The sequence below is a fragment of the Streptococcus sp. SPS1 genome (genome assembly GCF_030439915.1).
Classification (GTDB): domain Bacteria; phylum Bacillota; class Bacilli; order Lactobacillales; family Streptococcaceae; genus Streptococcus.
In genome coordinates this window covers 173,015-218,760 of the sequence record NZ_JAQFJG010000003.1, presented here as the reverse complement: position 1 = coordinate 218,760, position 45,746 = coordinate 173,015, and the positions used below count along the sequence as shown (strand labels likewise).

Genomic DNA, 45,746 nt, shown 5'->3' with positions numbered 1-45,746 from the left:
TTTATGTTTTGTCATAGTAGACCTCATTTCTAACTCAAACGTCTCACACTTAATTCCACCATAAAAATCCGTTTTAGACTAATTTCCACTTTGATTAGGCAAGTGGAAATTACTTTGAGAAGTTACGGAATTTTTAACGGTCTAATTTTTTTCAAAGAATTGCTCATGATACTATAAAAATCTTAGAAATTGTGATAAAATAGGTAGGATAAAAGAAGGAGAGTGAAAATGGCGAATCCCAAGTATAAGCGTATTTTAATCAAGTTATCAGGTGAAGCCCTTGCCGGTGAACGTGGCGTAGGGATTGATATCCAAACAGTTCAAACAATCGCAAAAGAGATTCAAGAAGTTCATAGCTTAGGTATCGAAATTGCCCTTGTTATTGGTGGAGGAAATCTCTGGCGTGGTGAACCTGCAGCAGAAGCAGGTATGGACCGCGTTCAGGCAGATTACACAGGAATGCTTGGGACTGTTATGAATGCTCTTGTGATGGCAGATTCATTGCAACAAGTTGGGGTTGATACACGTGTGCAAACAGCTATTGCTATGCAACAAGTGGCAGAGCCTTATGTCCGTGGACGTGCCCTTCGTCACCTTGAAAAAGGCCGTATCGTTATCTTTGGTGCTGGAATTGGTTCACCTTACTTCTCAACAGATACAACAGCGGCCCTTCGTGCAGCTGAAATCGAAGCGGATGCCATACTTATGGCTAAAAATGGTGTCGATGGTGTTTACAATGCCGATCCTAAGAAGGACAAGACAGCTGTTAAATTTGAAGAATTGACTCACCGTGATGTTATCAATAAAGGTCTTCGTATCATGGACTCAACAGCTTCAACCCTCTCAATGGATAACGATATTGACTTGGTTGTCTTCAACATGAACCAACCAGGCAACATCAAACGTGTCGTATTTGGTGAAAATATCGGAACAACTGTTTCAAATAATATTGAAGAAAAGGAATAAGAAAGATTATGGCTAACGCAATTATTGAAAAAGCTAAAGAGAGAATGACCCAATCTCACCACTCACTTGCTCGTGAATTTGGTGCTATCCGTGCCGGTCGTGCTAATGCAAGCTTGCTCGACCGTGTACATGTAGAATACTATGGAGTAGAGACTCCTCTTAACCAAATCGCTTCAATTACGATTCCAGAAGCGCGTGTTTTGTTGGTGACACCATTTGACAAGTCTTCATTGAAAGACATCGAACGTGCCTTGAACGCTTCTGATCTTGGTATCACACCAGCTAACGACGGTTCTGTTATTCGCTTGGTTATCCCTGCTCTGACAGAAGAAACTCGTCGTGACCTTGCTAAAGAAGTGAAGAAAGTCGGTGAGAATGCTAAAGTGGCTGTCCGCAATATCCGTCGTGATGCTATGGACGAGGCTAAGAAACAAGAAAAAGCAAAAGAAATCACTGAAGACGAATTGAAGACTCTTGAAAAAGACATTCAAAAAGTAACAGACGATGCTGTTAAACACATCGACGACATGACTGCCAACAAAGAAAAAGAACTATTGGAAGTCTAAAAATAAACAGAAAAACTCAGTTGGCATTGCTGGCTGAGTTTTATTCGAAAGAAGGAAATATGAATACAAATCTTGCAAGTTTTATCGTTGGACTGATCATCGATGAAAACGACCGTTTTTACTTTGTGCAAAAGGATGGTCAAACCTATGCTCTTGCTAAGGAAGAAGGTCAGCATACAGTAGGGGATACAGTCAAAGGTTTCGCCTATACAGATATGAAGCAAAAGCTCCGCCTGACAACCTTAGAAGTGACTGCCACTCAGGACCAATTTGGTTGGGGAACTGTAACGGAAGTTCGTAAAGACTTGGGTGTCTTTGTGGATACAGGCCTTCCTGACAAGGAAATCGTTGTGTCACTCGATATTCTCCCTGAGCTCAAGGAACTCTGGCCTAAGAAGGGCGACAAACTCTACATCCGCCTTGAAGTGGACAAGAAAGACCGTATCTGGGGACTCTTAGCCTATCAAGAAGACTTCCAACGTCTGGCTCGTCCTGCCTACAACAACATGCAGAACCAAAACTGGCCAGCCATTGTATACCGTCTCAAGCTGTCAGGAACTTTTGTTTACCTGCCAGAGAATAATATGCTTGGTTTTATCCATCCTAGCGAGCGCTATGCAGAGCCACGTTTGGGTCAAGTTTTAGATGCGCGTGTTATTGGTTTTCGTGAAGTGGACCGTACTTTGAACCTCTCTCTCAAACCACGTTCCTTTGAAATGTTGGAAAACGATGCTCAGATGATTTTGACCTACTTGGAAAGCAATGGCGGTTTCATGACCTTAAATGATAAGTCATCTCCTGATGACATCAAGGCAACCTTTGGCATTTCTAAAGGTCAGTTCAAGAAAGCACTTGGCGGCTTGATGAAGGCTGGTAAAATCAAGCAAGACCAGTTTGGGACAGAGTTGATTTAGGGTGACATATGAGAAAATCATTTTACACTTGGCTCATGACTGAGCGCAATCCTAAAAGTAACAGTCCTAAGGCTATCTTGGCAGACCTAGCTTTTGAAGAGTCTTCCTTCCCAAAACACACCGATGATTTTGATGAGGTCAGTCGCTTTTTGGAGGAGCACGCTAGTTTCTCTTTCAACCTAGGAGACTTTGACGCTATCTGGCAAGAATACTTAGAACACTAGCATGATTCACTGGGTTTGGGCTAGTAATTTCTCCATCCCTTTGCTATAATAAAAAGAAATAAAAGGATTAGAGAGGTTCTTTATTTGAAGGAACATTCAATAGACATTCAACTGAGTCATCCAGATGACCTGTTTCATCTTTTTGGTTCCAATGAACGCCATCTCCGTTTGATGGAAGAAGAGCTTGATGTGGTGATTCATGCCCGTACGGAGATTGTCCAGGTTTTGGGAGAAGAGACTGCCTGTGAGGAAGCCCGTCAGGTTATTCAGGCTTTGATGGTCTTGGTCAATCGTGGGATGACCGTTGGCACGCCAGATGTGGTGACTGCGATTAGCATGGTCAAAAACGATGAAATCGACAAGTTTGTCGCCCTTTATGAAGAAGAAATCATCAAAGATAATACAGGAAAGCCTATCCGTGTCAAAACACTGGGTCAAAAACTTTATGTGGACAGTGTCAAACAGCATGATGTAACCTTTGGAATTGGGCCCGCAGGGACAGGGAAGACCTTTCTTGCAGTGACCTTGGCAGTGACTGCCCTTAAACGTGGGCAGGTCAAGCGGATTATCCTGACTCGTCCAGCAGTGGAAGCGGGTGAAAGTCTAGGTTTTCTTCCGGGTGATCTTAAAGAGAAGGTAGATCCTTACCTTCGACCTGTTTATGATGCCTTGTATCAGATTCTGGGAAAAGACCAGACGACTCGTCTCATGGAGCGTGAAATTATCGAAATTGCTCCCCTTGCCTACATGCGTGGACGGACCTTGGATGATGCCTTTGTCATTCTCGATGAGGCGCAAAATACGACTATCATGCAGATGAAGATGTTCTTGACTCGTCTAGGTTTTAATTCTAAGATGATTGTCAATGGAGATATCAGTCAGATTGACCTACCACGTAATGTCAAGTCCGGTTTGATTGACGCTCAAGAAAAACTCAAGAACATTCACCAAATCGACTTTGTTCATTTCTCAGCCAAGGATGTGGTTCGCCATCCAGTTGTTGCTCAGATTATCCGAGCTTATGAACCAGCACCTGTCAAGAATGAAGAGAGTGAAGAATTAGAGTCTCAACCTCTGTCTGAAGGATAGTTCTTTTGTATTTAAAGTTATCTCAATACAATATTTCAGTCAATATCCTTATATTAGTTAGAAACTTTTCAAGCGGAGGAAACGTATGGAATCAATCTTTTTAAAACTAGCCCAGTATCCCATAGTCGAGACAGAGCGTTTATTGCTTAGACCTGTAACCTTAGATGATGCGGAAGCTATGTTTGACTATGCTTCGGATAAGGATAATACACGTTACACTTTTCTAACCAATCAAAATTTAGAAGAAACTAAAAATAATATTGCTCAGTTTTATCTTGCCAATCCCTTGGGACGTTGGGGAATAGAACTAAAAAGCAATGGCAAATTTATCGGAACTATTGACTTACACAAGATTGATCCTGTTCTTAAGAAGGCAGCTATTGGCTACATTATCAATAAAAAGTATTGGAATCAAGGATTGACGACAGAAGCCAATCGTGCCGTAATTAAGCTAGTTTTTGAGAAGATAGGAATGAATAAGTTAGTTGCTTTACACGATAAGGCTAATCCCGCGTCAGGAAAGGTCATGGAGAAATCAGGCATGCGTTTTTCACATGCAGAACCATATGCTTGTATGGACCAGCATGAAGAAGGCCGAATCGTTACAAGAGTTCATTATGTATTGACCAAGGAAGACTATTTTGCAAATAAATAAGCAGTTGAGAAGGAATTTTCAACTGTTTTTTCTTCCTCTTACGAATAATCTAAGAGAGGAGAAAATATGGAAGCAATTATCGAGAAAATCAAAGAGTATAAAATCATTGTCATCTGTACTGGTCTGGGCTTGCTTGTAGGAGGATTTTTCCTGCTAAAACCAGCTCCACAAACACCTGTCAAGGAAACGAATTTGCAGGCAGAAGTTGCAGCTGTTTCCAAGGATTCATCGACCGAAAAGGAAGTGAAGGAAGAAAAGGAAGAACCGGTTGAACAAGATCTAATCACAGTAGATGTAAAAGGCGCTGTTAAAGCACCTGGAATTTATGATTTGCCGGTAGGTAGTCGAGTCAATGATGCTGTTCAGAAGGCTGGTGGCTTGACAGAGCAAGCAGACAGCAAGGGGCTCAATCTAGCTCAGAAAGTTAGTGATGAGGCTCTGATTTACGTTCCCACTAAGGGAGAAGAAGCAGCTAGTCAACATACTAGTTCGGGGACAGCTTCTTCAACAAGCAAGGACAAGAAGATCAATCTCAACAAGGCCAGTCTGGAAGAGCTCAAGCAGGTAAAGGGATTGGGTGGCAAACGAGCTCAGGATATTATAGACCATCGTGAATCAAATGGCAAGTTCAAGTCGGTTGATGAACTTAAGAAGGTCTCTGGCATTGGTGCTAAAACGATAGAAAAGCTAAAAGACTATGTTACAGTGGATTAAGAATTTCCCCCTTCCCCTAATCTATCTGAGTTTTCTATTGCTCTGGCTTTACTACGCCATTTTTTCTGCATCCTATCTTGCTTTGTTGGGCTTCGTTTTTCTGCTAGTCTGTCTCTTTATCCAATTTCCGTGGAAGTCTGCTAGCAAATTTCTAGTGATTTGCGGAATCTTTGGCTTCTGGTTTCTCTTTCAAACTTGGCAACAGAGTCAAGCTAGTCAAAACCTAGCGGATTCTGTTGAAAGGGTACGGATTTTGCCTGACACTATTAAGGTCAATGGTGATAGTCTATCCTTTCGTGGCAAGTCTAGCGGTCGTACTTTCCAAGTCTATTATAAACTCCAGTCCGAGGAGGAGAAAGAAGCCTTTCAAGTCTTAACAGACCTTCATGAGATAGAACTTGAAGGAAAACTTTCGGAGCCAGAAGGACAGAGAAATTTTGGTGGATTTAACTATCAAGCCTATCTGAAGACTCAGGGAATTTACCAGACGCTTACTATCAAAAAAATCCAGTCACTTCAAAAGATTGGCAGTTGGGATATAGGAGAAAATCTATCCAGTTTACGTCGAAAGGCGGTAGTTTGGATTAAGATGCACTTTCCAGACCCTATGCGCAATTACATGACGGGGCTTCTATTAGGACATCTGGACACAGATTTTGAGGAGATGAATGAGCTTTATTCTAGTTTAGGAATTATCCACCTTTTTGCCTTGTCGGGTATGCAGGTAGGCTTTTTCATGGATGGATTTAAGAAACTTCTCTTGCGATTGGGCTTGACCCAAGAAAAGTTGAAATGGCTGACCTATCCCTTTTCCCTTATTTATACAGGTCTGACAGGATTTTCAGCTTCGGTCATTCGCAGTCTCTTACAAAAGTTACTGGCTCAACATGGTGTTAAGGGCTTGGATAATTTTGCCTTGACGGTGCTTGTCCTCTTTATCATCATGCCCAACTTTTTCCTGACTGCAGGAGGAGTCTTGTCCTGTGCTTATGCTTTTATCTTGACCATGACCAGCAAAGAAGAGGAGGGACTTAAGGCTATTGCCAGAGAAAGTCTGGTTATTTCTTTGGGAATATTACCCATTCTATCCTTCTATTTTGCGGAATTTCAACCTTGGTCCATCCTCTTGACCTTTGTCTTTTCCTTTCTATTTGACATGGTCTTCTTACCGCTCTTGCCTATCTTATTTGCCCTTTCCTTTCTCTATCCAGTCATTCAGCTTAATTTTATTTTTGAATGGTTGGAGGGAATGATTCGCTTTGTATCACAGGTGGCAAGTAGACCTCTGGTCTTTGGACAGCCCAATGCATGGCTTTTAATCTTATTGTTAATTTCCTTGGCTTTAGTCTATGATTTGAGGAAAAACATTAAAAGGCTAATGGTGTTGAGCTTATTGATTACAGGTCTCTTTTTCTTGACCAAGTATCCACTAGAAAATGAAATCACCATGCTGGATGTGGGGCAAGGCGAAAGTATTTTCCTACGGGATGTAGCTGGTAAAACTATTCTCATAGATGTAGGTGGCAAGGCAGAATCTGATAAGAAAATCGAAAAATGGCAAGAAAAGACGACGACCAGCAATGCTCAGCGAACCTTGATTCCCTATCTTAAAAGTCGAGGAGTAGCCAAGATTGACCAGCTAATTTTGACCAACACGGACAAGGAACATGTTGGAGATTTGTTGGAGGTGACCAAGGCATTCCATGTAGGGGAAATTTTAGTATCAAAAGGCAGTCTGAAACAGAAGGAATTTGTGGCAGAACTACAGGCGACTCAAACTAGCGTGCGTAGTGTGACAGTAGGAGAGAACTTACCCATTTTTGGAAGTCAGCTAGAAGTCCTATCTCCAAGGAAAATTGGAGATGGAGGTCATGAAGATTCACTGGTTCTGTATGGGAAATTCTTGGATAAGCACTTTCTCTTTACTGGAAATTTGGGGGAGAAAGGAGAGAAGGACATGCTGAAGCACTATCCTGACCTAGAAGTGGATGTTTTGAAAGCTGGCCAACATGGCAATAAAAAATCATCAAGTTCAGCCTTTCTAGAAAAACTCAAACCAGAGATTGCCCTCATCTCAGTTAGAAAGAGTAATCGAACGAAATTACCACATCAGGAAACTTTGACACGACTGGAAGGTATCAATAGCAAAGTTTACCGAACTGACCAACAAGGAGCTATACGCTTTAAAGGGTGGAATAGTTGGAAAATCGAAAGCGTTCGATAGGAAGGAAAAGTATTATATATTAGTAAAATAAACTAAAAATCTATTGCATAATAATGATAAAAACGATATAATGAAAGCGTATTCGATTTTGATGATATAAAACCATTAAAAATTAGTAAAAATCGTTTAATTAGTTAGTTTATGATTATTGGTCTTTTTCAGTCCAGTGTATCTGCTGTGAGCGTTCTTAAAACTTATCGGTATGATTGGAATATCTTCTATAGGTCTAGTATGAATTATCACAGACATAGATATATTGATATTCCGTCATGGCCTCGTTATTACAGCTATTCTGAGTATAAAGTTGGCGGAGGCTGGAACTATGATCGTTATGAGGTAATAAACTACTACAGCGGAGGCTATTAATCCTTAAAGAGTGATAAAAAGGAGGGCTAGATATGTTGCAGCTTACTCATGTTACCCTAAAAACGAGACAAGTCATCTTACAAGATGTTGATTTTACATTTGAAAAGGGTAGGATTTATGGTATTCTTGCTATCAATGGTTCTGGAAAGACGACCCTGTTCCGCGCCATTAGCAATTTAATTCCTATAAGTAGTGGAAATATCGCAGTCCCTCCTTCTTTATTTTATTATGAGAGTATTGAATGGCTGGATGAAAACTTAAGTGGGATGGACTATCTTTGTCTCATAAAAAATATCTGGAAGTCAGACCTAAACTTGAGGGATGAAATCACCTACTGGGAAATGTCTGACTATATCAGCCTTCCCATCCGCAAGTGTTCCTTAGGCATGAAGCAACGCTTGGTGATTGCCATGTATTTCCTGAGTCAAGCGAAATGCTGGCTCATGGATGAGATTACCAATGGTTTAGACGAGTATTATCGACAGAAGTTTTTTGATAGGTTAGCACAAATCAATAGGCAAGAACAGCTGGTTCTTTTGAGTTCCCACTACAAAGAGGAGTTAGTGGAGATTTGCGATAGCATGGTAACCATTCATCAGGGGCAGATAGAAGAGGTTTAGTTTATGAAAGATGTTAGCCTATTTTTGTTAAAGAAAGTTTTCAAAAGTCGTTTAAACTGGATTATCTTACTTTTATTTGCATCTGTACTCGGTGTTACCTTTTATTTCAATAGTCGGACTGCAAACTCATTCAGCTTGGAGAGCAGGTTGGAAACTCGTATTGCAGCCAACGAGAGAGCTATCAATGAAAATGAAGAGAAGCTCTCCCAAATGTCTGACACCAGCTCGGAGGAATACCAGATTGCTAAAAGTGATTTAGACTTGCAAAAAAATCTTTTGACGCGAAAGACAGAAATTCTGACTTTATTAAAAGAAGGGCGCTGGAAAGAAGCCTACTATTTGCAGTGGCAAGATGAAGAGAATAATTATGAATTTGTATCAAATGACCCGACTTCTAGCTCTGAATTAAAAATGGGGGTTGACCGTGAACGGAAGATTTACCAAGCCCTGTATCCTTTGAACATAAAAGCACATACTTTGGAGTTTCCTACCCACGGGATTGATCAGATTGTCTGGATTTTAGAGGTAATCATCCCAACCTTGTTTGTGGTTGCTATTATTTTTATGCTAACACAACTGTTCGCAGAAAGATATCAAAATCATCTCGATACAGCTCAGTTATATCCTTTTTCAAAAGTGACATTTGCCATGTCCTCTCTTGGAGTTGGAGTGGGCTATGTAACTGTGCTGTTTATCGGAATCTGTGGATTTTCTTTTCTAGCGGGAAGTCTGATAAGTGGTTTTGGACAGTTAGATTATCCCTATCCAATCTATAGCTTAACGAATCAAGAGGTGACTATTGGAAAAATACAAGATGTGTTATTTCCTAGCTTGCTCTTAGCTTTCTTAGCTTTTATCGTCATTGTGGAAGTCGTCTACTTGATTGCTTACTTTTTCAAGCAAAAAATGCCTGTCCTCTTTCTTTCCCTCATTGGGATTGTTGGCTTGTTGTTTGGTATCCAAACCATTCAGCCTCTCCAAGAGATTGCACATCTGATTCCCTTTACTTACTTGCGTTCAGTGGATATTTTGTCTGGAAGATTACCTAAGCTGATTGATAATGTCAATCTGAATTGGAGCATGGGGATGGTCTTACTTCCTTGCCTGATTATCCTTTTGTTAGTGGGGATTCTATTTATCGAAAGATGGGGAAGTTCATGTAAAAAAGAAGTTTTTAAGGCTTAGTTTTCCTATGGGGAAGCTAAAGAAAAACTAATATAGGGAGGGAATCAACTTGATTCTCTCTTTTTGAATCGAAAACCAAGGCAAAATACAAACAGAAACTTTTCAAAAAAATAACTTTTTATCTTGACAAGAACTAGAAAACTTGGTATCATATAAAAGTTGAGAAAAGCAGAAGTGAGAGCTTCTCGCCTTGTGACATTAAGTTGCCTGGCCCTACGGATGAAAAGTTTCTAAGAAACGCTATCATAACGTGCGGGCTTGTATATTTACGAGTCCGCTATTGTTTTTCTCTAATAAAACAAAAGAGGTGAAAACCATAGCAAAGCAAGACTTATTCATCAATGATGAGATTCGTGTACGTGAAGTTCGCTTGATTGGTCTTGAAGGAGAACAGCTAGGCATCAAGCCACTCAGTGAAGCGCAAGCTTTGGCTGATAACGCTAATGTTGACCTAGTATTGATTCAACCCCAAGCCAAACCGCCTGTTGCAAAAATTATGGACTACGGTAAGTTCAAATTTGAGTACCAGAAGAAGCAAAAAGAACAACGTAAAAAACAAAGTGTTGTTACTGTGAAAGAAGTTCGTCTAAGTCCAACGATTGACAAGGGTGACTTTGATACAAAACTTCGCAATGCACGCAAATTCCTTGAAAAAGGAAATAAAGTTAAGGTATCTATTCGCTTTAAGGGTCGTATGATTACCCATAAAGAGATTGGTGCAAAAGTTTTAGCCGAGTTTGCTGAAGCAACTCAAGATATTGCCATCATCGAACAACGTGCTAAAATGGATGGACGTCAAATGTTCATGCAATTGGCGCCAGCGACTGACAAAAAATAATTGTCAGAAAGTTAAATAAAGGAGAAAAAATCATGCCAAAACAAAAAACACACCGCGCATCAGCTAAACGTTTCAAACGTACAGGTTCTGGTGGACTTAAACGTTTCCGTGCTTACACTTCTCACCGTTTCCACGGAAAAACTAAGAAACAACGTCGTCATCTTCGTAAAGCATCTATGGTGCATTCAGGAGATTACAAACGTATCAAAGCAATGCTTACTCGCTTGAAATAATAGCTTGACTGTAAGTAAACAATTCTAGGAAATATTTGGAGGAAATAAAACATGGCACGTGTTAAAGGTGGCGTTGTATCACGCAAACGTCGTAAACGTATTCTTAAATTAGCAAAAGGTTACTATGGAGCTAAACACATCTTGTTCCGTACTGCAAAAGAACAAGTAATGAACTCTTACTACTATGCATACCGTGACCGTCGTCAGAAAAAACGTGACTTCCGCAAATTGTGGATCACTCGTATCAACGCGGCAGCTCGTATGAACGGACTTTCATACTCACAATTGATGCATGGTTTGAAATTGGCTGAGATTGAAGTTAACCGTAAAATGCTTGCTGACTTGGCTGTTAACGATGCAGCAGCTTTCACAGCTCTTGCAGATGCGGCTAAAGCAAAACTTGGTAAATAACAACTGATGAGACTGGAACAGGATTGTCCAGTCTTTTTAAAAATAAAGGAGAAAAATATGGCTTCAAAAATGCTACATACTTGCTTGCGAGTAGAAAATCTTGAAAAATCAATTGCATTCTATCAAGATGCTTTTGGATTTAAAGAATTGCGTCGCAGAGATTTTCCAGACCATGCCTTCACGATTGTCTATCTAGGTCTTGAGGGTGACGACTATGAGTTGGAGTTGACTTATAACTACGATCACGGTCCTTATGTGGTTGGAGATGGGTTTGCCCATATCGCCCTCAGTACACCTGATCTTGAGGAGCTTCATCAAGAGCACAGTGCCAAAGGATATGAAGTGACTGAGCCAAATGGTCTACCAGGAACTGCACCTAACTATTACTTTGTCAAAGACCCTGATGGCTACAAGGTCGAAGTCATTCGTGAAAAATAATCTCGTGAAGTCAAGTAGAATATTCGTTTTCTACTTGACTTTTTTTAGCTGAAAGAGTATACTAGTAAAAATTTAACCTTTAAGGGGAGTCCAGAGAGACTCACAAGGTGTCGGATAAAAGAATAGTACAATTTTCTAGAGGAGACTTTTTGGGTGTGCTCTCTTCTGTTGTACGATTTTAACTGAGGCCTTGCACTAGCAAGGTCTTTTCTTTGTCTGGTCCCCTTAAAATTTAAGGAGGAAAAGTCATGAATCCCACATGTAAGAAACGTTTGGGTGCCATTCGTTTGGAAACCATGAAGGTGGTTGCACAGGAGGAAATCGCGCCAGCAATCTTTGAACTAGTCCTAGAAGGAGAAATGGTTGAAGCTATGCGAGCAGGCCAATTTCTTCATCTGCGTGTACCTGATGATGCTCATCTCTTGCGTCGTCCTATTTCAATTTCGTCTATTGACAAGGCAAACAAGCAGTGTCATCTCATTTATCGGATTGAGGGAGCTGGGACAGCTATTTTTTCAACCTTAAGTCAGGGAGATACTCTTGATGTGATGGGTCCTCAGGGAAATGGTTTTGATTTGTCTGACCTTGATGAGCAGAATCAGGTTCTCCTTGTTGGTGGGGGGATTGGTGTACCGCCCTTGCTTGAGGTGGCCAAGGAATTGCATGCGCGTGGTGTGAAAGTAGTGATAGTTCTCGGTTTTGCTAATAAGGCTGCTGTTATTTTAGAGACGGAATTAGCTCACTATGGTCAGGTCTTTGTAACGACAGATGATGGTTCTTATGGTATCAAGGGAAATGTTTCCGTTGTTATCAAGGATTTAGACAATCAATTTGATGCTGTTTACTCATGTGGGGCGCCTGGAATGATGAAGTATATCAATCAAACCTTTTATGACCACCCAAGAGCCTATCTATCTCTGGAATCTCGTATGGCTTGTGGGATGGGAGCTTGTTATGCCTGCGTCCTAAAAGTGCCAGAAAGCGAGACGGTCAGCCAACGTGTCTGTGAAGATGGCCCTGTTTTCCGCACAGGAACAGTTGTATTATAAGGAGAAAATCATGACTACAAATCGTTTACAAGTTTTTCTACCTGGTTTGGATTTGAAAAATCCGATTATTCCAGCATCAGGCTGTTTTGGTTTTGGACAAGAGTATGCCAAGTACTATGATTTAGACCTTTTAGGTTCTATTATGATCAAGGCGACAACCCTTGAACCACGCTTTGGCAATCCAACTCCAAGAGTGGCAGAAACACCCGCTGGTATGCTTAATGCAATTGGCTTGCAAAATCCGGGTTTGGAAGTTGTTTTGGCTGAAAAGCTACCTTGGTTGGAAAGAGAATATCCAAATCTTCCTATTATTGCTAATGTGGCTGGTTTTTCAAAACAAGAGTATGCAGCTGTTTCTCATGGTATTTCCAAGGCAGCCAATGTAAAGGCTATTGAACTCAATATTTCTTGCCCCAATGTTGACCACTGTAATCACGGACTTTTGATAGGTCAAGACCCAGATTTGGCTTATGATGTGGTGAAAGCAGCTGTGGAAGCCTCCGAAGTGCCAGTTTATGTCAAACTAACCCCTAGTGTGACAGATATTGTCACTGTCGCAAAAGCTGCAGAAGATGCGGGAGCCAGTGGCTTGACCATGATCAATACTCTGGTTGGAATGCGCTTTGACCTCAAAACCAGAAAACCAATTTTGGCCAATGGAACAGGTGGAATGTCTGGTCCAGCAGTCTTTCCAGTAGCCCTCAAACTCATCCGCCAAGTCGCCCAAACAACAGACCTGCCTATCATTGGAATGGGGGGAGTGGATTCGGCAGAAGCAGCCCTAGAAATGTATCTGGCTGGAGCATCTGCTATTGGAGTTGGAACAGCCAACTTTACCAATCCTTATGCCTGCCCTGATATCATCGAAAATCTACCAAAAGTCATGGATAAATACGGCATTAGCAGTTTAGAAAATCTCCGTCAGGAAGTAAAAGAGTCTCTGAAGTAAGCTGCAATCAATCTGTTCTTGATTTTTTATTAGTTTGTAATATAAATTTAAGAGAATTTTGGTACAATAAAATAAATAAGAACAGAGGAAGAAGGTTAATGAAGAAAGTAAGATTTATTTTTTTAGCCCTGCTATTTTTCTTAGCTAGTCCAGAGGGTGTAATGGCCAGTGATGGTATTTGGCAAGGAAAACAATACCTGAAAGCAGACGGTAGTCAAGCAGCGAATGAGTGGGTTTTTGATACTCATTATCAATCTTGGTTTTATATAAAAGAAGATGCTGACTATGCTGAAAATGAATGGCTGAAACAAGGTGACGACTATTATTATCTCAAATCTGGTGGCTATATGGCCAAGTCAGAATGGGTAGAAGACAAGGGAGCCTTCTATTATCTTGACCAAAATGGGAAGATGAAAAGAAATGCTTGGGTAGGAACTTCCTATGTCGGTGCAACAGGTGCCAAAGTAATAGAAGACTGGGTCTATGACTCTCAATACGACGCTTGGTTTTACATCAAAGCAGATGGCCAGCACGCAGAGAAAGAATGGCTCCAAATTAAAGGGAAGGACTATTATTTTAAATCTGGTGGTTATCTACTGACAAGTCAGTGGATTGACCAGGCTTATGTGAATGCCAGTGGTGCCAAAGTACAGCAAGGTTGGCTTTTTGACAAACAATACCAATCTTGGTTTTACATCAAAGAAAATGGAAAACATGCTGACAAAGAATGGATTTTCAAAAATGGTCACTATTATTATCTAAAATCCGGTGGCTATATGGCAGCCAATGAATGGATTTGGAATAAGGAATCTTGGTTTTACCTCAAGTCTGATGGCAAAATGGCTAAAAAAGAATGGGTATACGATTCTAAAAGTCAAGCCTGGTACTACTTCAAATCCGGTGGCTATATGGCAAAAGATGAATGGATTTGGGATAAAGAGTCATGGTTTTACCTCAAGTCTGATGGGAAAATGGCTGAAAAAGAATGGGTCTACGATTCTAAAAGTCAAGCCTGGTATTACTGCAAATCCGGTGGCTACATGGCGAAAAATGAGACAGTAGATGGTTATCAGCTTGGAAGCGACGGTAAATGGCTTGGAGAAAAAGCTACAAACGAAAATGCTGCTTACTATCAAGTAGTTCCTGTCACAGCAAATGTTTATAATGCAGATGGTGAAAAGCTCTCCTATATATCGCAAGGTAGTGTCGTCTGGCTAGATAAGGATAGAAAAAGTGATGACAAGCGCTTGGCTATTACTATTTCTGGTTTGTCAGGCTATATGAAAACAGAAGATTTACAAGCACTAGATGCTAGTAAGGACTTTATCCCTTATTATGAGAGTGATGGCCACCGTTTTTATCACTATGTGGCTCAGAATGCTAGTATCCCAGTAGCTTCTCATCTTTCTGATATGGAAGTAGGCAAGAAATATTATTCGGCAGATGGGCTGCATTTTGATGGTTTTAAGCTTGAGAATCCCTTCCTTTTCAAAGATTTGACAGAGGCTACAAACTATAGTGCTGAAGACTTGGATAAGGTATTTAGTTTGCTAAACATTAACAATAGCCTCTTGGAAAATAAGGGAGCTACCTTTAAGGAAGCCGAAGAACATTACCATATCAATGCCCTTTACCTCCTTGCCCATAGTGCTTTAGAAAGTGACTGGGGACGAAGTAAGATTGCCAAAGATAAGAATAATTTCTTTGGAATTACAGCCTATGATACGACCCCGTACCTTTCTGCCAAGACATTTGATGATGTGGATAAGGGAATTTTAGGTGCAAGCAAGTGGATTAAGGAAAATTATATCGATAGGGGCAGAACTTTCCTTGGAAACAAGGCATCTGGTATGAATGTGGAATATGCCTCAGACCCTTATTGGGGCGAGAAAATTGCTAGTGTGATGATGAAAATCAATGAGAAACTAGGTGGCAAAGATTAGTTCTATAATTGAATATGATTTGAGTAAGTAGTAATACTCTTCGAAAATCTCTTCAAACCGCGTCAGCTTCGCCTTGCCGTACTCAAGTACAGCCTGCGGCTAGATTCCTAGTTTGCTCTTTGATTTTCATTGAGTATAAGTTAAAAATCCTGATTTCAAGTAAAATCAGGATTTTTTCATGGATGCGATTTTTTCTGGATCTGGTGTGACACGGAGGGTCTTTTGCCCTGTGTAAGTGACAAAGCCGGGTTTTCCACCAGTTGGTTTATTGAGTTTCTTGACTTCAATCATATCCACCTGAACCAGATTTGACAGGCGACCTTGAGAGAAGTAGGCGGCCAGCTCTGCTGCGTCTGTCTTGACTTCATCAGATGGGTCAAGATTTCCTGAGATGACAACGTGGCTTCCAGGAATGTCCTTGGCATGGAACCAAAGTTCCTCCTTGCGGGCCATTTTAAAGGTCAATTCCTCATTTTGAAGATTGTTTCGACCGACATAGATGATGGTTTTACCATCACTGGCCAGATACTGTTCTGGTTTTTTGCGTTTCTGGATTTTCTCCCGTTGTCTTCTGCGGATAAAGCCAGTTTGAATCAATTCTTCACGGATTTCAGCGATTTCTTCCAGTCCAGCTTGGTTGAGGACGGTTTCTACACTTTCCAGATAGAGAATGGTTGCCTTGTTTTCCTCAATCAGATCAGTCAAGTATTTGACAGCTTCTTTGAGTTTCTGATACCGTTTAAAATAGCGTTGGGCATTCTGGTTGGGAGTCAAGGCCTTATCAAGAGCAATCGTGATAGGTTGGTTGGTGTAGTAGTTGTCCAGGATAACCTGGTCTTGGTCGTTAGGCACTTGATGGAGGAAGGTTGTTAGCAATTCCCCTTTTTGGCGAAATTCTTCAGCATTGTCTGTCGCCAGTAATTCTTTTTCTTGTTTTTTCAGCTTATGTCGATTTTTCTGCAGTTCATTTTCAACACGGCGAATGAGTTCACTGGCTTGTTGTTTGACGCGGTCGCGCTCAGCCTTGTCCTTATAGTAGGTGTCCAGCAAATCAGAAAGACTGGCAAAAGGCTCTCCCACCTGATTTGCAAAAGGAACTGGACTGAAGGAAGTCTCTGTCAAGCAGGGCTTGGTTTCTTGACTGAAAAAGTTTCGGAAAGTGGAAAGTTTTTTACTAACCAGTATCCTTTCCAATTCATTTGCCGTATCACGTCCCAGACCTTGAAAGAGGCTTTGAAGGTCTTTAGCTGTCGTTTCCTGTGTTTGTAGGATTTCAAAGAGTTTATCGTCCTTGATCGTAAAAGGATTGAGAGATTCCGTACTTGGCGGAGCTATGTAGGTCGATCCAGGAAGCAAGGTACGGTAGCTATTTTGTGAAAAGCCGACGTGTTTGATAACTTCGAGGATTTTATGACTACTTTTATCGACTAGTAGAATATTACTGTGTTTTCCCATGATTTCGATAATCAATGTTGCCTGAATATGGTCTCCAATCTCGTTTTTATTGGAAACTGTCATTTCCACAATACGGTCATTTTCCACTTGCTCGATCGACTCAATCAGGGCACCCTGCAAATATTTTCTCAAAACCATGATAAAGGTAGAGGGTTGGGCTGGATTTTCAAAAGTTGTTTGGGTCAGCTGAATGCGTCCAAAAACTGGATGTGCAGAAAGGAGCAGGCGATGACTTTGGCGATTGCTACGGATTTGCAAGACCAACTCTTGTTCAAAAGGTTGATTGATTTTCTGGATGCGACCGTTCACTAACTCTCTTCGCAATTCCTCAACCATATGGTGTAAAAAAAATCCGTCAAATGACATCGTTCTCTCCTTGTGATTGTATTCCATAGTATTATATCAAAAAGGTAGAATAAAATCATGGAAATGTGGTATAATAAAGCCAAGTAAAGAGAAACGAGAAGCACATGTATATTGAAATGGTAGATGAAACTGGTCAAGTTTCAAAAGAAATGTTGCAACAAACCCAAGAAATTTTGGAATTTGCAGCCCAAAAATTAGGAAAAGAAGACAAGGAGATGGCAGTTACCTTTGTGACTAATGAACGTAGTCATGAACTCAATCTGGAGTACCGTGACACAGATCGTCCGACAGATGTTATTAGCCTTGAGTATAAACCAGAGTTGGAAATTGCCTTTGACGAGGAAGATTTGCTTGAAAATCCGGAATTGGCAGAGATGATGTCTGAGTTTGATGCCTATATTGGGGAATTGTTCATCTCTATTGATAAGGCTCATGAGCAGGCCGAGGAATATGGCCATAGCTTTGAGCGTGAGATGGGCTTCTTGGCAGTACACGGCTTTTTACATATTAACGGCTATGATCACTACACTCCGGAAGAAGAAGCGGAGATGTTCGGTTTACAAGAAGAAATTTTGACAGCCTATGGACTCACAAGACAATAAACGAAAATGGAAAAATCGTGACCTGATATCTAGTTTAGAATTTGCCATCACAGGAATTTTTACTGCCATCAAGGAAGAACGAAATATGCGAAAACATGCCGTGACGGCTCTAGTAGTCATCCTTGCAGGTTTTGTTTTTCAGGTGTCACGAATCGAATGGCTCTTTCTCCTATTGAGCATTTTCTTGGTGGTAGCTTTTGAGATTATCAATTCTGCTATCGAAAATGTGGTGGATTTGGCCAGTCACTATCACTTTTCCATGCTGGCTAAAAATGCCAAGGATATGGCGGCTGGCGCGGTATTAGTGATCTCTCTTTTCGCAGCCTTAACAGGCGCATTGATTTTTCTCCCACGAATCTGGGATTTAATATTTTAAACAGTAAGAGGAAATTATGACTTTTAAATCAGGCTTTGTAGCCATTTTAGGACGTCCCAATGTTGGGAAGTCAACTTTTTTAAATCACGTTATGGGGCAAAAGATTGCCATCATGAGTGACAAGGCGCAGACAACGCGCAACAAAATCATGGGAATTTACACGACTGATAAGGAGCAGATTGTCTTTATCGATACACCAGGGATTCACAAGCCTAAAACTGCCCTTGGAGATTTCATGGTAGAATCTGCCTACAGTACCCTTCGCGAAGTGGATACCGTTCTTTTCATGGTGCCTGCTGATGAAGCGCGTGGCAAAGGGGACGATATGATTATCGAACGCCTCAAGGCTGCCAAGGTTCCTGTGATTTTGGTGGTGAATAAAATCGATAAGGTTCACCCAGACCAGCTTTTGTCTCAGATTGATGATTTTCGTAATCAAATGGACTTTAAGGAAATCGTTCCAATCTCAGCTCTTCAAGGGAATAACGTTTCTCGTCTAGTGGATATTTTGAGTGAAAATCTGGACGAAGGTTTCCAATATTTCCCGTCTGATCAAATCACAGACCATCCAGAACGTTTTTTGGTTTCAGAAATGGTTCGTGAGAAAGTCTTACACCTAACTCGTGAAGAGATTCCTCACTCAGTTGCTGTAGTGGTGGACTCTATGAAACGAGACGAGGATACAGACAAGGTTCATATTCGAGCAACCATCATGGTCGAACGTGATAGCCAAAAAGGGATTGTCATTGGTAAAGGTGGTACCATGCTCAAGAAAATTGGGACTATGGCCCGTCGTGATATCGAACTCATGCTAGGGGACAAGGTTTTCCTAGAAACTTGGGTCAAGGTCAAGAAAAACTGGCGCGATAAAAAGTTAGATTTGGCTGACTTTGGCTATAATGAAAAAGAATACTAAGTAGAGGTGGGCTCATGCCTGCTTCTTGTTTTTACAGAAGGAGGACTTATGCCTGAATTACCTGAGGTTGAAACCGTTCGTCGTGGCTTAGAAAAATTGATTTTGGGAAAGAAGATTTCGAGTGTAGAAATTTGCTATCCCAAGATGATTAAGACAGATTTGGACGAGTTTCAAAAGGAAGTGCCTGATCAGATTGTTGAGTCAATGGGACGTCGTGGAAAATATTTGCTTTTCTGCCTGACAAACAAGGTCTTGATTTCCCATCTACGGATGGAGGGTAAGTATTTTTACTATCCAGACCAAGCACCTGAACGCAAGCATGCCCATGTTTTCTTCCAATTTGAGGATGGTGGCACGCTTGTTTATGAGGATGTTCGCAAGTTTGGTACTATGGAACTCTTGGCTCCTGACCTTTTAGACGCCTACTTTATTTCTAAAAAATTAGGTCCTGAACCAAGCGAACAAGACTTTGATTTACAGGTCTTTCAATCTGCCCTATCCAAGTCTAAAAAGCCTATCAAATCCCATCTTTTGGACCAGACTTTGGTAGCTGGACTTGGCAATATCTATGTGGATGAGGTTCTCTGGCGAGCTCAGGTTCATCCGGCTAGACCTTCCCAGACTTTGACAGCAGCAGAAGTGACTGCCATTCATGACCAGACCATTGCTGTATTGGGACAGGCTGTTGAAAAAGGTGGTTCCACCATTCGGACCTATACCAATGCCTTTGGGGAAGATGGAACTATGCAGGATTTTCATCAAGTCTATGACAAGGCTGGTCAAGAATGTTCATGTTGTGGTACCATCATTGAGAAAATCCAACTAGGTGGACGTGGAACCCACTTTTGTCCTCATTGCCAAAGGAGGAATTGATGGGAAAAATCATTGGAATCACTGGAGGAATTGCCTCTGGTAAGTCAACCGTGACAAATTTTCTAAGAAAGCAAGGTTTTCAAGCGGTTGATGCCGACGCAGTCGTCCACCAACTACAGAAACCTGGTGGTCGTTTGTTTCAGGCTCTAGTCCAGCATTTTGGGCAAGAAATCATCCTTGAAAACGGAGAACTTAATCGCCCTATCCTAGCTAGTCTTATCTTTTCAAATCCTGAAGAACGAGAATGGTCTAAGCAAATCCAAGGAAAGATTATCCGTAAGGAACTAGCTACATTAAGAGACCAATTGGCTCAGACAGAAGAGATTTTCTTCATGGATATTCCCCTACTTTTTGAGCAGGACTACGTCTCTTGGTTTGATGAGACTTGGTTGGTCTATGTGGACCGAGATGTCCAAGTAGAACGCTTAATGAAAAGGGACCAGTTGTCCAAAGATGAAGCTGAATCTCGTCTGGCAGCCCAGTGGCCTTTAGAGAAAAAGAAAGATTTGGCCAGCCATGTTTTAAACAACAATGGGAATCAGGACCAGCTTCTTACTCAGGTGTTCTCCCTTCTTGAGGGAGGTAAGCAAGATGACAGAGATTAACTGGAAGGATAATCTGCGCATTGCCTGGTTTGGTAATTTTCTGACAGGAGCCAGTATTTCCTTAGTTGTGCCTTTTATGCCCATCTTTGTGGAAAGTTTGGGTGTAGGGGGAGAGCAAGTTGCTTTTTTTGCAGGTTTAGCTATTTCTGTCTCTGCTATTTCCGCGGCGCTCTTTTCTCCTATCTGGGGTATCCTTGCTGACAAATACGGTCGAAAACCCATGATGATTCGGGCTGGGCTTGCCATGACTATCACTATGGGAGGCTTGGCCTTTGTGCCAAATATTTATTGGTTAATCTTTCTTCGTTTATTAAACGGTGTATTTGCAGGATTTGTTCCTAATGCAACTGCCTTGATAGCCAGTCAGGTTCCCAAGGAAAAATCAGGCTCTGCCTTAGGTACTTTGTCTACAGGCGTAGTTGCAGGTACTCTAACTGGTCCCTTTATCGGGGGATTTATTGCAGAATTATTTGGCATTCGTACTGTTTTCTTACTAGTTGGTAGTTTTCTATTCTTAGCTGCTGTTTTAACTATTTGCTTTATTAAGGAAGATTTTCAACCAGTAGCCAAGGAAAAGGCCATTCCAACAAAGGAATTATTTACATCAGTTAAATATCCCTATCTCTTGGTCAACCTCTTTCTAACCAGTTTTGTCATCCAATTTTCAGCCCAATCGATTGGCCCTATTTTAGCACTTTATGTGCGCGACTTAGGTCAGACGGAAAATCTTCTCTTTGTGTCTGGTTTGATTGTATCCAGTATGGGCTTTTCCAGTATGATGAGTGCAGGAGTTATGGGCAAGCTAGGTGACAAGGTGGGCAACCATCGCCTCTTGGTTGTAGCCCAGTTTTATTCAGTCATCATCTATCTCCTCTGTGCCAATGCCTCTAGCCCCCTTCAACTAGGACTCTATCGTTTCCTCTTTGGATTGGGAACCGGTGCCTTGATTCCCGGAGTTAATGCTCTTCTCAGCAAGATGACGCCCAAAGCTGGTATTTCGAGGGTCTTTGCCTTCAATCAGGTATTCTTTTATCTGGGAGGTGTCGTTGGTCCCATGGCAGGTTCTGCAGTAGCAGGTCAATTTGGCTACCATGCTGTCTTTTATGCGACAAGCCTTTGTGTTGCCTTTAGTTGCCTCTTTAACCTGCTTCAATTTCGAACATTATTAAAAGTAAAGGAAATCTAGTGCGAGTAAAAATTAATCTCAAATGCTCCTCTTGTGGCAGTATCAATTACCTAACCAGTAAAAATTCAAAAACCCATCCAGACAAGATTGAGGTTTTAAAGTATTGTCCCAAGGAAAGAAAAGTAACCCTACATCTTGAATCTAAGTAGATTTTATGGTAAAATAATAGGGATTTTAAGGAGTTTGATATGTATAACCTATTATTAACCATTTTATTAGTATTATCTGTTGTGATTGTGATTGCGATTTTCATGCAACCAACCAAAAACCAATCCAGCAATGTATTTGATGCCAGCTCAGGTGATTTGTTTGAACGCAGTAAAGCACGCGGTTTTGAAGCTGTAATGCAGCGTTTGACAGGGATTTTAGTCTTTTTCTGGCTAGCCATTGCCTTAGCATTGACGGTATTATCAAGTAGATAAGAAAATAATGGGCAGGACTAGGTCTTTGCCTCTTTTTATTTTTAAAAGATATTTGAGAAGGTTTTACAGTAAAAGAAAATAAAAAAATCTAGAAAGAAAATATGAAAGATAGAATAAAAGAATATTTACAAGACAAGGGAAAGGTGACTGTCAATGATTTGGCTCAGGCTTTGGAAAAAGACGGTTCCAAGGATTTTCGTGAGTTGATTAAAACCTTGTCCTTAATGGAAAGAAAGCACCAGATACGCTTTGAAGAAGACGGTAGTCTGACATTAGAAATTAAGAAAAAACATGAGATTACCCTCAAGGGGATTTTTCATGCCCATAAAAATGGCTTTGGTTTTGTCAGCCTAGAAGGCGAGGAGGACGACCTTTTTGTAGGAAAAAACGATGTCAACTATGCTATTGATGGTGATACCGTTGAGGTCGTGATTAAGAAAGTCGCTGACCGAAATAAAGGAACAGCAGCCGAAGCCAAAATTATTGATATATTAGAACACAGCTTGACAACAGTTGTCGGCCAAATCGTTCTAGATCAGGAAAAACCTAAGTATGCTGGTTACATCCGTTCAAAAAATCAGAAAATCAACCAACCGATTTACGTTAAGAAACCAGCTCTAAAACTAGAGGGAACAGAAGTTCTTAAGGTTTTTATCGACAAATACCCAAGTAAGAAACATGATTTCTTTGTCGCGAGTGTACTAGATGTGGTTGGGCATTCAACGGATGTCGGAATTGATGTTCTTGAGGTTTTGGAATCTATGGACATTGTCTCAGAATTTCCAGAGGCTGTTGTTAAGGAAGCAGAAAGTGTGCCTGATGCTCCATCTCAAAAGGATATGGAGGGCCGTCTGGACTTGAGAGATGAGGTTACCTTTACCATTGACGGTGCTGACGCCAAAGACTTGGATGATGCGGTGCATATCAAGGCTTTAAAAAATGGGAATTTGGAGCTTGGAGTTCACATCGCAGACGTTTCCTACTATGTGACCGAGGGCTCTGCCCTTGATAAGGAAGCCCTTAACCGCGCAACTTCTGTCTATGTGACTGACCGTGTGGTTCCAATGCTTCCAGAACGACTATCAAATGGCATCTGCTCTCTCAATCCTCAAGTTGACCGCCTAACCCAGTCTGCCATTATGGAGATTGATAAACATGGTCGTGTGGTCAACTATTCCATTACACAAACAGTTATCAAGACTAGCTTCCGTATGACCTACAGTGATGTCAATGATATCCTAGCTGGAGACAAGGAAAAGAGACAAGAATATCAGAAAATTGTTCTAAGTATTGAACTTATGGCTAAGCTCCATGAAACTCTAGAAAACATGCGTGTGAAACGTGGAGCCCTCAATTTTGATACCAATGAAGCTAAGATTTTAGTGGATAAGCAAGGCAAACCCGTTGATATCGTTCTTCGTCAGCGTGGTGTTGCCGAGCGCATGATTGAGTCCTTCATGTTGATGGCCAACGAAACAGTGGCTGAGCATTTTAGCAAGCTGGATTTGCCTTTTATCTATCGAATTCACGAGGAGCCTAAAGCTGAAAAGGTTCAGAAGTTTATTGATTATGCTTCGAGTTTTGGTTTGTGCATTTATGGGACTGCCAGTGAGATTAGCCAGGAGGCACTTCAAGACATCATGCGTGCTGTTGAGGGAGAACCTTATGCAGATGTATTGTCCATGATGCTTCTTCGCTCTATGCAGCAGGCTCGCTATTCGGAGCACAATCACGGCCACTATGGACTAGCGGCTGATTATTACACTCACTTTACCAGCCCGATTCGTCGTTATCCAGACCTTCTTGTTCACCGTATGATTCGGGATTACGGCCGTTCTAAGGAAATAGCAGAGCATTTTGAGCAAGTGATCCCAGAGATTGCGACCCAGTCCTCAAACCGTGAACGCCGTGCCATCGAGGCTGAGCGTGAAGTCGAAGCCATGAAAAAGGCTGAGTATATGGAAGAATACGTGGGCGAAGAGTACGATGCGGTTGTGTCTAGCATCGTTAAATTCGGTCTCTTTGTCGAATTGCCAAATACGGTTGAAGGCTTGATTCACATCACCAATTTGCCTGAGTTCTACCATTTCAACGAACGTGATTTGACTCTTCGTGGGGAGAAATCAGGAACAACCTTCCGTGTAGGTCAGCAAATCCGTATCCGAGTTGAAAGAGCGGATAAAATGACTGGAGAGATTGATTTTTCATTCGTACCTAGTGAGTTTGATGTCATTGAAAAAGGCTTAAAACAGTCTAACTGCAGTGACAGAGGGCGTGGTTCAAGTCGTCGTTCAGCTAAGAAGGAAGATAAGAGAAAATCAGGACGCTCAAATGATAAGCGCAAGCATTTACAAAAAGACAAGAAGAAAAAGGGCAAGAAACCTTTTTACAAGGAAGTAGCTAAGAAAGGAGCCAAGCATGGCAAAGGGCGAGGGAAAGGTCGTCGCACAAAATAAAAAGGCGCGCCACGACTATACTATCGTAGATACGTTAGAGGCAGGGATGGTCCTGACTGGAACTGAAATCAAGAGTGTACGAGCAGCTCGAATCAATCTCAAGGATGGCTTTGCCCAAGTAAAAAATGGAGAAGTCTGGTTGAGCAATGTTCATATCGCTCCTTACGAAGAGGGCAATATCTGGAACCAGGAACCAGAACGTCGTCGTAAACTCCTGCTCCATAAGAAACAAATCCAAAAATTAGAACAAGAGACTAAAGGAACAGGAATGACACTGGTTCCTCTTAAAGTCTATATCAAAGATGGCTATGCCAAGCTCCTTTTAGGCCTAGCTAAAGGGAAGCATGACTACGACAAACGAGAGTCAATCAAGCGACGGGAACAAAACCGTGACATCGCGCGTGTTATGAAAGCTGTTAATCAGCGATAAAAAGAGGAATGAAGATGGAAAAACTAGTTGCCTATAAACGTATGCCTTTGTGGACTAAAGAAACCATGCCAGAGGCTGTTCAGCAGAAACACAATACCAAGGTTGGGACTTGGGGCAAGATTACTGTTTTAAAAGGAACTCTCAAGTTTATTGAATTGACAGAGGATGGTGAGGTTCTAGCTGAACATCTCTTTGAAGCAGGGGCTGACAATCCAATGGCACAACCACAAGCTTGGCACCGAGTGGAGGCTGTAACAGACGATGTAGAATGGTATTTGGAATTTTATTGTAAACCTGAGGATTATTTCCCTAAAAAATACAATACCAATCCGGTTCATTCAGAGGTCCTAGAGGCTATGCAGACAGTAAAACCAGGGAAAGCCTTGGATTTGGGCTGTGGTCAAGGTCGTAATGCACTCTTTCTAGCCCAGCAAGGTTTTGATGTGACAGCTGTCGATCAAAATGAACTGGCCCTTGAAATTTTGCAAAGTATTGTTGAGCAGGAAGATTTGGACATGCCTGTTGGTCTTTACGATATCAATTCAGCTAGCATTGAACAAGAATATGATTTTATCGTATCAACTGTTGTTCTCATGTTTCTACAAGCAGACCGCATTCCTGAAATTATCAAAAATATGCAGGAGAAAACCACTGTTGGTGGCTATAATCTTATCGTCTGTGCCATGGACACGGAGGATTATCCTTGCTCAGTGAACTTTCCATTCACATTGAAAGAAGGGGAATTGGCTGAATACTACAAGGATTGGGAATTGATCAAGTACAATGAGAATCCAGGCCATTTGCACCGTCGTGACGAAAATGGCAATCGCATTCAACTACGCTTTGCGACCATGCTAGCTAAGAAAATCAAGTAAACATACATGAAGATTAGGAGAATTTCCTGATCTTTTTTCTTTTTTACGAATAGATAAGATAGAAGAATTGACAAAAATACGCATTATAAGTATAATTTTAGATAGAAAGGTGACCATAAATGCCAATCACAGGTAAGGAAATGGTAAAATTAGCTCTTGCAAATGGATGGATTGAAGTTCGTAAGAGAGGAAGTCATCATCATTTTAAGAAAGAAGGGGTTCCCTATCTTGTCACTATTCCAGTTCACGGTAATGAGGATCTAGGAAAAGGTTTAGAGAGAAAAATATTAAAAGATTTGGGATTATAGTTGATTTGGAAATTGTGGAGGTGTATTATGCTAAAATCTTATCCTGCTATTTTTCATAAAGAAGGTACTGGATACTGGATTGAATTTCCGGAGTTTGGAGGCGGCACTGAAGGAGCAACGATTGAACTTGCAATGAAAAATGCTCGGGAAATGCTTGAGAGTGTTTTAGCTTCTTATATTGATGAAGGACTGGCTCTACCTACTCCTAGTGACATTTCTATGTTGAAAGCTTCTGATGGATTTGTGACTTTGATTCAGGTCAATCCCTTGCCTTTCGTGAAGAATAATAAAGCGATTCGAAAAAATGTTACAGTTCCAGAGTGGCTAGTCAGACTTGCAGATCGTGAGAAAGTGAACTATTCTGAAGTGTTGACACAAGCTCTTGAAAGTCGCTTGCAACTCTAAAATTATAGAGTGATGAAGATTAGGAAATTTCCTGATCTTTTTTCTTTTTTACGAATAATATAGAAAAGGAGGGAAATCATGTTTGTTGCGAGAGATGCTAGGGGAGAATTGGTAAATGTGTTAGAGGATAAGCTTGAGAAGCAAGCATACACCTGCCCAGCTTGTGGAGGTCAGCTCCGTTTGCGGCAAGGAGCAAGTGTACGGACCCATTTTGCCCATAAATCCCTAAAAGACTGTGATTATTCCTCTGAAAATGAAAGTCCAGAACATCTCACTAATAAGGAATACCTTTATCACTGGTTGAAAAGAGATTCAGAGGTGCAATTAGAATACCCTCTTCCAGAGCTTAAACAGATTGCAGATGTATTTGTAAATGGCAATCTAGCTTTAGAAGTTCAGTGTAGTCCCTTGCCTCAAAAAATTCTTAAAGAGCGTAGTGAGGGCTATCGTAGTCAGGGTTACCAAGTACTGTGGTTGCTGGGTCAAAAACTGTGGCTCAAGGAGCGGTTGACTCGTCTGCAAGAAGGTTTTCTCTATTTCAGTCAAAACATGGGCTTTTATGTTTGGGAATTGGACGGGGAAAAACAGACTTTAAGACTCAAATACCTGATTCACCAGGATCTTCGAGGCAAACTCCACTATCAAATCAAGGAATTTTCCTATGGTCAAGATAGTCTACTGGAGATATTACGTTTTCCCTATAAGAAACAAAAAATATCTAGTTTTAGTGTTTCTCAGGACAAGGACATCTGTCGCTATATTCAGCAACAACTCTATTATCAAAATCCCATTTGGATGAAAGAACAAGCAGAAGCCTATCAAAAGGGAGAAAATCTCTTGATTTATGGCTTAAAAGAATGGTATCCACAAATTCGACCACTAGTAGGTGATTTTTGCCAAATTGAGAAGGACTTGACCAGCTATTATCAGTATTTTCAAACCTATTACCAAAAAAATCCTCAAAATGATTGGCAAAAGCTTTATCCACCAGCCTTTTATCAGCAATATTTCTTGAAAAATATGGTAGAATAGAAAGGATGGAGGAATCTAATGGTATTACAAAGAAATGAAATAAATGAAAAAGATACATGGGATCTATCAACGATCTACCCAACTGACCAGGCTTGGGAAGAAGCCTTAAAAGATTTAACAGAACAATTGGAGACAGTAGCTCAGTATGAAGGCCATCTCCTAGATAGTGCGGATAGCCTTCTAGAAATCACTGAATTTTCTCTTGAAATGGAACGCCAGATGGAGAAGCTTTACGTTTATGCTCATATGAAAAATGACCAGGATACACGTGAAGCCAAGTACCAAGAGTACTATGCCAAGGCCATGACTCTCTATAGCCAGCTAGACCAAGCCTTTTCATTCTATGAGCCTGAATTTATGGAGATTAGCGAAAAGCAGTATGCTGACTTTTTAGAAGCTCAGCTAAAATTGCAGGTTTATCAACACTATTTTGACAAACTTTTGCAAGGCAAGGAACACGTTCTATCACAAAGAGAAGAAGAATTATTAGCTGGAGCTAGTGAAATCTTTGGTTCGGCAAGTGAAACTTTCGCTATTTTAGATAATGCAGATATCGTCTTTCCATTTGTTAAAGATGAAGATGGTAACGAAGTACAATTATCACATGGCGTTTATATGCGTTTGATGGAGTCTAAAAATCGTGAAGTTCGCCGAGATGCTTATCAGGCCCTTTATGCAACTTACGAGCAATTCCAACATACTTATGCTAAAACCTTGCAAACAAATGTTAAGGTTCAAAACTATCGTGCAAAAGTTCGCAACTACAAGAGTGCTCGTCATGCAGCTCTCGCAGCAAATTTTGTTCCAGAAAGTGTTTATGACAATTTGGTAGCAGCAGTTCGCAAGCATTTGCCCCTCTTGCATCGTTACCTTGAGCTTCGTTCAAAGATTTTGGGGATTTCAGACCTCAAGATGTACGATGTCTATACACCGCTTTCGTCAGTAGATTATAGTTTCACCTACCAAGAAGCCTTGAAAAAGGCAGAAGATGCCTTGGCAGTCTTGGGTGAAGATTACTTGAGCCGTGTTAAACGTGCTTTCAGTGAGCGTTGGATTGACGTTTACGAAAACCAAGGTAAGCGTTCAGGTGCCTACTCTGGCGGTTCTTACGATACCAATGCCTTTATGCTCCTTAACTGGCAGGACAATCTAGACAATCTCTTTACTCTAGTTCATGAAACAGGTCACAGTATGCATTCTAGCTATACTCGTGAAACGCAACCTTATGTTTACGGAGATTACTCTATCTTCTTGGCTGAAATTGCCTCAACGACCAATGAAAATATCTTGACGGAGAAATTATTGGAAGAAGTGGAAGACGACGCAACACGCTTTGCTATTCTCAATAACTTCCTAGACGGTTTCCGTGGAACAGTTTTCCGCCAAACTCAATTTGCTGAGTTTGAACACGCCATTCACCAAGCGGATCAAAATGGAGAAGTCTTGACAAGCGATTTCTTAAATAAACTCTACGCAGACTTGAACCAAGAGTATTATGGTTTGAGTAAGGAAGACAATCCTGAAATCCAATACGAGTGGGCCCGCATTCCACACTTCTACTATAACTACTATGTATATCAATATTCAACTGGTTTTGCAGCAGCTTCAGCCCTGGCTGAAAAGATTGTCCATGGTAGTCAAGAAGACCGTGACCGCTATATCGACTACCTCAAGGCAGGTAAATCTGACTATCCACTTAATGTCATGAGAAAAGCTGGTGTTGATATGGAGAAGGAAGATTATCTCAACGATGCCTTTGCAGTCTTTGAACGTCGTTTGAATGAGTTTGAAGTCCTTGTTGAAAAATTGGGATTGGCATAAGATGGTTGAATCGTATAGTAAGAATGCCAACCATAACATGCGTCGTCCTGTTGTCAAAGAAGAAATTGTGGACTTGATGCGCCAGCGTCAAAAGCAAGTCACAGGTTCCCTGAAAGAATTGGAAGACTTTGCTCGCAAGGAAAATATTCCCATCATTCCCCATGAAACGGTTGCTTATTTCCGTTTTCTCATGGAAACCATGCAGCCTAAAAACATTCTGGAAATTGGGACGGCTATCGGTTTTTCAGCCCTTTTGATGGCAGAACATGCGCAAAATGCTAAGATTACAACCATTGACCGCAATCCAGAAATGATTGGTTTTGCCAAGAAAAATTTTGCTCAGTTTGACAGTAGTAAGCAAATCACACTTTTAGAAGGAGATGCGGTAGATGTCTTGTCAACGCTGACAGAGTCCTATGATTTCGTCTTTATGGATTCTGCCAAGTCTAAATATATCGTCTTTCTGCCAGAAATCCTCAAACATTTGGAAGTTGGAGGTGTGGTTGTTTTGGATGATATTTTCCAAGGTGGAGATGTTGCCAAGGATATTATGGAAGTCCGTCGTGGCCAGCGAACTATTTATCGAGGCCTTCAAAGACTATTTGATGCAACCTTAGACAATCCAGGACTTACCGCAACACTAGTACCTCTGGGAGACGGCATTCTCATGCTTCGTAAAAATGTAGCAGATGTTCAATTGCCTGACAGCGAATGATTTTCAGAAAAATTTAAGAAAATATAGTAAAATAGATAGAGTAACACTTATCTCAAAGGAGTAGACATGAAGAAAAAACTATTGGCAGGTGCCATTACACTATTATCAGTAGCAACTTTAGCAGCTTGTTCGAAAGGTTCAGAAGGGGCAGACCTTATCAGCATGAAAGGAGATGTTATCACTGAACATCAGTTTTATGAGCAAGTGAAGAGCAATCCTTCAGCTCAACAAGTGTTGTTGAACCTGACCATCCAAAAAGTATTTGAGAAACAATACGGTTCAGAAGTAGATGACAAAGAAGTCAACGACACTATTGCCGAAGAAGAAAAACAATATGGTGAAAACTACCAACGTGTCTTGTCACAAGCAGGTATGACTCTTGAAACACGTAAAGCTCAAATTCGTACAAGTAAATTGGTTGAGTTGGCAGTTAAGAAGGCAGCAGAAGCTGAATTGACAGATGATGCTTACAAGAAGGCATTTGACGAATACACTCCAGACGTAACGGCTCAAATCATCCGTCTTGATAATGAAGATAAGGCCAAAGAAGTTCTCGAAAAAGCCAAGGCAGAAGGTGCTGATTTTGCTCAATTAGCTAAAGATAACTCAACTGATGAGAAAACTAAAGCGAATGGTGGAGAAATCACCTTTGATTCTGCTTCAACAGAAGTACCGGAACAAGTTAAAAAAGCTGCTTTTGCTTTAGATGTAAATGGCATTTCTGATGTGATTACAGCCACTGGTACACAAGCCTACAGCAGCCAATATTACATTGTAAAACTCATTAAGAAAACAGAAAAATCATCTAATATTGATGACTACAAAGAAAAATTAAAAACTGTTATCTTGACTCAAAAACAAAATGATTCAACATTTGTTCAAAGCATTATCGGAAAAGAATTGCAAGCAGCCAATATCAAGGTTAAGGACCAAGCCTTCCAAAATATCTTTACCCAATATATCGGTGGTGGAGATTCAAGCTCAAGCAGTTCATCAAAAGAATAGTCCAAATCAATACAAATCTCTTTTGAGGTTTGTATTTTTTGAACTTGAGTCTGGAAATAATTCTGTAAAAACAGTAAAATTCGAAGGATTGTAAGGTAAGAGTTTTTTTCTTTCTGAAAAAATGGTATAATAGCAATCAAAACTAGAAAATAAAACGGAATTTGGAACAGATTTGTCTGTATCCTAGTAGAGTGGTGATACTATGAAGATTAGTAAGAGGCACTTATTAAATTATTCCATCTTGATTCCCTACTTGCTTTTATCTATTTTGGGCTTGATTGTGGTCTATTCGACCACCAGTGCTATTTTAATCGAAGAAGGCAAGAGCGCCTTGCAATTGGTTCGAAACCAAGGAATCTTTTGGATTGTTAGTTTGATACTGATTGCCTTAATTTATAAATTGAGACTAGATTTTTTGAGAAATGAGCGACTAATCATTTTAGTTATATTGATAGAAATGCTTTTATTGTTCTTGGCTCGTTTTATTGGTATTTCCGTAAACGGGGCATACGGTTGGATTTCGGTTGCAGGAGTAACTATTCAGCCAGCTGAGTACTTAAAAATCATTATTATTTGGTATTTGGCTCACCGATTCTCCAAACAGCAAGAAGAAATAGCTATTTATGATTTTCAAGTTTTGACTCAAAATCAATGGCTTCCCCGTGCTTTTAATGATTGGCGATTCGTTCTCCTGGTTCTGATTGGAAGTTTGGGAATTTTCCCTGATTTAGGAAATGCGACTATTTTAGTATTGGTTTCCTTGATTATGTATACAGTTAGTGGAATCGCTTATCGCTGGTTTTCAACCATTCTGGCGCTCGTATCTGCCGCTTCTGTCTTTGTCTTGACAACTATCAGCCTAATCGGTGTTGAGACCTTTTCAAAAATTCCAGTATTTGGCTATGTAGCCAAGCGCTTTAGTGCCTTTTTTAATCCTTTTGCCGATCGTGCTGATGCGGGTCACCAGTTATCTAATTCTTATTTTGCCATGGTCAATGGCGGTTGGTTTGGTCTAGGTCTTGGAAACTCGATTGAAAAACGAGGTTATTTACCAGAAGCTCATACAGACTTTGTCTTTTCTATTGTGATTGAAGAATTTGGCTTTGTTGGTGCCAGTCTTATTTTAGCTCTCTTGTTTTTCATGATTTTGCGGATTATCTTGGTCGGTATCCGAGCGGAGAATCCTTTCAATGCCATGGTTGCACTCGGTGTCGGAGGGATGATGTTGGTTCAGGTATTTGTCAATATCGGAGGGATTTCGGGCTTGATTCCATCTACAGGAGTAACCTTTCCCTTCTTATCCCAGGGTGGAAATAGTCTTCTAGTCTTATCAGTGGCAGTGGCCTTTGTTTTAAATATTGATGCCAGTGAAAAACGCGCTAAGTTGTACCGAGAATTGGAAAATCAACCAATGAACCTTCTGTGAAGTAGAATAAAGAAAGGATAGTCTATGTCTCTTCAAAAATTAGAAAACTATAGTAATAAAAGTGTTGTGCAAGAAGAAGTATTGATTCTAACAGAATTGCTGGAAGATATTACTAAAAACATGCTTGCCCCAGAGACCTTTGAAAAAATCATGCAGTTGAAAGAATTGTCAACTCAAGAAGATTATCAAGGTCTAAACCGTCTAGTGACTAGCTTATCAAATGATGAAATGGTCTATATTTCACGCTATTTTTCAATCTTACCTCTTTTGATTAATATTTCAGAGGATGTGGATTTAGCTTATGAAATCAATCATCAAAATAATATTGATCAGGACTATTTAGGTAAATTATCTACAACGATCAAAATGGTTGCTGAAAAAGAAAATGCCGTTGAGATCCTAGAACACTTGAATGTTGTCCCTGTTTTGACAGCCCATCCAACACAAGTGCAACGCAAAAGTATGTTGGATTTAACAAATCATATCCATAGTCTTTTGCGTAAATACCGTGATGTTAAGTTGGGGTTGATCAATAAAGAAAAATGGCACAATGATTTGCGTCGTTACATCGAAATTATCATGCAGACAGACATGATTCGTGAGAAAAAATTAAAAGTAACTAACGAAATCACGAATGCTATGGAATATTACAACAGCTCCTTTTTGAAAGCTGTACCTCACTTGACGACGGAGTATAAGCGTTTAGCGCAAGCGCATGGGTTGAATTTAAAACAGGCTAAGCCAATCACCATGGGTATGTGGATAGGTGGTGACCGTGATGGGAATCCCTTTGTTACAGCAGATACCTTGAAGCAGTCTGCACTCACTCAGTGTGAAGTCATCATGAACTACTACGATGAAAAGATTTACCAACTTTATCGTGAGTTTTCTCTTTCAACTAGTATTGTCAATGTAAGTAAGCAAGTCAGAGAAATGGCTCGTCAGTCCAAGGATAACTCGATTTACCGCGAAAAAGAGCTTTACCGTCGTGCCTTGTTTGATATTCAATCAAAAATCCAAGCAACAAAAACCTATCTGATTGAGGATAAAGAAGTTGGAACTCGTTATGAAACCGCCAATGATTTTTACAAGGATTTGATTGCCATTCGAGATTCTTTACTAGAAAATAAGGGCGAGTCCTTGATTTCAGGTGATTTTGTGGAATTATTGCAGGCAGTAGAGATATTTGGTTTTTACCTAGCATCAATTGATATGCGACAAGACTCTAGCGTCTATGAAGCCTGTGTGGCAGAACTCTTGAAATCAGCAGGAATTCATTCTCGCTATAGCGAGTTGAGCGAAGAAGAAAAGTGTGACCTTCTCTTGAAAGAATTAGAAGAAGATCCCCGAATTCTTTCTGCGACTCACGCAGAAAAATCAGAATTATTAGCAAAAGAACTAGCTATTTTTAAGACGGCTCGTGTTTTGAAAGATAAGTTGGGAGATGATGTCATCCGCCAAACCATCATTTCGCATGCTACCAGCCTTTCTGATATGCTAGAATTAGCTATTCTATTAAAAGAAGTAGGACTGGTGGATACGGAAAGGGCGCGTGTTCAGATTGTTCCCCTTTTTGAAACAATTGAAGACTTGGATCATTCAGAGGAAACAATGAGACAATATCTTTCTCTTCCTCTTGCCAAAAAATGGATTGCTTCACGCAATAACTACCAAGAAATCATGCTTGGTTACTCTGATAGTAATAAAGATGGCGGTTACTTATCATCATGTTGGACCCTTTACAAGGCTCAACAACAATTGACTGCTATTGGAGATGAATTTGGCGTTAAGGTTACCTTCTTCCATGGCCGTGGTGGGACTGTCGGTCGTGGTGGTGGACCAACCTATGAAGCTATCACTTCTCAACCGCTCAAGTCTATCAAGGATCGTATCCGCTTGACGGAGCAGGGTGAAGTAATTGGGAATAAATACGGTAATAAAGACGCCGCTTACTATAATCTTGAAATGCTAGTATCGGCAGCTATTAACCGTATGATTACTCAGAAGAAGAGCGATACCAATACCTCAAATCGTTATGAAGCCATTATGGATCAAGTAGTGGACCGTAGTTACGATATCTACCGTGATTTGGTCTTTGGTAATGAGCATTTCTATGATTATTTCTTCGAGTCGAGTCCAATCAAGGCTATTTCAAGTTTTAATATTGGTTCTCGTCCAGCCGCTCGTAAGACGATTACTGAAATCGGTGGTTTGCGTGCCATCCCTTGGGTCTTCTCATGGTCACAGAGTCGTGTTATGTTCCCTGGATGGTACGGGGTTGGTTCAAGCTTCAAGGAATTTATCGATAAAAATCCAGAGAATATTGCTATCTTACGAGATATGTACCAAAATTGGCCTTTCTTCCAATCGCTTCTTTCAAATGTTGATATGGTTTTGTCAAAATCAAATATGAATATTGCTTTTGAATATGCTAAACTTTGTGAAGACGAGCAAGTTAAGGCCATCTATGAGACTATTTTAAATGAATGGCAAGTTACTAAGAACGTTATCTTGGCTATTGAAGGACATGACGAACTCTTAGCTGACAATCCATATCTAAAAGCTAGTCTGGATTACCGTATGCCTTACTTTAATATTCTCAACTATATTCAGTTGGAGTTGATCAAACGCCAACGTCGTGGAGAATTGTCCAGTGATCAAGAACGATTGATTCATATCACCATCAACGGAATTGCGACAGGATTGCGTAATTCAGGTTAATCATTTTTAAAAGTGAAGATCAAAAAAATTCTAATAGACTATTGACAAGTAGTTGAAAAATGATATAATTTAACCATTCAGAAAAGTAATCATTCAAACTTTTTAGAGAGTCTGTGGTAGCTGAAAACAGATAAGTGGTGATGATGAAAATTGGGCTGAATGTTATTTAGAATTTGAAATCATAAAAATTCGGTGAGCACACCTTACAGTGCATCTCGTTATTGCGAGACAGAGCGATAGGGAAATTCCCTATAATTGAGGTGGTACCGCGCATCGACGTCCTCACACAAGTTTTTTGTGTGAGGATTTTTTTGATGGAGGTTAAGTATGGAAAGAAAACGATGGCGTCGCTTGTTTATACTCAATGAAAATCAAAAAGCAAACTAGGAAGCTAGCCGCAAGCTGCTCAAAACACTGTTTTGAGGTTGTGGATAGAACTGACAGAGTCAGTATCATATACCTACGGTAAGGCGACGCTGACGTGGTTTGAAGAGATTTTCGAAGAGTATTAGATAAGTGAAGTATTTTAAAGGAATAAAAAAGGAGAAATAGAATGAAAAATAAACGTTTAATTGGAATTATTGCTGCATTAGCAGTCTTAGTAGCAGGAAGCTTGATTTACTCTTCAATGAATAAACCAGAAGCTAAGAATGAAAAGAAAGTTGCCAAAGTTGGTGTTCTTCAGTTTGTGAGCCATCCATCTCTTGATTTGATTTATAAAGGGATCCAAGATGGACTGGCAGAAGAAGGTTATAAAGATGACCAAGTTAAAATCGACTTTATGAACTCAGAAGGAGACCAAAGTAAGGTTGCGACAATGAGTAAACAATTGGTTGCAAACGGCAATGACTTGGTTGTTGGTATCGCAACACCAGCTGCTCAAGGCTTGGCTAGTGCCACAAAAGACCTACCGGTCATCATGGCTGCTATTACAGACCCAATTGGTGCTAACTTGGTCAAAGATTTGAAAAAACCAGGTGGCAACGTTACAGGGGTCTCTGACCACAATCCAGCTCAACAACAAGTTGAACTCATCAAAGCTTTGACACCGAATGTGAAAACAATCGGAGCTCTTTACTCAAGTAGTGAAGACAATTCAAAAACACAGGTCGAAGAATTTAAGGCTTATGCTGAAAAAGCAGGTCTGACAGTGGAAACATTTGCAGTTCCTTCAACAAATGAAATTGCCTCAACTGTCACTGTTATGACTAGCAAGGTAGATGCTATTTGGGTTCCAATTGATAACACCATTGCATCAGGATTTCCAACGGTTGTCTCTAGCAATCAAAGTTCTAAGAAACCAATTTATCCAAGCGCGACAGCTATGGTAGAAGTAGGTGGCTTGGCATCCGTTGTAGTTGACCAACATGATCTCGGTGTGGCAACTGGTAAAATGATTGCACAAGTCTTGAAAGGTGCAAAACCAGCGGATACTCCAGTCAATGTATTTTCAACTGGTAAGTCAGTAATTAACAAAAAATTGGCACAAGAACTAGGTATTACGATTCCTGAGTCTGTTCTCAAAGAAGCAGGACAAGTCATCGAATAAATAAGGTAGGGAGGAGGAGACTCTTCCCATTTTTTAAAAAGATGAATATAGAAAGGATTAAATAAAATATGATTGTTTCCATTATTTCTCAAGGATTTGTCTGGGCTATTCTAGGTCTGGGAATCTTTATGACATTTAGGATTTTAAACTTTCCAGATATGACGACAGAAGGTTCTTTCCCTCTTGGCGGAGCTGTTGCTGTCACTCTGATAACCAAAGGCGTGAACCCTTTTTTAGCGACACTACTTGCTGTAGGAGCAGGTTGTTTGGCTGGAATGGTAGCAGGACTTCTTTATACAAAAGGGAAGATTCCAACCTTGCTCTCAGGGATTTTGGTGATGACTTCTTGTCACTCAATCATGCTCTTGATTATGGGACGTGCGAATTTAGGCCTGCTTGGAACCAAGCAAATCCAGGATGCCTTGCCTTTTGATTCAGATTTGAACCAACTCTTGACAGGTCTTATCTTTGTCAGTCTTGTTATTGCTCTCATGCTCTTTTTCTTGGATACCAAACTCGGACAAGCCTATATTGCTACAGGTGACAATCCTGATATGGCTAGAAGTTTCGGGATTCATACTGGACGCATGGAGCTTATGGGCTTGGTCTTATCAAATGGTGTGATTGCCCTTGCAGGAGCTCTCATTGCCCAGCAAGAAGGGTATGCCGATGTATCTCGAGGAATCGGGGTTATCGTTGTGGGGCTTGCAAGTTTGATTATTGGAGAAGTTATCTTCAAGAGTTTGAGCTTGGCAGAACGTCTGGTTACCATCGTTGTAGGTTCTATCGCTTATCAATTCTTAGTGTGGGCAGTTATTGCGCTTGGCTTTAATACAAGTTACCTTCGTTTGTACAGCGCCGTGATTTTAGCAGTCTGCCTCATGATTCCAACATTTAAGCAAACAATCTTGAAAGGAGCCAAGTTAAGCAAATGACAGCAATTGTAGAATTAAAAAATGCAACCAAAGTCGTTAAAAATGGCTTTGATGAAGAAAAGATTATTTTAAATGATGTTTCCTTAGAAATTTTTGAACAGGACTTTATCACGATTTTAGGTGGAAATGGTGCTGGGAAATCAACCCTCTTTAACACTATTGCAGGAACTTTATCACTAACCAGTGGAACTATCCGTATTTTAGGTGAGGATGTTACCAAGTTTTCACCAGAGAAGCGCGCTAAGTATCTGTCTCGTGTCTTCCAAGATCCAAAGATGGGGACAGCTCCTCGTATGACAGTGGCAGAGAATCTCTTGATTGCCAAATTTCGTGGTGAAAAGCGTGGATTGTTACCACGACGCTTGACTAGTTATAAGGATGAATTTCAAGCGACCATTGAAAAAGTAGGAAATGGTCTTGAGAAACACTTGAATACGCCAATTGAGTTCTTATCAGGTGGGCAAAGACAGGCCTTGAGTCTCTTGATGGCAACCTTGAAACGACCTGAATTACTCTTGTTAGACGAGCATACTGCAGCGCTTGATCCAAAGACCAGTGTGGCCTTGATGGAATTGACGGATGAATTTGTCAAGAAAGATCAGCTGACAGCTCTTATGATTACTCACCACATGGAAGATGCTCTCAAATATGGTAATCGCTTGATTGTTATGAAAGAAGGTCGTATCATCCAAGATTTGAACCAAGAAGATAAAGCAAAAATGAAAATCTCTGATTATTATCAACTCTTTGAATAAAGTAGGGAAAATGAGTGAAATGGTTTACTTTTTTTCTGAAATAAAGTATACTATATAAAGTAAACTATGATAACATGGAGGTATTGTGTATGGTTGACAAACAAGTCATTGAAGAAATCAAAAACAATGCCAACATTGTGGAAGTCATAGGAGATGTGATTTCTTTACAAAAGGCAGGACGGAACTATCTAGGGCTCTGTCCTTTTCATGGTGAAAAAACACCTTCTTTCAACGTTGTAGAGGACAAGCAGTTTTATCACTGTTTTGGTTGTGGCCGCTCAGGTGACGTCTTTAAGTTCATCGAGGAGTACCAAGGCGTTCCATTTATGGAGGCTGTCCAAATCTTAGGTCAGCGTGTTGGGATAGAGGTAGAAAAACCGCTTTATAGTGAACAGAAGCAAGTTTTGCCTCACCAAGCTCTTTATGATATGCACGAAGATGCAGCCAAATTTTATCATGCTATTCTCATGACAACGACCATGGGGGAAGAGGCCAGAAACTACCTTTATCAGCGTGGTTTGACAGATGAAGTGCTCAAGCATTTTCGGATTGGTTTAGCACCTCCAGAACGAAATTATCTCTATCAACGTTTGTCTGGTCAGTATCGTGATGAGGATTTCCTAGATTCGGGACTGTTTTATCTCTCGGATGCTAATCAATTTGTAGATACCTTTCACAATCGCATTATGTTTCCCCTGACAAATGACCAAGGAAAGGTTATTGCCTTCTCAGGTCGTATCTGGCAGAAAATGGATTCACAAACTTCTAAGTATAAAAATAGCCGATCGACTGCAATTTTTAACAAAAGTTACGAATTATATCATATGGATAGGGCTAAAAAATCTTCTGGAAAAGCTAGTGAGATTTACCTGATGGAAGGGTTCATGGATGTCATTGCAGCCTATCGGGCTGGAATTGAAAATGCTGTCGCATCTATGGGAACAGCCTTGAGTCGAGAGCATGTTGAGCATCTGAAAAGGTTAACCAAGAAGTTAGTCCTTGTTTACGATGGTGATAAGGCTGGGCAAGCCGCGACATTGAAAGCATTGGATGAAATTGGTGAGATGCCTGTGCAAATTGTCAGCATGCCTGATAACTTGGATCCAGATGAGTATATACAAAAAAATGGTCCAGAAGATTTGGCCTATCTGTTAACGAAAACTCGTATTAGTCCGGTTGAGTTTTACATTCATCAGTACAAACCTGAAAACAGTGAAAATCTGCAGGCTCAGATTGAGTTTATTGAAAAAATAGCTCCCTTGATTGTTCGAGAAAAGTCTATTACTGCTCAAAACAGCTATATTCATATTTTAGCTGACAGTCTGGCATCCTTTGATTATGCTCAGATTGAGCAGATTGTTAATGAGAGTCGTCAGGCGCAAAGGCAGAATCGCATGGAAGGGGTTTCCAGACCGACGCAAATCACTATGCCTGTCACCAAGCAGTTATCGGCTATTATGAGGGCAGAAGCCCATCTACTTTATCGGATGATGGAATTCCCTCTTATTTTGAACGATTACCGTTTGCGAGAAGGCTTTTCATTTGATACACCTGAATTTCAGGTCCTATATGACTTGCTTGGCCAGTATGGCAATCTTCCTCCAGAAGTTCTAGCAGAACAGACAGAGGAAGTTGAAAGAGCTTGGTACCAAGTTTTAGCTCAGGATTTGCCTGCTGAGATGTCACCGCAGGAACTTAGTGAAGTAGAGATGACTCGAAACAAGGCTCTCTTGAATCAGGACAATATGAGAATCAAAAAGAAGGTGCAGGAAGCTAGCCATGTAGGAGATACCGATACAGCCTTAGAAGAATTGGAACGTTTAATTTCCCAAAAGAGAAGAATGGAGTAATAATGGCAACAAAACAAAAAGAAGTAACAACATTTGACGTACAAGTAGCAGAATTTATCCGTAATCATAAGCAAAAAGGGACAGCAACAGATGATGAAATCAATGCTAGTCTTGTCGTTCCTTTTACCTTGGACGCTGATGGGATTGAAGATCTCTTGCAACGGATTCAAGATGCAGGAATTTCTATCACAGATAACGAAGGAAATCCAAGTGCACGTGTTCTTAGCACTGAAGAAGAGCCAGAACTCAGCGATGAGGACTTGATTGGGTCAACTTCGGCTAAGGTCAACGATCCTGTTCGTATGTACTTGAAAGAAATCGGAGTCGTTCCTCTCTTGACCAATGAAGAGGAAAAAGAATTGGCACTAGCAGTTGAAGCTGGTGATATCGAAGCTAAACAACGTCTTGCGGAAGCCAACCTTCGTTTGGTTGTTTCCATTGCTAAACGCTATGTCGGCCGTGGTATGCAGTTTCTTGACTTGATTCAAGAAGGGAACATGGGCTTGATGAAGGCGGTTGACAAGTTTGACTATTCTAAAGGGTTCAAGTTCTCAACTTACGCAACTTGGTGGATTCGTCAGGCAATCACTCGTGCTATTGCGGATCAAGCTCGTACCATCCGTATCCCAGTCCACATGGTTGAAACCATCAATAAATTGGTTCGTGAACAGCGGAATCTCCTTCAAGAATTAGGTCAAGATCCAACACCAGAACAGATTGCTGAACGTATGGATATGACTCCTGATAAGGTTCGTGAAATCTTGAAGATTGCCCAAGAACCAGTATCTCTTGAAACACCAATCGGTGAAGAGGATGATAGCCACCTTGGAGACTTTATCGAAGATGAAGTGATTGAAAATCCAGTGGACTATACAACTCGTATCGTCTTGCGTGAGCAGTTGGATGAGGTCTTGGATACTCTTACAGACCGTGAAGAAAATGTTCTGCGTCTACGTTTTGGACTAGATGATGGGAAAATGCGCACTCTTGAAGATGTGGGGAAAGTCTTTAACGTGACTCGTGAGCGTATCCGTCAGATTGAAGCCAAGGCTTTGAGAAAACTACGCCAACCAAGTCGTAGCAAACCGCTTCGTGATTTTATTGAAGACTAAGAGTGAGGGAAATATGGCTTATACAGAAGAGCAAATTGAAAACATCAAAACACGCATTTTAACAGCCTTGGAAGAAGTCATCGACCCTGAGTTGGGAATCGATATTGTCAACCTTGGTTTGATTTATGAGATTCGTTTTGATGGCGACACAGGGCAAACAGAGATTGATATGACTTTGACAACTATGGGATGTCCTCTAGCAGACCTTTTGACAGACCAGATTTATGATGCCATGACAGAGGTTCCAGAAGTAACGGATACTGAGGTCAAATTAGTTTGGTATCCAGCCTGGACCGTTGAAAAAATGAGTCGCTATGCACGCATTGCCCTAGGCATTAAGTAAACATATAAAAGGATGTGAGAGACCCTTGGAAAAGTGAGGAAATTTCCCCCTCTTTTCCTCTAGTCTCTCCTTTCTTTTGCTGATTTTATTCAAAGAAAATGATATAATAGTAGTTATGGAAAAAAAGAAATTACGCATCAATATGTTGAGTTCAAGTGAGAAAGTAGCAGGACAAGGAGTTTCAGGTGCTTACCGTGAATTAGTTCGTCTTCTTCACCGTGATGCCAAGGACCAATTGATTGTTACAGAAAATCTTCCAATAGAGGCAGATGTGACTCACTTTCATACAATTGATTTCCCCTATTATTTATCAACATTTCAAAAGAAACGCTCAGGGAGAAAAATTGGCTATGTGCATTTCTTGCCTGATACACTTGAGGGGAGTTTGAAAATTCCATTTTTCTTAAAGGGAATTGTGAAACGCTATGTATTTTCTTTTTACAACCGGATGGAGCACTTGGTTGTGGTCAATCCGATGTTTATTGAGGATTTGGTGGCAGCTGGTATTCCACGTGAAAAAGTTACCTATATTCCTAACTTTGTCAACAAGGAAAAATGGCATCCACTTCCACAAGAAGAGGTAGTCAGACTGCGAACAGAGCTAGGTCTTAGTGATAATCAGTTTATCGTAGTAGGTGCTGGTCAAGTTCAGAAACGTAAAGGGATTGATGATTTTATCCGTCTAGCTGAGGAATTGCCTCAGATTACCTTTATTTGGGCCGGTGGTTTCTCTTTTGGTGGCATGACAGATGGTTATGAACGCTACAAGAAAATCATGGAAAATCCTCCTAAAAATTTAATTTTTCCAGGAATTGTCTCACCAGAGCGGATGCGAGAATTGTATGCCCTAGCGGATCTTTTCTTGTTACCTAGTTATAATGAACTCTTTCCTATGACTATTTTAGAGGCTGCTAGTTGTGAAGCTCCTATTATGTTACGTGATTTGGATCTCTATAAGGTAATTTTGGAGGGAAATTATCGGGCGACAGCAGATAGAGAAGAGATGAAAGAAGCTATTCTGGAATATCAATCGAATCCTGCTGTCTTAAAAGATCTCAAAGAAAAGGCTAAGAATATTTCCAGAGAGTATTCAGAAGAGCACTTGTTACAAATCTGGTTGGACTTTTATGAGAAACAAGCCGCTTTAGGGAGAAAGTAAAAAGTGAGGTAATCTATGCGAATTGGTTTATTTACAGATACCTATTTTCCTCAGGTTTCAGGTGTTGCGACCAGTATTCGAACCTTGAAAACAGAACTTGAAAAGCAAGGACATGCTGTTTTTATCTTTACGACGACGGATAAGGATGTCAATCGCTACGAAGATTGGCAAATTATTCGTATTCCAAGTGTTCCTTTCTTCGCTTTCAAGGATCGTCGCTTTGCCTACCGAGGTTTTAGCAAGGCGCTTGAAATTGCCAAACAGTATCAGCTAGATATTATCCACACTCAGACAGAATTTTCTCTTGGCCTACTGGGGATTTGGATTGCGCGTGAATTGAAGATTCCAGTCATCCATACCTATCACACTCAGTACGAAGACTATGTGCATTATATTGCCAAGGGTTTGCTGATTCGTCCTAGTATGGTCAAGTATCTGGTCAGAGGTTTCCTGCATGATGTGGATGGAGTCATTTGCCCGAGTGAGATTGTCCGTGACTTGCTATCTGACTATAAAGTCAAGGTTGAAAAACGTGTTATTCCTACAGGGATTGAATTAGCCAAGTTTGAGCGTCCAGAAATCAAGCAAGAAAATTTGAAAGAACTGCGTAGTAAACTAGAGATTCAAGATGATGAAAAGATGTTGCTGAGTCTTTCGAGAATTTCCTATGAAAAAAATATTCAAGCAGTTTTAGCAGCTTTTGCAGAAGTTCTGAAAGAGGAAGACAAGGTTAAACTGGTGGTAGCTGGGGATGGTCCTTATCTGGATGACCTCAAAGAGCAAGCCAAGAAACTAGAGATTCAAGACTCTGTTGTCTTTACAGGGATGATTGCTCCTAGTGAGACGGCTCTTTATTATAAGGCAGCAGATTTCTTCATCTCGGCATCGACAAGTGAAACCCAAGGCTTGACCTACTTGGAAAGCTTGGCCAGTGGGACGCCTGTCATTGCACATGGAAATCCGTATCTGGACAATCTGATCAGTGATAAAATGTTTGGAACCTTGTATTACGGTGAACATGATTTGGCTGGAGCTATTCTGGAGGCCCTGATTGCAACACCAAACATGAATGAGCATACTTTATCAGAGAAGTTGTACGAGATTTCAGCTGAGAACTTTGGAAAACGAGTGCATGAGTTTTATCTGGATGCCATTATTTCAAATAACTTCCAGAAAGATTTGGCTAAAGATGATACGGTTAGTCAGCGTATCTTTAAGACAGTTTTGTATCTACCGCAAAAGGTGGTCGCTGTACCGGTAAAAGGCTCTAGACGCATGCTGAAGGCTTCAAAAATACAGTTAATCAGCATCAGAGATTATTGGAAAGACCATGAAGAATAGAAAGAGGAACAGCTATGAAAAAACAATTAATGAGAAGTGGGCATGACAAAAAGATTGCGGGTGTTTGTGCCGGAGTGGCCCATTATCTTGATATGGATCCAACTATCGTTCGCGTAATATGGGGTGTTCTTGCTTGCTGTTACGGAGCGGGAATTGTAGCTTATATCATTTTATGGATTATCGCACCTGTAGCAAGTGACTATTGAAAACTAGCTCAATTCATGCTAAGATAATAGAAAATAGAATGTAACGAAGGAGAAAAAAATGGCATTTGGAGATAATGGAAATCGTAAAAAAACTATGTTTGAGAAAATAACCTTGTTTATCGTGATTATCATGCTAGTAGCAAGTTTATTGGGAATTTTTGCAACTGCAATTGGTGCCCTCAGTAATCTATAAATAGATTCAAGAAAATTTAGTGACTGGGATTTCCCAGCCCTTTTTTAAAGTGAGAAGAAATAATGAGTATGTTTTTAGATACAGCCAAGATTAAGGTCAAGGCTGGTAATGGTGGTGATGGCATGGTTGCCTTTCGCCGTGAAAAATATGTCCCTAATGGAGGTCCTTGGGGCGGTGATGGTGGTCGTGGAGGCAATGTGGTCTTCGTTGTAGATGAAGGTCTACGTACCCTCATGGATTTCCGCTACAATCGCCATTTCAAGGCTGATTCTGGTGAGAAAGGAATGACCAAAGGGATGCATGGTCGTGGTGCTGAGGACCTTAGAGTTCGAGTACCACAAGGTACGACTGTTCGTGATGCAGAGACTGGCAAGGTCTTGACAGATTTGATTGAACATGGGCAAGAATTTATCGTTGCCCACGGTGGTCGCGGAGGTCGTGGAAATATCCGCTTTGCAACACCAAAAAATCCCGCACCGGAAATCTCTGAAAATGGGGAACCAGGTCAGGAACGTGAGTTACAATTGGAACTAAAAATCTTGGCGGATGTTGGTTTAGTAGGTTTTCCATCTGTAGGGAAATCGACACTTTTAAGTGTTATTACCTCAGCTAAACCTAAAATTGGTGCCTACCACTTTACGACTATTGTACCAAATTTAGGAATGGTTCGTACCCAATCAGGTGAATCATTTGCAGTAGCTGATTTACCAGGTTTGATTGAAGGGGCTAGTCAAGGTGTTGGTTTGGGAACCCAGTTCCTCCGTCACATTGAGCGTACACGTGTCATCCTCCATATCATTGATATGTCAGCTAGCGAAGGCCGTGATCCTTATGAGGATTACTTAGCTATCAATAAGGAGTTAGAGTCTTATAACCTCCGTCTCATGGAGCGTCCACAGATCATTGTAGCCAATAAGATGGACA

General features: G+C 40.7%; 49 protein-coding genes and 2 other annotated features (1 of these 51 cut by a window edge). Of the genes, 48 read left to right on the top strand and 1 reads right to left on the bottom strand.

What is annotated here, in order from left to right; all coding sequences use genetic code 11:
- Positions 1–228: 228 nt before the first annotated feature.
- The 18 genes from pyrH (at position 229) to PCY12_RS04155 (ending at position 15,384) form a co-directional block, all read left to right on the top strand.
- The gene (gene pyrH, locus PCY12_RS04240; protein WP_000002996.1) at positions 229–966 is read left to right on the top strand and encodes a UMP kinase; all 738 of its coding nucleotides are present in this window, start codon (positions 229–231) and stop codon (positions 964–966) included.
- A gap of 8 nt (positions 967–974) precedes the next feature.
- Positions 975–1,532: a ribosome recycling factor gene (gene frr, locus PCY12_RS04235; RefSeq protein ID WP_001262220.1), complete on the top strand. Its 558-nt coding sequence runs from the start codon at positions 975–977 to the stop codon at positions 1,530–1,532.
- Positions 1,533–1,591: 59 nt separating this feature from the next.
- Positions 1,592–2,446, top strand: a complete 855-nt coding sequence (gene cvfB / locus PCY12_RS04230; protein ID WP_001095456.1) for an RNA-binding virulence regulatory protein CvfB — start codon at positions 1,592–1,594, stop codon at positions 2,444–2,446.
- An 8-nt stretch (positions 2,447–2,454) separates the two neighbouring features.
- Positions 2,455–2,670, top strand: a complete 216-nt coding sequence (locus PCY12_RS04225; protein WP_001232089.1) for a YozE family protein — start codon at positions 2,455–2,457, stop codon at positions 2,668–2,670.
- An 84-nt stretch (positions 2,671–2,754) separates the two neighbouring features.
- Positions 2,755–3,759 carry a PhoH family protein gene (locus tag PCY12_RS04220; RefSeq protein WP_301351710.1) on the top strand — a complete coding sequence of 335 codons (1,005 nt, stop codon included), beginning with the start codon at positions 2,755–2,757 and terminating at the stop codon, positions 3,757–3,759.
- A gap of 85 nt (positions 3,760–3,844) precedes the next feature.
- On the top strand, positions 3,845–4,414 hold the full coding sequence (locus PCY12_RS04215) for a GNAT family N-acetyltransferase (protein WP_301351709.1): 570 nt from the start codon (positions 3,845–3,847) through the stop codon (positions 4,412–4,414).
- 66 nt (positions 4,415–4,480) lie between these two features.
- A complete protein-coding gene (locus PCY12_RS04210) occupies positions 4,481–5,128 on the top strand; it encodes a helix-hairpin-helix domain-containing protein (protein WP_301351707.1) in 648 nt (215 codons plus the stop codon).
- Entirely contained in the window at positions 5,112–7,352 is a 2,241-nt protein-coding gene (locus PCY12_RS04205; protein WP_301351706.1) for a DNA internalization-related competence protein ComEC/Rec2, read from the top strand. The genes PCY12_RS04210 and PCY12_RS04205 overlap by 17 nt, the downstream gene beginning before the upstream one ends.
- 141 nt (positions 7,353–7,493) lie before the next feature.
- Complete coding sequence (locus PCY12_RS04200; RefSeq protein WP_301351704.1) at positions 7,494–7,718, top strand: hypothetical protein; 225 nt, start codon at positions 7,494–7,496, stop codon at positions 7,716–7,718.
- 32 nt (positions 7,719–7,750) lie between these two features.
- A complete protein-coding gene (locus PCY12_RS04195) occupies positions 7,751–8,338 on the top strand; it encodes an ABC transporter ATP-binding protein (protein ID WP_112443609.1) in 588 nt (195 codons plus the stop codon).
- A gap of 3 nt (positions 8,339–8,341) precedes the next feature.
- Positions 8,342–9,523: a hypothetical protein gene (locus PCY12_RS04190; protein ID WP_301351703.1), complete on the top strand. Its 1,182-nt coding sequence runs from the start codon at positions 8,342–8,344 to the stop codon at positions 9,521–9,523.
- 160 nt (positions 9,524–9,683) lie between these two features.
- Positions 9,684–9,815, top strand: a sequence feature (ribosomal protein L20 leader region).
- 15 nt (positions 9,816–9,830) lie between these two features.
- Positions 9,831–10,361: a translation initiation factor IF-3 gene (gene infC, locus PCY12_RS04185; protein WP_000848180.1), complete on the top strand. Its 531-nt coding sequence runs from the start codon at positions 9,831–9,833 to the stop codon at positions 10,359–10,361.
- Positions 10,362–10,393: 32 nt separating this feature from the next.
- Positions 10,394–10,594: a 50S ribosomal protein L35 gene (rpmI, locus tag PCY12_RS04180; protein WP_001125943.1), complete on the top strand. Its 201-nt coding sequence runs from the start codon at positions 10,394–10,396 to the stop codon at positions 10,592–10,594.
- Between the two features lie 51 nt (positions 10,595–10,645).
- Positions 10,646–11,005, top strand: coding sequence for a 50S ribosomal protein L20 (gene rplT, locus PCY12_RS04175; RefSeq protein ID WP_000124834.1), 360 nt, complete (start codon positions 10,646–10,648; stop codon positions 11,003–11,005).
- Positions 11,006–11,062: 57 nt separating this feature from the next.
- Positions 11,063–11,443: a VOC family protein gene (locus tag PCY12_RS04170; RefSeq protein ID WP_301351702.1), complete on the top strand. Its 381-nt coding sequence runs from the start codon at positions 11,063–11,065 to the stop codon at positions 11,441–11,443.
- Positions 11,444–11,691: 248 nt separating this feature from the next.
- The gene (locus tag PCY12_RS04165) at positions 11,692–12,492 is read left to right on the top strand and encodes a dihydroorotate dehydrogenase electron transfer subunit (protein WP_301351700.1); all 801 of its coding nucleotides are present in this window, start codon (positions 11,692–11,694) and stop codon (positions 12,490–12,492) included.
- Positions 12,455–13,441 (top strand): dihydroorotate dehydrogenase, encoded by a 987-nt coding sequence (locus PCY12_RS04160; protein WP_301351698.1) that lies wholly within the window; start codon positions 12,455–12,457, stop codon positions 13,439–13,441. Before PCY12_RS04165 ends, PCY12_RS04160 begins: the two co-directional genes overlap by 38 nt.
- A 41-nt stretch (positions 13,442–13,482) precedes the next feature.
- Entirely contained in the window at positions 13,483–15,384 is a 1,902-nt protein-coding gene (locus PCY12_RS04155; protein WP_301351722.1) for a glucosaminidase domain-containing protein, read from the top strand.
- A gap of 165 nt (positions 15,385–15,549) precedes the next feature.
- Here PCY12_RS04155 and pavA read toward each other — a convergent pair whose 3' ends face one another.
- Entirely contained in the window at positions 15,550–17,205 is a 1,656-nt protein-coding gene (gene pavA, locus PCY12_RS04150) for an Rqc2 family fibronectin-binding protein PavA (protein ID WP_301351697.1), read from the bottom strand.
- 104 nt (positions 17,206–17,309) lie between these two features.
- Here pavA and ybeY point away from each other — a divergent pair, with 104 nt between their 5' ends.
- From ybeY to obgE, 30 genes are all read left to right on the top strand, one after another.
- Positions 17,310–17,807, top strand: coding sequence for an rRNA maturation RNase YbeY (gene ybeY / locus PCY12_RS04145; protein WP_000275156.1), 498 nt, complete (start codon positions 17,310–17,312; stop codon positions 17,805–17,807).
- Entirely contained in the window at positions 17,788–18,183 is a 396-nt protein-coding gene (locus PCY12_RS04140; protein WP_261014219.1) for a diacylglycerol kinase family protein, read from the top strand. Before ybeY ends, PCY12_RS04140 begins: the two co-directional genes overlap by 20 nt.
- A 16-nt stretch (positions 18,184–18,199) precedes the next feature.
- Positions 18,200–19,099 (top strand): GTPase Era, encoded by a 900-nt coding sequence (era, locus tag PCY12_RS04135; RefSeq protein WP_301351695.1) that lies wholly within the window; start codon positions 18,200–18,202, stop codon positions 19,097–19,099.
- A gap of 48 nt (positions 19,100–19,147) precedes the next feature.
- On the top strand, positions 19,148–19,972 hold the full coding sequence (gene mutM / locus PCY12_RS04130; RefSeq protein ID WP_301351692.1) for a DNA-formamidopyrimidine glycosylase: 825 nt from the start codon (positions 19,148–19,150) through the stop codon (positions 19,970–19,972).
- Positions 19,972–20,577 carry a dephospho-CoA kinase gene (coaE, locus tag PCY12_RS04125; RefSeq protein WP_000516177.1) on the top strand — a complete coding sequence of 202 codons (606 nt, stop codon included), beginning with the start codon at positions 19,972–19,974 and terminating at the stop codon, positions 20,575–20,577. The genes mutM and coaE overlap by 1 nt, the downstream gene beginning before the upstream one ends.
- Positions 20,564–21,763: a multidrug efflux MFS transporter gene (locus tag PCY12_RS04120; protein ID WP_301351690.1), complete on the top strand. Its 1,200-nt coding sequence runs from the start codon at positions 20,564–20,566 to the stop codon at positions 21,761–21,763. The genes coaE and PCY12_RS04120 overlap by 14 nt, the downstream gene beginning before the upstream one ends.
- Entirely contained in the window at positions 21,763–21,912 is a 150-nt protein-coding gene (rpmG, locus tag PCY12_RS04115) for a 50S ribosomal protein L33 (protein ID WP_001809104.1), read from the top strand. Before PCY12_RS04120 ends, rpmG begins: the two co-directional genes overlap by 1 nt.
- Before the next feature lie 39 nt (positions 21,913–21,951).
- Positions 21,952–22,185, top strand: a complete 234-nt coding sequence (secG, locus tag PCY12_RS04110; protein WP_000282517.1) for a preprotein translocase subunit SecG — start codon at positions 21,952–21,954, stop codon at positions 22,183–22,185.
- Positions 22,186–22,286: 101 nt separating this feature from the next.
- A complete protein-coding gene (gene rnr, locus PCY12_RS04105; RefSeq protein ID WP_301351688.1) occupies positions 22,287–24,641 on the top strand; it encodes a ribonuclease R in 2,355 nt (784 codons plus the stop codon).
- Complete coding sequence (gene smpB, locus PCY12_RS04100) at positions 24,604–25,071, top strand: SsrA-binding protein SmpB (protein ID WP_001051750.1); 468 nt, start codon at positions 24,604–24,606, stop codon at positions 25,069–25,071. Before rnr ends, smpB begins: the two co-directional genes overlap by 38 nt.
- 14 nt (positions 25,072–25,085) lie before the next feature.
- Positions 25,086–25,946, top strand: a complete 861-nt coding sequence (tehB, locus tag PCY12_RS04095) for an SAM-dependent methyltransferase TehB (protein ID WP_301351674.1) — start codon at positions 25,086–25,088, stop codon at positions 25,944–25,946.
- Positions 25,947–26,065: 119 nt separating this feature from the next.
- On the top strand, positions 26,066–26,254 hold the full coding sequence (locus PCY12_RS04090; protein ID WP_049491803.1) for a type II toxin-antitoxin system HicA family toxin: 189 nt from the start codon (positions 26,066–26,068) through the stop codon (positions 26,252–26,254).
- Between the two features lie 27 nt (positions 26,255–26,281).
- A complete protein-coding gene (locus PCY12_RS04085) occupies positions 26,282–26,659 on the top strand; it encodes a type II toxin-antitoxin system HicB family antitoxin (protein WP_173253996.1) in 378 nt (125 codons plus the stop codon).
- 78 nt (positions 26,660–26,737) lie between these two features.
- Entirely contained in the window at positions 26,738–27,691 is a 954-nt protein-coding gene (locus PCY12_RS04080) for a competence protein CoiA family protein (RefSeq protein ID WP_301351672.1), read from the top strand.
- 18 nt (positions 27,692–27,709) lie between these two features.
- Entirely contained in the window at positions 27,710–29,512 is a 1,803-nt protein-coding gene (gene pepF, locus PCY12_RS04075; protein WP_301351670.1) for an oligoendopeptidase F, read from the top strand.
- Position 29,513: 1 nt separating this feature from the next.
- Complete coding sequence (locus PCY12_RS04070) at positions 29,514–30,227, top strand: O-methyltransferase (RefSeq protein WP_301351720.1); 714 nt, start codon at positions 29,514–29,516, stop codon at positions 30,225–30,227.
- Between the two features lie 66 nt (positions 30,228–30,293).
- On the top strand, positions 30,294–31,232 hold the full coding sequence (gene prsA / locus PCY12_RS04065) for a peptidylprolyl isomerase PrsA (protein WP_301351668.1): 939 nt from the start codon (positions 30,294–30,296) through the stop codon (positions 31,230–31,232).
- Between the two features lie 202 nt (positions 31,233–31,434).
- Positions 31,435–32,658 (top strand): FtsW/RodA/SpoVE family cell cycle protein, encoded by a 1,224-nt coding sequence (locus PCY12_RS04060; RefSeq protein ID WP_050242906.1) that lies wholly within the window; start codon positions 31,435–31,437, stop codon positions 32,656–32,658.
- 24 nt (positions 32,659–32,682) lie between these two features.
- Positions 32,683–35,379 carry a phosphoenolpyruvate carboxylase gene (gene ppc / locus PCY12_RS04055; RefSeq protein WP_173226440.1) on the top strand — a complete coding sequence of 899 codons (2,697 nt, stop codon included), beginning with the start codon at positions 32,683–32,685 and terminating at the stop codon, positions 35,377–35,379.
- A gap of 69 nt (positions 35,380–35,448) precedes the next feature.
- Positions 35,449–35,666: a binding site (T-box leader), on the top strand.
- 266 nt (positions 35,667–35,932) lie between these two features.
- Positions 35,933–36,928 (top strand): tryptophan ABC transporter substrate-binding protein, encoded by a 996-nt coding sequence (trpX, locus tag PCY12_RS04050; protein ID WP_301351666.1) that lies wholly within the window; start codon positions 35,933–35,935, stop codon positions 36,926–36,928.
- A gap of 68 nt (positions 36,929–36,996) precedes the next feature.
- Positions 36,997–37,863, top strand: coding sequence for an ABC transporter permease (locus PCY12_RS04045; protein WP_050207529.1), 867 nt, complete (start codon positions 36,997–36,999; stop codon positions 37,861–37,863).
- On the top strand, positions 37,860–38,618 hold the full coding sequence (locus PCY12_RS04040; protein WP_173283055.1) for an ABC transporter ATP-binding protein: 759 nt from the start codon (positions 37,860–37,862) through the stop codon (positions 38,616–38,618). Before PCY12_RS04045 ends, PCY12_RS04040 begins: the two co-directional genes overlap by 4 nt.
- Before the next feature lie 89 nt (positions 38,619–38,707).
- Positions 38,708–40,468, top strand: coding sequence for a DNA primase (gene dnaG, locus PCY12_RS04035; protein ID WP_173283057.1), 1,761 nt, complete (start codon positions 38,708–38,710; stop codon positions 40,466–40,468).
- Positions 40,469–40,470: 2 nt separating this feature from the next.
- Positions 40,471–41,580 carry an RNA polymerase sigma factor RpoD gene (rpoD, locus tag PCY12_RS04030; RefSeq protein WP_000201907.1) on the top strand — a complete coding sequence of 370 codons (1,110 nt, stop codon included), beginning with the start codon at positions 40,471–40,473 and terminating at the stop codon, positions 41,578–41,580.
- A gap of 13 nt (positions 41,581–41,593) precedes the next feature.
- Entirely contained in the window at positions 41,594–41,923 is a 330-nt protein-coding gene (locus PCY12_RS04025) for a metal-sulfur cluster assembly factor (protein WP_000331929.1), read from the top strand.
- Between the two features lie 115 nt (positions 41,924–42,038).
- The gene (gene cpoA / locus PCY12_RS04020; RefSeq protein ID WP_173283059.1) at positions 42,039–43,082 is read left to right on the top strand and encodes an alpha-galactosylglucosyldiacylglycerol synthase; all 1,044 of its coding nucleotides are present in this window, start codon (positions 42,039–42,041) and stop codon (positions 43,080–43,082) included.
- A gap of 15 nt (positions 43,083–43,097) precedes the next feature.
- A complete protein-coding gene (locus PCY12_RS04015; protein WP_301351664.1) occupies positions 43,098–44,423 on the top strand; it encodes a glycosyltransferase family 4 protein in 1,326 nt (441 codons plus the stop codon).
- Between the two features lie 29 nt (positions 44,424–44,452).
- The gene (locus PCY12_RS04010; RefSeq protein ID WP_261055631.1) at positions 44,453–44,629 is read left to right on the top strand and encodes a PspC domain-containing protein; all 177 of its coding nucleotides are present in this window, start codon (positions 44,453–44,455) and stop codon (positions 44,627–44,629) included.
- A 58-nt stretch (positions 44,630–44,687) separates the two neighbouring features.
- On the top strand, positions 44,688–44,822 hold the full coding sequence (locus tag PCY12_RS04005) for a DUF4044 domain-containing protein (protein ID WP_000863859.1): 135 nt from the start codon (positions 44,688–44,690) through the stop codon (positions 44,820–44,822).
- Between the two features lie 62 nt (positions 44,823–44,884).
- Positions 44,885–45,746: the 5' portion of a GTPase ObgE gene (gene obgE / locus PCY12_RS04000; protein ID WP_050207537.1), read on the top strand. The gene runs 449 nt beyond the window's last position; the window shows 862 of its 1,311 coding nt (coding positions 1–862); its start codon is at positions 44,885–44,887; the stop codon falls past the right edge of the window.

Bases quoted from the DNA above. Each gene is read 5' to 3' on its own strand.
- PCY12_RS04085 (WP_173253996.1), top strand. From the start codon at position 26,282: ATGCTAAAATCTTATCCTGCTATTTTTCATAAAGAAGGTACTGGATAC.
- PCY12_RS04190 (WP_301351703.1), top strand. From the start codon at position 8,342: ATGAAAGATGTTAGCCTATTTTTGTTAAAGAAAGTTTTCAAAAGTCGT.
- PCY12_RS04120 (WP_301351690.1), top strand. From the start codon at position 20,564: ATGACAGAGATTAACTGGAAGGATAATCTGCGCATTGCCTGGTTTGGT.
- PCY12_RS04005 (WP_000863859.1), top strand. From the start codon at position 44,688: ATGGCATTTGGAGATAATGGAAATCGTAAAAAAACTATGTTTGAGAAA.
- dnaG (WP_173283057.1), top strand. From the start codon at position 38,708: ATGGTTGACAAACAAGTCATTGAAGAAATCAAAAACAATGCCAACATT.
- rplT (WP_000124834.1), top strand. From the start codon at position 10,646: ATGGCACGTGTTAAAGGTGGCGTTGTATCACGCAAACGTCGTAAACGT.
- PCY12_RS04015 (WP_301351664.1), top strand. From the start codon at position 43,098: ATGCGAATTGGTTTATTTACAGATACCTATTTTCCTCAGGTTTCAGGT.
- PCY12_RS04040 (WP_173283055.1), top strand. From the start codon at position 37,860: ATGACAGCAATTGTAGAATTAAAAAATGCAACCAAAGTCGTTAAAAAT.
- PCY12_RS04210 (WP_301351707.1), top strand. From the start codon at position 4,481: ATGGAAGCAATTATCGAGAAAATCAAAGAGTATAAAATCATTGTCATC.
- cvfB (WP_001095456.1), top strand. From the start codon at position 1,592: ATGAATACAAATCTTGCAAGTTTTATCGTTGGACTGATCATCGATGAA.
- PCY12_RS04165 (WP_301351700.1), top strand. From the start codon at position 11,692: ATGAATCCCACATGTAAGAAACGTTTGGGTGCCATTCGTTTGGAAACC.
- pyrH (WP_000002996.1), top strand. From the start codon at position 229: ATGGCGAATCCCAAGTATAAGCGTATTTTAATCAAGTTATCAGGTGAA.
- PCY12_RS04010 (WP_261055631.1), top strand. From the start codon at position 44,453: ATGAGAAGTGGGCATGACAAAAAGATTGCGGGTGTTTGTGCCGGAGTG.
- era (WP_301351695.1), top strand. From the start codon at position 18,200: ATGACTTTTAAATCAGGCTTTGTAGCCATTTTAGGACGTCCCAATGTT.
- PCY12_RS04045 (WP_050207529.1), top strand. From the start codon at position 36,997: ATGATTGTTTCCATTATTTCTCAAGGATTTGTCTGGGCTATTCTAGGT.
- frr (WP_001262220.1), top strand. From the start codon at position 975: ATGGCTAACGCAATTATTGAAAAAGCTAAAGAGAGAATGACCCAATCT.
- PCY12_RS04090 (WP_049491803.1), top strand. From the start codon at position 26,066: ATGCCAATCACAGGTAAGGAAATGGTAAAATTAGCTCTTGCAAATGGA.
- PCY12_RS04200 (WP_301351704.1), top strand. From the start codon at position 7,494: ATGATTATTGGTCTTTTTCAGTCCAGTGTATCTGCTGTGAGCGTTCTT.
- tehB (WP_301351674.1), top strand. From the start codon at position 25,086: ATGGAAAAACTAGTTGCCTATAAACGTATGCCTTTGTGGACTAAAGAA.
- PCY12_RS04070 (WP_301351720.1), top strand. From the start codon at position 29,514: ATGGTTGAATCGTATAGTAAGAATGCCAACCATAACATGCGTCGTCCT.
- PCY12_RS04225 (WP_001232089.1), top strand. From the start codon at position 2,455: ATGAGAAAATCATTTTACACTTGGCTCATGACTGAGCGCAATCCTAAA.
- PCY12_RS04195 (WP_112443609.1), top strand. From the start codon at position 7,751: ATGTTGCAGCTTACTCATGTTACCCTAAAAACGAGACAAGTCATCTTA.
- ybeY (WP_000275156.1), top strand. From the start codon at position 17,310: ATGTATATTGAAATGGTAGATGAAACTGGTCAAGTTTCAAAAGAAATG.
- PCY12_RS04025 (WP_000331929.1), top strand. From the start codon at position 41,594: ATGGCTTATACAGAAGAGCAAATTGAAAACATCAAAACACGCATTTTA.
- cpoA (WP_173283059.1), top strand. From the start codon at position 42,039: ATGGAAAAAAAGAAATTACGCATCAATATGTTGAGTTCAAGTGAGAAA.
- mutM (WP_301351692.1), top strand. From the start codon at position 19,148: ATGCCTGAATTACCTGAGGTTGAAACCGTTCGTCGTGGCTTAGAAAAA.
- PCY12_RS04170 (WP_301351702.1), top strand. From the start codon at position 11,063: ATGGCTTCAAAAATGCTACATACTTGCTTGCGAGTAGAAAATCTTGAA.
- PCY12_RS04215 (WP_301351709.1), top strand. From the start codon at position 3,845: ATGGAATCAATCTTTTTAAAACTAGCCCAGTATCCCATAGTCGAGACA.
- PCY12_RS04140 (WP_261014219.1), top strand. From the start codon at position 17,788: ATGGACTCACAAGACAATAAACGAAAATGGAAAAATCGTGACCTGATA.
- smpB (WP_001051750.1), top strand. From the start codon at position 24,604: ATGGCAAAGGGCGAGGGAAAGGTCGTCGCACAAAATAAAAAGGCGCGC.
- trpX (WP_301351666.1), top strand. From the start codon at position 35,933: ATGAAAAATAAACGTTTAATTGGAATTATTGCTGCATTAGCAGTCTTA.
- ppc (WP_173226440.1), top strand. From the start codon at position 32,683: ATGTCTCTTCAAAAATTAGAAAACTATAGTAATAAAAGTGTTGTGCAA.
- pavA (WP_301351697.1), bottom strand. From the start codon at position 17,205: ATGTCATTTGACGGATTTTTTTTACACCATATGGTTGAGGAATTGCGA.
- PCY12_RS04060 (WP_050242906.1), top strand. From the start codon at position 31,435: ATGAAGATTAGTAAGAGGCACTTATTAAATTATTCCATCTTGATTCCC.
- rnr (WP_301351688.1), top strand. From the start codon at position 22,287: ATGAAAGATAGAATAAAAGAATATTTACAAGACAAGGGAAAGGTGACT.
- coaE (WP_000516177.1), top strand. From the start codon at position 19,972: ATGGGAAAAATCATTGGAATCACTGGAGGAATTGCCTCTGGTAAGTCA.
- rpoD (WP_000201907.1), top strand. From the start codon at position 40,471: ATGGCAACAAAACAAAAAGAAGTAACAACATTTGACGTACAAGTAGCA.
- rpmI (WP_001125943.1), top strand. From the start codon at position 10,394: ATGCCAAAACAAAAAACACACCGCGCATCAGCTAAACGTTTCAAACGT.
- secG (WP_000282517.1), top strand. From the start codon at position 21,952: ATGTATAACCTATTATTAACCATTTTATTAGTATTATCTGTTGTGATT.
- PCY12_RS04205 (WP_301351706.1), top strand. From the start codon at position 5,112: ATGTTACAGTGGATTAAGAATTTCCCCCTTCCCCTAATCTATCTGAGT.
- pepF (WP_301351670.1), top strand. From the start codon at position 27,710: ATGGTATTACAAAGAAATGAAATAAATGAAAAAGATACATGGGATCTA.
- PCY12_RS04080 (WP_301351672.1), top strand. From the start codon at position 26,738: ATGTTTGTTGCGAGAGATGCTAGGGGAGAATTGGTAAATGTGTTAGAG.
- prsA (WP_301351668.1), top strand. From the start codon at position 30,294: ATGAAGAAAAAACTATTGGCAGGTGCCATTACACTATTATCAGTAGCA.
- PCY12_RS04160 (WP_301351698.1), top strand. From the start codon at position 12,455: ATGGCCCTGTTTTCCGCACAGGAACAGTTGTATTATAAGGAGAAAATC.